58 protein-coding genes and 1 other annotated feature (2 of these 59 cut by a window edge) are annotated in these 56,632 nt (G+C 46.8%); of the genes, 24 read left to right on the top strand and 34 right to left on the bottom strand.

Annotated elements, in window-relative coordinates; genetic code table 11:
* Positions 1–340: the 3' portion of an alpha/beta hydrolase gene (locus tag ITJ88_RS13780; protein WP_195866015.1), read on the top strand. 356 nt of this gene lie to the left of the window's left edge; 340 of the gene's 696 nt are visible here — the last part of the coding sequence; its start codon lies beyond the left edge, outside the window; it ends in the stop codon at positions 338–340.
* Between the two features lie 112 nt (positions 341–452).
* Here the strand turns inward: ITJ88_RS13780 and ITJ88_RS13775 are convergent, their stop codons facing one another.
* The 5 genes from ITJ88_RS13775 to ITJ88_RS13755 all read right to left on the bottom strand — a co-directional run bounded on the left by ITJ88_RS13775 (position 453) and on the right by ITJ88_RS13755 (position 6,484).
* Positions 453–1,388 (bottom strand): carbohydrate kinase family protein, encoded by a 936-nt coding sequence (locus tag ITJ88_RS13775; protein WP_195866014.1) that lies wholly within the window; start codon positions 1,386–1,388, stop codon positions 453–455.
* The gene (locus ITJ88_RS13770; protein ID WP_262415837.1) at positions 1,375–2,217 is read right to left on the bottom strand and encodes a PRD domain-containing protein; all 843 of its coding nucleotides are present in this window, start codon (positions 2,215–2,217) and stop codon (positions 1,375–1,377) included. The genes ITJ88_RS13775 and ITJ88_RS13770 overlap by 14 nt, the downstream gene beginning before the upstream one ends.
* A 127-nt stretch (positions 2,218–2,344) precedes the next feature.
* Positions 2,345–3,757: a sucrose-specific PTS transporter subunit IIBC gene (locus tag ITJ88_RS13765; RefSeq protein WP_023469730.1), complete on the bottom strand. Its 1,413-nt coding sequence runs from the start codon at positions 3,755–3,757 to the stop codon at positions 2,345–2,347.
* Positions 3,758–3,926: 169 nt separating this feature from the next.
* The gene (locus ITJ88_RS13760; protein WP_035395584.1) at positions 3,927–4,730 is read right to left on the bottom strand and encodes an endonuclease/exonuclease/phosphatase family protein; all 804 of its coding nucleotides are present in this window, start codon (positions 4,728–4,730) and stop codon (positions 3,927–3,929) included.
* 86 nt (positions 4,731–4,816) lie between these two features.
* Positions 4,817–6,484 carry a PTS transporter subunit IIBC gene (locus ITJ88_RS13755; protein ID WP_174514745.1) on the bottom strand — a complete coding sequence of 556 codons (1,668 nt, stop codon included), beginning with the start codon at positions 6,482–6,484 and terminating at the stop codon, positions 4,817–4,819.
* Between the two features lie 257 nt (positions 6,485–6,741).
* Here ITJ88_RS13755 and ITJ88_RS13750 point away from each other — a divergent pair, with 257 nt between their 5' ends.
* Positions 6,742–7,023, top strand: coding sequence for a helix-turn-helix domain-containing protein (locus ITJ88_RS13750; protein ID WP_195866012.1), 282 nt, complete (start codon positions 6,742–6,744; stop codon positions 7,021–7,023).
* Between the two features lie 433 nt (positions 7,024–7,456).
* On the opposite strand, the gene queF is transcribed toward ITJ88_RS13750, so the two are convergent.
* The 9 genes from queF to ITJ88_RS13705 form a co-directional block, all read right to left on the bottom strand.
* A complete protein-coding gene (gene queF / locus ITJ88_RS13745; protein WP_023469726.1) occupies positions 7,457–7,945 on the bottom strand; it encodes a preQ(1) synthase in 489 nt (162 codons plus the stop codon).
* Positions 7,946–7,958: 13 nt separating this feature from the next.
* Positions 7,959–8,675 (bottom strand): 7-carboxy-7-deazaguanine synthase QueE, encoded by a 717-nt coding sequence (queE, locus tag ITJ88_RS13740; protein WP_195866011.1) that lies wholly within the window; start codon positions 8,673–8,675, stop codon positions 7,959–7,961.
* Positions 8,672–9,127, bottom strand: a complete 456-nt coding sequence (gene queD / locus ITJ88_RS13735; protein WP_023469724.1) for a 6-carboxytetrahydropterin synthase QueD — start codon at positions 9,125–9,127, stop codon at positions 8,672–8,674. The genes queE and queD overlap by 4 nt, the downstream gene beginning before the upstream one ends.
* Positions 9,124–9,780: a 7-cyano-7-deazaguanine synthase QueC gene (gene queC, locus ITJ88_RS13730; RefSeq protein ID WP_023469723.1), complete on the bottom strand. Its 657-nt coding sequence runs from the start codon at positions 9,778–9,780 to the stop codon at positions 9,124–9,126. The genes queD and queC overlap by 4 nt, the downstream gene beginning before the upstream one ends.
* A 171-nt stretch (positions 9,781–9,951) precedes the next feature.
* The gene (gene bshB2, locus ITJ88_RS13725) at positions 9,952–10,602 is read right to left on the bottom strand and encodes a bacillithiol biosynthesis deacetylase BshB2 (RefSeq protein ID WP_023469722.1); all 651 of its coding nucleotides are present in this window, start codon (positions 10,600–10,602) and stop codon (positions 9,952–9,954) included.
* Positions 10,599–10,967, bottom strand: a complete 369-nt coding sequence (locus tag ITJ88_RS13720) for a YojF family protein (protein ID WP_029342921.1) — start codon at positions 10,965–10,967, stop codon at positions 10,599–10,601. The genes bshB2 and ITJ88_RS13720 overlap by 4 nt, the downstream gene beginning before the upstream one ends.
* A 61-nt stretch (positions 10,968–11,028) precedes the next feature.
* Positions 11,029–11,844 carry a pyridoxine/pyridoxal/pyridoxamine kinase gene (pdxK, locus tag ITJ88_RS13715; RefSeq protein ID WP_023469720.1) on the bottom strand — a complete coding sequence of 272 codons (816 nt, stop codon included), beginning with the start codon at positions 11,842–11,844 and terminating at the stop codon, positions 11,029–11,031.
* Positions 11,845–11,975: 131 nt separating this feature from the next.
* Positions 11,976–12,980 (bottom strand): inorganic phosphate transporter, encoded by a 1,005-nt coding sequence (locus ITJ88_RS13710; protein ID WP_023469719.1) that lies wholly within the window; start codon positions 12,978–12,980, stop codon positions 11,976–11,978.
* Between the two features lie 16 nt (positions 12,981–12,996).
* Entirely contained in the window at positions 12,997–13,614 is a 618-nt protein-coding gene (locus ITJ88_RS13705) for a DUF47 domain-containing protein (protein WP_195866010.1), read from the bottom strand.
* 340 nt (positions 13,615–13,954) lie between these two features.
* On the opposite strand from ITJ88_RS13705, the gene cbpA reads away from it, so the two are divergent.
* The 5 genes from cbpA (at position 13,955) to ITJ88_RS13680 (ending at position 20,298) form a co-directional block, all read left to right on the top strand.
* Complete coding sequence (gene cbpA, locus ITJ88_RS13700) at positions 13,955–14,593, top strand: cyclic di-AMP binding protein CbpA (protein ID WP_195866009.1); 639 nt, start codon at positions 13,955–13,957, stop codon at positions 14,591–14,593.
* Positions 14,594–14,652: 59 nt separating this feature from the next.
* Positions 14,653–15,423, top strand: coding sequence for a pyrroline-5-carboxylate reductase family protein (locus ITJ88_RS13695; protein ID WP_195866008.1), 771 nt, complete (start codon positions 14,653–14,655; stop codon positions 15,421–15,423).
* 213 nt (positions 15,424–15,636) lie between these two features.
* Positions 15,637–16,194: a TetR/AcrR family transcriptional regulator gene (locus ITJ88_RS13690; protein ID WP_087681646.1), complete on the top strand. Its 558-nt coding sequence runs from the start codon at positions 15,637–15,639 to the stop codon at positions 16,192–16,194.
* Positions 16,195–16,208: 14 nt separating this feature from the next.
* Positions 16,209–19,424, top strand: a complete 3,216-nt coding sequence (locus ITJ88_RS13685; protein WP_195866007.1) for an efflux RND transporter permease subunit — start codon at positions 16,209–16,211, stop codon at positions 19,422–19,424.
* 220 nt (positions 19,425–19,644) lie between these two features.
* The gene (locus ITJ88_RS13680; RefSeq protein ID WP_050678422.1) at positions 19,645–20,298 is read left to right on the top strand and encodes a C40 family peptidase; all 654 of its coding nucleotides are present in this window, start codon (positions 19,645–19,647) and stop codon (positions 20,296–20,298) included.
* A 54-nt stretch (positions 20,299–20,352) separates the two neighbouring features.
* Here the strand turns inward: ITJ88_RS13680 and ITJ88_RS13675 are convergent, their stop codons facing one another.
* Together ITJ88_RS13675 and ITJ88_RS13670 are read right to left on the bottom strand one after the other, a co-directional pair.
* Positions 20,353–21,306, bottom strand: coding sequence for a LacI family DNA-binding transcriptional regulator (locus ITJ88_RS13675; protein WP_064300693.1), 954 nt, complete (start codon positions 21,304–21,306; stop codon positions 20,353–20,355).
* A gap of 17 nt (positions 21,307–21,323) precedes the next feature.
* Positions 21,324–21,584: a hypothetical protein gene (locus tag ITJ88_RS13670; protein ID WP_195866006.1), complete on the bottom strand. Its 261-nt coding sequence runs from the start codon at positions 21,582–21,584 to the stop codon at positions 21,324–21,326.
* Positions 21,585–21,755: 171 nt separating this feature from the next.
* Here ITJ88_RS13670 and ITJ88_RS13665 point away from each other — a divergent pair, with 171 nt between their 5' ends.
* A complete protein-coding gene (locus ITJ88_RS13665) occupies positions 21,756–22,214 on the top strand; it encodes a MarR family winged helix-turn-helix transcriptional regulator (RefSeq protein WP_029342913.1) in 459 nt (152 codons plus the stop codon).
* A 146-nt stretch (positions 22,215–22,360) separates the two neighbouring features.
* On the top strand, positions 22,361–22,993 hold the full coding sequence (locus ITJ88_RS13660) for an NAD(P)H-dependent oxidoreductase (RefSeq protein WP_023469709.1): 633 nt from the start codon (positions 22,361–22,363) through the stop codon (positions 22,991–22,993).
* A gap of 52 nt (positions 22,994–23,045) precedes the next feature.
* Here the strand turns inward: ITJ88_RS13660 and ITJ88_RS13655 are convergent, their stop codons facing one another.
* Entirely contained in the window at positions 23,046–23,771 is a 726-nt protein-coding gene (locus ITJ88_RS13655) for a WecB/TagA/CpsF family glycosyltransferase (protein ID WP_195866005.1), read from the bottom strand.
* An 80-nt stretch (positions 23,772–23,851) separates the two neighbouring features.
* On the opposite strand from ITJ88_RS13655, the gene ITJ88_RS13650 reads away from it, so the two are divergent.
* Entirely contained in the window at positions 23,852–24,511 is a 660-nt protein-coding gene (locus ITJ88_RS13650) for a uracil-DNA glycosylase (RefSeq protein WP_195866004.1), read from the top strand.
* Between the two features lie 273 nt (positions 24,512–24,784).
* Here the strand turns inward: ITJ88_RS13650 and ITJ88_RS13645 are convergent, their stop codons facing one another.
* The gene (locus tag ITJ88_RS13645) at positions 24,785–25,615 is read right to left on the bottom strand and encodes a Cof-type HAD-IIB family hydrolase (protein WP_195866003.1); all 831 of its coding nucleotides are present in this window, start codon (positions 25,613–25,615) and stop codon (positions 24,785–24,787) included.
* A gap of 139 nt (positions 25,616–25,754) precedes the next feature.
* Here ITJ88_RS13645 and ITJ88_RS13640 point away from each other — a divergent pair, with 139 nt between their 5' ends.
* The 6 genes from ITJ88_RS13640 to ITJ88_RS13615 all read left to right on the top strand — a co-directional run bounded on the left by ITJ88_RS13640 (position 25,755) and on the right by ITJ88_RS13615 (position 31,526).
* Positions 25,755–26,999, top strand: a complete 1,245-nt coding sequence (locus ITJ88_RS13640; RefSeq protein WP_230088868.1) for a hypothetical protein — start codon at positions 25,755–25,757, stop codon at positions 26,997–26,999.
* 20 nt (positions 27,000–27,019) lie between these two features.
* Positions 27,020–27,712: a response regulator transcription factor gene (locus ITJ88_RS13635; RefSeq protein ID WP_023469704.1), complete on the top strand. Its 693-nt coding sequence runs from the start codon at positions 27,020–27,022 to the stop codon at positions 27,710–27,712.
* A 23-nt stretch (positions 27,713–27,735) separates the two neighbouring features.
* Positions 27,736–29,094 (top strand): sensor histidine kinase, encoded by a 1,359-nt coding sequence (locus tag ITJ88_RS13630; protein WP_230088867.1) that lies wholly within the window; start codon positions 27,736–27,738, stop codon positions 29,092–29,094.
* Positions 29,095–29,187: 93 nt separating this feature from the next.
* Positions 29,188–29,565 carry a DUF1499 domain-containing protein gene (locus ITJ88_RS13625; RefSeq protein WP_195866000.1) on the top strand — a complete coding sequence of 126 codons (378 nt, stop codon included), beginning with the start codon at positions 29,188–29,190 and terminating at the stop codon, positions 29,563–29,565.
* Entirely contained in the window at positions 29,562–30,989 is a 1,428-nt protein-coding gene (locus ITJ88_RS13620) for a dihydrolipoyl dehydrogenase family protein (protein WP_195865999.1), read from the top strand. Before ITJ88_RS13625 ends, ITJ88_RS13620 begins: the two co-directional genes overlap by 4 nt.
* A 3-nt stretch (positions 30,990–30,992) precedes the next feature.
* Positions 30,993–31,526, top strand: coding sequence for a DUF420 domain-containing protein (locus ITJ88_RS13615; protein ID WP_023469700.1), 534 nt, complete (start codon positions 30,993–30,995; stop codon positions 31,524–31,526).
* A 42-nt stretch (positions 31,527–31,568) separates the two neighbouring features.
* Here the strand turns inward: ITJ88_RS13615 and ITJ88_RS13610 are convergent, their stop codons facing one another.
* The 3 genes from ITJ88_RS13610 to ITJ88_RS13600 all read right to left on the bottom strand — a co-directional run bounded on the left by ITJ88_RS13610 (position 31,569) and on the right by ITJ88_RS13600 (position 33,434).
* Positions 31,569–32,336 carry a flagellar motor protein MotB gene (locus ITJ88_RS13610; RefSeq protein ID WP_195865998.1) on the bottom strand — a complete coding sequence of 256 codons (768 nt, stop codon included), beginning with the start codon at positions 32,334–32,336 and terminating at the stop codon, positions 31,569–31,571.
* The gene (gene motA / locus ITJ88_RS13605; RefSeq protein ID WP_029342903.1) at positions 32,311–33,096 is read right to left on the bottom strand and encodes a flagellar motor stator protein MotA; all 786 of its coding nucleotides are present in this window, start codon (positions 33,094–33,096) and stop codon (positions 32,311–32,313) included. Before motA ends, ITJ88_RS13610 begins: the two co-directional genes overlap by 26 nt.
* Before the next feature lie 98 nt (positions 33,097–33,194).
* Positions 33,195–33,434: a hypothetical protein gene (locus tag ITJ88_RS13600; RefSeq protein WP_023469697.1), complete on the bottom strand. Its 240-nt coding sequence runs from the start codon at positions 33,432–33,434 to the stop codon at positions 33,195–33,197.
* 160 nt (positions 33,435–33,594) lie between these two features.
* Between ITJ88_RS13600 and ITJ88_RS13595 the strand changes: the two genes are divergently transcribed.
* The gene (locus ITJ88_RS13595) at positions 33,595–34,986 is read left to right on the top strand and encodes a TrkH family potassium uptake protein (RefSeq protein WP_064300686.1); all 1,392 of its coding nucleotides are present in this window, start codon (positions 33,595–33,597) and stop codon (positions 34,984–34,986) included.
* A gap of 51 nt (positions 34,987–35,037) precedes the next feature.
* Here ITJ88_RS13595 and ITJ88_RS13590 read toward each other — a convergent pair whose 3' ends face one another.
* Together ITJ88_RS13590 and ITJ88_RS13585 are read right to left on the bottom strand one after the other, a co-directional pair.
* Entirely contained in the window at positions 35,038–36,102 is a 1,065-nt protein-coding gene (locus ITJ88_RS13590) for an SDR family oxidoreductase (RefSeq protein ID WP_230088866.1), read from the bottom strand.
* Complete coding sequence (locus tag ITJ88_RS13585) at positions 36,102–38,237, bottom strand: ATP-binding protein (protein WP_195865996.1); 2,136 nt, start codon at positions 38,235–38,237, stop codon at positions 36,102–36,104. Before ITJ88_RS13585 ends, ITJ88_RS13590 begins: the two co-directional genes overlap by 1 nt.
* 303 nt (positions 38,238–38,540) lie before the next feature.
* On the opposite strand from ITJ88_RS13585, the gene ITJ88_RS13580 reads away from it, so the two are divergent.
* Positions 38,541–38,927, top strand: coding sequence for a restriction endonuclease (locus ITJ88_RS13580; RefSeq protein ID WP_230088865.1), 387 nt, complete (start codon positions 38,541–38,543; stop codon positions 38,925–38,927).
* A 171-nt stretch (positions 38,928–39,098) separates the two neighbouring features.
* Positions 39,099–39,575, top strand: a complete 477-nt coding sequence (locus ITJ88_RS13575) for an LURP-one-related family protein (protein WP_023469691.1) — start codon at positions 39,099–39,101, stop codon at positions 39,573–39,575.
* Positions 39,576–39,620: 45 nt separating this feature from the next.
* Here the strand turns inward: ITJ88_RS13575 and ITJ88_RS13570 are convergent, their stop codons facing one another.
* Positions 39,621–40,244, bottom strand: a complete 624-nt coding sequence (locus tag ITJ88_RS13570; protein ID WP_023469690.1) for a DUF1836 domain-containing protein — start codon at positions 40,242–40,244, stop codon at positions 39,621–39,623.
* Positions 40,245–40,359: 115 nt separating this feature from the next.
* On the opposite strand from ITJ88_RS13570, the gene ITJ88_RS13565 reads away from it, so the two are divergent.
* On the top strand, positions 40,360–41,007 hold the full coding sequence (locus tag ITJ88_RS13565; RefSeq protein WP_087681632.1) for a diacylglycerol/polyprenol kinase family protein: 648 nt from the start codon (positions 40,360–40,362) through the stop codon (positions 41,005–41,007).
* Positions 41,008–41,010: 3 nt separating this feature from the next.
* On the opposite strand, the gene ITJ88_RS13560 is transcribed toward ITJ88_RS13565, so the two are convergent.
* The 3 genes from ITJ88_RS13560 to ITJ88_RS13550 all read right to left on the bottom strand — a co-directional run bounded on the left by ITJ88_RS13560 (position 41,011) and on the right by ITJ88_RS13550 (position 44,476).
* Positions 41,011–41,871: a tetratricopeptide repeat protein gene (locus tag ITJ88_RS13560; protein WP_195865995.1), complete on the bottom strand. Its 861-nt coding sequence runs from the start codon at positions 41,869–41,871 to the stop codon at positions 41,011–41,013.
* Positions 41,872–42,012: 141 nt separating this feature from the next.
* A complete protein-coding gene (gene ald, locus ITJ88_RS13555; protein WP_029342897.1) occupies positions 42,013–43,137 on the bottom strand; it encodes an alanine dehydrogenase in 1,125 nt (374 codons plus the stop codon).
* A gap of 121 nt (positions 43,138–43,258) precedes the next feature.
* Positions 43,259–44,476 (bottom strand): PucR family transcriptional regulator, encoded by a 1,218-nt coding sequence (locus ITJ88_RS13550; protein ID WP_195865994.1) that lies wholly within the window; start codon positions 44,474–44,476, stop codon positions 43,259–43,261.
* 144 nt (positions 44,477–44,620) lie between these two features.
* Between ITJ88_RS13550 and ITJ88_RS13545 the strand changes: the two genes are divergently transcribed.
* On the top strand, positions 44,621–45,997 hold the full coding sequence (locus ITJ88_RS13545; RefSeq protein WP_195865993.1) for an alanine/glycine:cation symporter family protein: 1,377 nt from the start codon (positions 44,621–44,623) through the stop codon (positions 45,995–45,997).
* A 266-nt stretch (positions 45,998–46,263) separates the two neighbouring features.
* Here ITJ88_RS13545 and ITJ88_RS13540 read toward each other — a convergent pair whose 3' ends face one another.
* The 4 genes from ITJ88_RS13540 to ITJ88_RS13525 form a co-directional block, all read right to left on the bottom strand.
* Complete coding sequence (locus ITJ88_RS13540) at positions 46,264–47,121, bottom strand: sulfite exporter TauE/SafE family protein (protein ID WP_195865992.1); 858 nt, start codon at positions 47,119–47,121, stop codon at positions 46,264–46,266.
* Between the two features lie 114 nt (positions 47,122–47,235).
* Entirely contained in the window at positions 47,236–48,792 is a 1,557-nt protein-coding gene (locus ITJ88_RS13535; RefSeq protein WP_064300677.1) for a solute symporter family protein, read from the bottom strand.
* Positions 48,789–49,115 carry a DUF485 domain-containing protein gene (locus tag ITJ88_RS13530; RefSeq protein WP_023469682.1) on the bottom strand — a complete coding sequence of 109 codons (327 nt, stop codon included), beginning with the start codon at positions 49,113–49,115 and terminating at the stop codon, positions 48,789–48,791. The genes ITJ88_RS13535 and ITJ88_RS13530 overlap by 4 nt, the downstream gene beginning before the upstream one ends.
* 263 nt (positions 49,116–49,378) lie before the next feature.
* Positions 49,379–50,026 carry a TVP38/TMEM64 family protein gene (locus ITJ88_RS13525; protein WP_023469681.1) on the bottom strand — a complete coding sequence of 216 codons (648 nt, stop codon included), beginning with the start codon at positions 50,024–50,026 and terminating at the stop codon, positions 49,379–49,381.
* A gap of 238 nt (positions 50,027–50,264) precedes the next feature.
* Between ITJ88_RS13525 and trhO the strand changes: the two genes are divergently transcribed.
* Complete coding sequence (gene trhO, locus ITJ88_RS13520) at positions 50,265–51,179, top strand: oxygen-dependent tRNA uridine(34) hydroxylase TrhO (RefSeq protein ID WP_082663183.1); 915 nt, start codon at positions 50,265–50,267, stop codon at positions 51,177–51,179.
* 58 nt (positions 51,180–51,237) lie between these two features.
* Here the strand turns inward: trhO and ITJ88_RS13515 are convergent, their stop codons facing one another.
* Complete coding sequence (locus ITJ88_RS13515) at positions 51,238–52,020, bottom strand: alpha/beta hydrolase (RefSeq protein ID WP_195865991.1); 783 nt, start codon at positions 52,018–52,020, stop codon at positions 51,238–51,240.
* Positions 52,021–52,035: 15 nt separating this feature from the next.
* Positions 52,036–53,712, bottom strand: coding sequence for a GGDEF domain-containing protein (locus tag ITJ88_RS13510; protein ID WP_195865990.1), 1,677 nt, complete (start codon positions 53,710–53,712; stop codon positions 52,036–52,038).
* A 129-nt stretch (positions 53,713–53,841) separates the two neighbouring features.
* Positions 53,842–54,060, top strand: a binding site (T-box leader).
* Positions 54,061–54,120: 60 nt separating this feature from the next.
* Between ITJ88_RS13510 and argS the strand changes: the two genes are divergently transcribed.
* Positions 54,121–55,803, top strand: coding sequence for an arginine--tRNA ligase (gene argS, locus ITJ88_RS13505; protein WP_195865989.1), 1,683 nt, complete (start codon positions 54,121–54,123; stop codon positions 55,801–55,803).
* Positions 55,804–55,833: 30 nt separating this feature from the next.
* Positions 55,834–56,439, top strand: coding sequence for a hypothetical protein (locus ITJ88_RS13500; protein WP_195865988.1), 606 nt, complete (start codon positions 55,834–55,836; stop codon positions 56,437–56,439).
* Between the two features lie 62 nt (positions 56,440–56,501).
* Here the strand turns inward: ITJ88_RS13500 and ITJ88_RS13495 are convergent, their stop codons facing one another.
* Positions 56,502–56,632: the 3' portion of a metallophosphoesterase family protein gene (locus tag ITJ88_RS13495; RefSeq protein WP_195865987.1), read on the bottom strand. 463 nt of this gene lie beyond the right edge of the window; 131 of the gene's 594 nt are visible here — the last part of the coding sequence; the start codon falls outside the window, past its right edge; it ends in the stop codon at positions 56,502–56,504.

Below are 56,632 nucleotides of genomic sequence, written 5' to 3'. Positions count from 1 at the left end.
GATCGGGCATTCGCTCGGTGGAAGCGCAGCTTCGACGATCGTTGAACAACATCCAAAAATTAAGGGGATCGTTTTCCTCGCGTCCTATCCGATCGATTCGATTGATGTGCCCTCGTTGACGATTTATGGTGGACGAGATGGTGTTTTACCAGTCGCTGATATCGAAAAAAGTAAACAGGACGTTCGAAAAGATGCGGTATTCCATGAAATCAAGCAAGGAAACCACGCGAACTTTGGGATGTACGGTCGACAAAAAGGGGACAATAGCAGCCCATTAACGCCAAAAGAACAACAGGATGAGTCATTAGATGAAATCAAACGATTTATCGATACACCTTAATCGATTCGCTTAGTGAATAAACGAAACGATTCATTAATCAAACGAAAAGGATGGAGAGATTTCGGCACTGGGTCCGGAATCTCTCCATCCTTATTTTTACTGAGTCATCGACTCAATTCAAGCGATGAGCGACTTCGTCAAGCGTTGGCAGAGCAGCCATCGCTCCTTTGACGGAAGCGGCAAGTCCACCTGAAATCGCAGCGAATCGACCAATGTCGCGAAGTTCATCTTCAGACCAATCAAACGAAAAATCGCGTAACGCACACTGGTAGAGTAAACCGGACATGAAGGCATCTCCAGCTCCTGTCGTATCGATGGCGTCGACCGTAATCGCATCAATGACAGCCATCGCACGATCCGTATAGAGAATCGATCCTTCACTTCCTCGCGTGATGGCAAGAAGACGAATCGGATATTCAGCTAACAATTCAGCAGCCCCGTCATCAAGATTCGTTTGTCCAGTTAGAAACGTCAATTCTTCCTCAGCAAGTTTGACGATTTGTGCATCCGGTAGAACGGATCGAATCGTCGTCCGCGCTTCGTCAAGACTCGGCCATAACGACTCTCGTAAGTTCGGATCATATGAGACTGGTACTTGGTGTGCTTTTGCACGTGCGATGGCTTTTCGTGTCGCGTTGACGGATTCTCCAGTGATTAAAGAGATCGAACCGATGTGTAATAAATCGACGGACGTGAAATCCTCCGGGACATGGGTTTCGTGGAATTGCATATCAGCACGCTCCGTGTTGATGAACTCAAACGACCGCTCTCCACCCTGACCGTTCGTAACGAGCACAAGTCCTGTTTTTTGCGTCGAATCGTGGACGAGATGGTCGGTACGAACACCATAATGATGTAACGTATCTTTCAAGAAGTGCCCCATCGAATCATCACCGACAGCTCCAAGAAAATAACTATCAGCGCCTAATCGAGCGAGTCCGACAGAGACATTGGCAGGAGCACCCCCAGGATTTTTTTGAAACGTCATGTTTTCAGCATCAAGAGGAATCAAATCAATCAATGCTTCCCCTAAACTAAAGATTTTCATACGTAGAACTCCTTTCAAGATCCGGACGAATCCGTTCGATGTGTAAAGCCATATAGCCGATTTCTGATTCAGGTACACGTGTATCGAGTTCGACAGTCAACCAATTGCTCATTTGACTCGCACAGGCATAAGCCTCGGCATAACGTGTTTTGACGGCAGATAAAATCACATCATCCATGTCGTGTAAGGTTTCTCCTTGTTCAATCCGGGCGAGGACCAATTTCATGTGCGTAAAGAAACGATAATACGTCATCGATGAGGTCTCGATCGTTTGTCCAAAAAAGACTTCGATCTGTTCGCGTAGTTCATTGAGTAACGTCACCGTCTGCAACGCAGTCGCCATATTCGGATGCGTTTGGCGTGCATTGTATAAGTGAAGCGCGATGTTCGCAGCTTCTTCTTTCGGTAGCGTGACCTGTAAGGCTCGCTCGATCTCAAGAACTGCCCATTCTCCGATCGCATACTCCGGTCCATACAAAAGGCGAATCTCTTCTGCCAATCGATTATGCACGACGAGTTGTTCACGTGCTAATCGTACGGCATGAGCAAGGTGGTCCGTCAGACTGACGTGAATATAGTCATGAAACGGCGTTTGAAGCTCACCTTCTGCATGTGAGATGATGCGTTCCGATAAATCAATGATCTCAAGTGGTGTCGTTGTCAGAATCTCTTTGAACTGTTCTGCATTTTCAAATGAAGGGATGAACATTTTTTCGATCTTCGTCGCTTGAATCGGATCTTTTTTCTTTTTTCCAAAAGCAATGCCTGGTCCCATGACGATGCGTTCCTGTCCATTTTCTTTGACGACAACAGCGTTGTTATTGAGGATCTTATGAATAATCAGCCTGACGTCCTCCTTTCTGGTCTTTTCTTTTATTATAAAGCGAACTTCAGTGCTTTGCGAACCGACAAATGCGACCACCGAGCCCGAGGACTCGGTTTGGTCGCATGAAGGATTAAGCAGCAACGTCCGTTTCTTTTTGTTTCCGTGCATCGAGACGCATCAAGACGACAGTCGAGATGAAAGCAGTGACGACTGCAATGGCGAATCCGACGAGATAGTTGATCAAGTTTGACGCACCGAGTGGCGCGACGATCGCAATCATCGGAATTCCAGTTAATCCATAAGCGTTCGCAGCGACTTGTGTCAAGACGACATAACCGCCACCGATCGCACCACCAATGGCACCACCGATGAATGGTTTTCCAAGGCGTAAGTTGACGCCGTAGATGACAGGTTCCGTGATTCCGAGAAATGCTGAGAACGCAGACGGTAGGGCGAGTGCTTTGAGTTTAACGTTCTTCGTCAAGAAGTAAACGGCAAGTCCGGCACCACCTTGAGCGACATTCGCCATCGACCAAATCGGTAAGAGGAAGTTCTTTCCGATACTCTTATCTGCAAGTAGTCCTGCCTCAATCGCATGGAAACTATGGTGCATCCCTGTGATGACGATTGTCGAATACAGTCCACCGAAGAGAAGACCGGCGACGACTGAGAACTGTTCATAGAAGAAGACGAGTACGAATGAAATGCCTTTTCCGAGTAACGTTCCGATCGGACCAATGACGATCAATGCCAAGAATCCAGTGACGAGAACCGTAACGAACGGTGTGACAAGTAAGTCAAGCGTTTCGGGTGTCCGTTTCCGGACCTGTTGTTCAATCTTTGCCATGACCCAAACGGTTAAGAGAACCGGGAAGACCGTTCCTTGATAACCAATCAACTCGATGTTCATTCCAAGGAACTTCATGACTTCCGGATCACTATTACCGAGCGTCCAAGGATTTAAGAGGGACGGGTGTGTCATGATTCCCCCGATGACGGCACCGAGGTACGGATTCGCACCGAATTCACGGGCTGCCGAGAAACCGATCAGAATCGGTAGGATGATGAAGGCAGAAGACGAGAACATATCTAGTAATTGGACGATCGGTGAATCACCGTCAACCCAACCAAAGGCTTTGATCATACCGAGTAATCCCATCAAGAGACCGGCTGCGACGATTGCCGGAATAAGTGGAACGAAGACGTTCGAGAGCGAGCGGGCGAGTCGGGCGAACGGATTTAATTTTTGCGATGCAGCCTTTTTAACGTCGAGTGGTTCCTCGCCATCGACTTTTACACCGGCAAGTGGTGCAAACGCAGCAAATACTTTATTGACGGTACCTGTACCAAAGATGATCTGGTATTGACCAGAACTTGAGAAGGCGCCGCTGACACCATCTAAGTCTTCAAGTGCTGCTTGATCAACCTTTGATTCATCATGCAAGACAAGGCGTAAACGCGTCGCGCAATGAGCAGCAGTGATGATGTTCTCGCGTCCACCGACGAGTTCGAGCACACGTTTAGCAGTTTGTTGATAATCCATCGGAAAAGTCCTCCTTTTTCATGAAACGTGCTGAATGAGACAAAAAAAGGCAAGACCGAACAACACCTCTCCTAACGAGGTGTCATTTCGGTCTTGCCAGCCGTACTGTCACAATCCGCACTATTGATTTGATTACATCTTAAAGGAGAAAAGAAAGCGTTGTCAATACTTAATGTTCATTTTTTTGAATCTGAATATCGACCTCCACACCGTAGTGATCGGAAACGACGGGACCGTGAATCCCATCAAACACGACACCGACGCGTTCAACGTCAATTTTCCGATTCGATAAGACGAGATCAATCCGCAATCCTTGTTGATTGTCTTCCCATCCGTCGATGTTGCCATTGATCGTCTCAATTCCGACCGTTTCCTTAGCTAGCAGGAAGACGTCGTGTAATCCCCGTTGCATCATATAGTCATAACCTGTATTTCGTTCTAAGGCATCGTTGTTGAAATCACCGAGGAAGAATGTCCATTCGAGTGGATCCATCCGAGCCATCAAATGATTGAATTGTTCCTGGAACGGTTCGACTTCATCTGCCCACCAGCCAAGATGACATGTATTGAACGTAATCGGTGTACCGTCGACTTGGATCGTCGCACGGACGATTTTTCGTGATTTCCAATCGAATGTATCTTGACTGCGACTAACATAATAACTGTCCGATTTTAAGATTGGATGTTTCGTCAAAAGAGCGAGTCCTTCTTCATACTTATCATAGCCGATATGAGCAAAATCCCAGACGAGGGAGTAGGTTTGACCTTGTTCTTTTAACGCTTGCTGGATCAAATAGGCAAAATTATCGTTGCGCACATCGTCATAGACGATGGGTGTATCCATCAATTGACTCACTTCTTGCAGTGCGATGACATCATAATCTTGAGCGAGAATTTGTTGAACGATCTGGTTTAATTTTTCGAGTGGCTGTTCTTCCTGCCACGAATGACAATTTAGTGTGAGTAGACGCATGAGTGGTCCTCCTGATTTTTCAAATAAGAAAGGTGAAACTCTTATAAAAGAGCTTCACCTTTAGGTAGTTCCCTAATCTCGCAGGTTTATGCGCCGATCCGGTCTTGGATATCTGATTTTAAGATATCGGCTTTTGGACCGTAGATGGCTTGCACGCCATTGTTCTTAAGGATCAGACCAAGTGCACCGTTTGCTTTCCAGTCTGCTTCTTTTGCAACAAGCGCTGGATCTTTGACAGTGACACGAAGACGCGTCATGCAGGCATCGACGTCCTCGATGTTTTGCTGTCCACCAAGCAAATCGATGATTTGTGAAGCTTGCGAACCGTCGGCAGGAGCTGATGTCGCAGCAGCCTCACCTGAAGCTTCAGTTGTAGATACGTTGATATCGTCCAGATAGTTCCCGTTACGGCCTGGTGTCGCATAGTTGAACTTCTTGATGACGAAACGGAACGTGAAGAAGTTCAAGAAGAAGAAGAACACACAGACACCGATGAAACGAATTAAATCACCAATTAATCCAGCTTTTGCAATCAATGGAATCCGCGTCAAGAGTTCGATCGCACCGAATGCGTGAATCCGAAGATGCATGACATCTGCTAGTGCGAAAGCAACACCTGTTAGTACAGCATAGATGACGTAAAGAACAGGAGCGATGAACATGAACATGAATTCGATTGGCTCCGTGACACCTGTCAAGAAGACCGCAAGTCCAGCAGATAAGAAGACAGGTTTGTATGCTTTCTTCTTATCTTCATCAACTGACATGTACATTGCGACAGCAATACCGATCAATGAAGCAAGTGATGTGACAACTTGCCCTTCTTTAAAACGAGCAGGAACGACACTGTTGATCAAATCATTGTATCCTTGTGTGTTGCCGGCTTGTTTCAAGTTGACAAGGTCAGTGATCCAAGCTAACCAAAGCGGGTCTTGACCAGCAACCGTCGATCCTTGAGCAGCACCTGTCAGGATTTTGTACGTTCCACCGAGTTCCGTGTAGTTCATCGGGACAGTCAACATGTGATGGAGACCGAACGGAAGTAACAGACGCTCGAGTGTACCGTATACGAACGGTGCAATGATCGGTGCAGAATCACGTGAAGAGGCAATCCAGCGACCGAAGTCATTCAATAAGCCTTGAACGAACGGCCAAACAAGTGATAAGGCGAATGCTGCAACAACTGATCCACCGATGACGACGAATGGTACAAAACGTTTTCCGTTAAAGAATGCAAGTGCATCTGGCAATTTACTGAAGTTATAAAATTTATTAAAGAGAACGGCACCAAGGAAACCAGAGATGATTCCGACGAATACGCCCATGTTGAGAGCCGGTGCACCTAAAACTGAAGTGAAATAATCTTTTACGATGAGCTCAGAACCAAGCAATGAATCGACCGTTGCTTTTGGGTCCGCGATCATGTCAGTGTTGACGCCGAAGATAGCTCCTGTGACGCGGTTGATCAGAATAAAGGCGAGTAACGCTGCGAACGCACCACCAGCACGTTCTTTTGCCCATGATCCACCAATCGCGACGGCGAATAAGACATGAAGGTTTGTAATGATGGCCCAACCTAAATCTTCAACGATTCGAGCAATCGTTTGCATTAACGCGATATCGCCTCCATACATGCCGATCAGTTTCCCGACCGAGATCATGATTCCTGCAGCAGGCATAACCGCGATGACGACCATCAAGGCTTTACCGAGTTTTTGCCAAAAATCGAACGAAATAGCATTTTTCAAGATCATTCACTCCTTTTGTATCTCTTTTTCTCTAATATGTGTGTAAGAACAGTGCAATAATGTAAGCGATTAATGCAACCGTTTGCATATAGAATTGTAAGCGATAACTTTTTAAAAAGCTAGTGTTTTACAAGAAAAATATTTGAAATTTTATTTTGATTAGAAATTGATTGTTCGGATTGGTATTTAGATTAAAAAAAAGTGGGAATAAGACTACAGTGAACGTTGTCTGGTTTTAAAAGAAGAAAGGATGTTTGAAGCGGATGAAAGAAGGGGTTCAACCGATCGAACAGTACGGACAGCGGATTCGTACATTACGAGAACGTCATCAGTTAGATCAAAATACATTAGCAGCGTTAACTGAGACGACACCTGAGATGATCCAGCGTATTGAAAGTAGCATTGCCCATCCCTCATTTTCAATGATTGAGCGACTGGCCCGTGTCTTACATGTCCCTTCGGATCACTTAATTCGGCATATCTGGCCACCTGCGGTCATCCGTCAGCAGGATAGCACGTCCTTGATTGACCTTCCATCTAGTTGATGGGCATCAAAAAAGAGGAAGAAAGGGATTTCTTCTTGTAGATTGTAGACAAATAGGCTGACTCAAAAAATGACGCGTCTTTTCACGCCCTTTCCTCAGGCGAGACACAAGCCAGTTTTCCCACTCTATTCGAGCAGAAAAACGGGTCTTGTTTGTCTCTGACAGCGCAAAATCGCGCTTTTCCTGTAGGAGTGGCGTGTAACGCGTCATTTTTTATATCAAACGAACGATCAGAGAAGCGCTTTGTTCACTCGGCATCGATTCCTTGGGAAAAACAAGCTAGAGCGACCCTGTAGCGAAGTGAAGCGGCGCGATGCTTGTCCCAGGAAAACGATGCGAGACGAACAAAAAAGCGCAATCCTTCTCGTTAGAGAAAAATTGCACTTTGTCTTCAGTCTCAAAGGGATTTCCCCTTGTTCCTCTTTTAGTCGTCTTAACGATTATCGATCGTTTCAGGATAGAGATCGTGATTGAATAAACGGTGCTCTGCCATTTGTTCGTATTTTGTACCAGGCTTGCCGTAATTGTAGTACGGATCAATTGAGATTCCACCGCGTGGCGTGAATTTGCCCCATACTTCAAGGTAGCGAGGTTCCATCAATTTCACGAGATCTTTTCCGATGACGTTGATGCAGTTCTCATGAAAATCACCATGGTTACGGAAGCTGAATAAGTACAACTTCAGTGATTTTGATTCGACGAGTTTTTCGTCCGGGATGTACGAGATGTAGATTGTCGCGAAGTCCGGTTGATTCGTGATCGGGCAAAGACTCGTAAACTCTGGTGCATTGAATTTCACGAAGTAATCATTTTCAGGATGACGGTTCGGGAATGCTTCGAGAACTTCAGGTTGGTATTCAAAAATATATGGTACGGCTTTTTGGCCGAGTAACGATAAGTCGTTTAAGTCTTCAGGTCGCATGAATCATTTCTCCTTAGACGCCACGATCGTTCGCGAAAACGAGGGCATGTAGTTGTGGTAGGACGCGCGCATGATTAAAGCGTTCATCACGGGCGACACGTTCCCAAAGTATTTTTAAATCGTGTAGCATGCGTGGAGCGATCGTTCCTTCTTCGTGCGGATCGGGATTTCCAAGTGAGAGATAGAGCGTTTTTAAAGCATAGCGCTCAGAAATCATCGCCGCGAAGTCGAGGTCTTCCTCATTAAAGATGACGATTTTGACAGCGCGTTGTTGTTCCGGTAAACGTTTAAAAAAGACATCCAAGCGATCGAAATCAATCTTCATCCCACTTGAAGGTGGTTTAGGGCTGAGTGTGACGTCATCGATATCAAGCAACCAATTTTGCCAGTAGGAGCCTTGGGTTTCGACAGACATCGTGATATTTCGTTCTTTTAATGCCGCAACCAATGTGCCGATTGATGCATGAAGTAACGGGTTCCCACCAGAAATCGTGACATGTCCGTAAGAGCCGAGTGCATCAAGGCGTTCTATGATCGTCTCTGCCGTCAAGAGTTCGGGTTTTTCAGAACCATCCCACGTGAAGGCGGAATCACACCACGAACAAGAGTAGTCGCAACCGCCGGTCCGGACGAACATCGTCTTTTGACCAATCGATCGTCCTTCTCCTTGAAATGTTGGTCCGAAAATCTCGAGAACCGGAATTTTTGGTGTTTTTGTTAAGGCACTCATGCTTCGTTCATCCACTCACGACGGACTTCAGCAAAAGCAGTCGGTGTCTCATAGAGCTTGACGAATTCGACACGAAGTCCACGCTCATCCGGAAGATGTTGTCCGAGTGTCTCGAAAATCCAGGCTGCCATGTTTTCAGCTGTCGTATTCATGTATGGTAACGATTCATTCAGGTAGCGGTGATCCAACAGTGGTTCGAGATGTGTTTTGAAGATTTTTTTGAGGTCACCAAAATCGAGGGTCATACCGCGGTGATCCAGAAAACCGCTGATCCCCATATCGACATGATACGTGTGACCATGAAGGGCACGGCATTTTCCATCATAATCATATAGGTGGTGCGCTGCGTCGAACGTCAGTTTTTTTACGATCATGACGCGGGATTTCGTATAGATAAGCGAGTCGCCAGTCGGGCGCTCGACCGTTTCAGGTGCTTCGTAATTGAATGTCATGTGTGTTGAACCTCCTTGATGTATGCATCTAATCCATTTTTCCGTAATTCACAGGCTGGGCATTCACCGCAACCATCTCCAATGACGCCGTTGTAACACGTCAACGTGCGATTTCGAACGAAATCAAACGCACCGAGCGAATCGGCAAGCGCCCACGTCTCTTTTTTGTCGAGCCACATGAGTGGCGTGTGAAGTACGAATGGATAGTCCATCGCAAGGTTCAATGTCACGTTGAGTGACTTGATGAAGGCATCACGGCAGTCCGGATAACCGGAAAAGTCCGTTTCACATACGCCAGTGACGATATGACGGATTCCGCGTCCTTTCGCAAGGACGGCTGCGAACGAAAGAAACAGATGATTTCGTCCATCTACAAAAGTAGAAGGAAGACCATCTTCGTTCGTCGTGATGGTTTGGCTGTGGTCAGTCAAGGCGTTACTCGTCAGTTGACTGAGAAGAGAGAGATCAAGCTCATGGTGTTTGACACCGAGCTCAGAGGCGATGTCGCGTGCGACTTCGAGTTCTTGTGCATGACGTTGTCCGTAATTAAACGTCACGACTTCGACTTCTTCGTATTGTTTCAGTGCTTGAAACAAACAAGTCGTTGAGTCTTGGCCGCCACTAAAGACGACAAGAGCACGTTCGTTTTTCATAATGTACACTTCCATTCCTAGTTTTTGTAACGGAGGAGGTTACGAACTCCGGAGACATAGTCTCAACTATTCACACTAGCAGAAGCCATTGAAAAAGTCGACGTTTTCTGATGAAGACAAAAAAAGAGATGCGTATCGTCGATCGGACGGTACGCATCTCTTGCAAGAAGATTAAAGTGGATAGTGATAGTAGCGTTCTTTGACGAGTAGATCTCGAATGTTCGAATCTTCCGAGATGACTTTCATCAGACCACCTGTTTGTGAAGCATGCGCTTCGAGAGCTTTGATCTTTTGATCCGTATAGGCACTGACATCATGAATGAATGTTCCTTCCCCGAGCTCTTCTTTCGTATTGTTCGCGAAAGCGACCGCAAGGAACTCTGGGCGATCAGCAGGATCCATCATCCGAAGAGCACGAACAACGGCGCGAGCTGTCGCTTCATGATCGGGATGGACCGCGTAACCTGGATAGAACGAAATCAAACGTGTTGGTCGTGTCTGTTGAATCAAGGCAAGAATACGGTCAGCAAGTGCTGCCTCATCTTCGAATTCAACGGTCTTATCACGAAGTCCCCACATTTGGAGATCCGAAATCTTCATTTTTGCAGCAGCATCAATCAACTCGCGTTTACGAATCGTTGCGAGCTGTTCGCGGTTCGTAAAGACAGGACGTCCCATGTTACGTCCCATCTCACCAAGTGTCAGACAAGCGTACGTGACAGGACCACGGTTTTCAGCGTGTTCGATGATCGTACCGGCAGAACTGAAAGCTTCGTCATCCGGGTGAGGGAAGACGACGAGTAAATGATCTTCGTGTGTCATGCGTCTACCTCCTCTGCACCTTGAGCGAATGGTGTCGGGCTAAGTTCAAAAGCAATCGCAAGACGTCCTTCGATATCGTGACCGGCAATCAACAATTGATCCCCAGCGAATTCGAAGTCAGTCAATCCTTCACCGTATAACCAGCCGTGGGCAAGTTTCAAACCAATCCGGTAAGGTCCGTTTCCTGTGATCAGACCACGTTCATAAGTGATTTCCGCATTACGGAAAAACATCCCTGCGCTATGGAAAGTTGGATCTTGGTGCGTCGCGTAGGCACCGTTCGTCGTCTCGACGTGTACATATAACGGTGTATTCGCATGTTCGTCGATATAACGCTGTATTTCTTGTAAATCAATGGCTTGCATAAACTTTTCTCCTCTCCTATACAGAAAGAAGTCCGCGGATATCGCGGACTTCTTAAGCGGATCAAGACTGGACTGTACGATGTGCAGCGTGATCAGTTGGTCCGACGTATTCATTCAAACGGAATGAATGACGAATCGCGGAAGTGATGAAAGATTTTGCTGTACGGACAGCAGCTTCTACCGATGCACCTTTTGCGAGTTCGGCCGTGATTGCTGCAGAGTACGTGCAGCCGGCACCGTGCGTGTACGGTGTCTCGATTCGTTCGTCCTCAATCAGGATAAACTCTTTTCCGTCATAAAGCACGTCAACTGCTTGTGGATGGTCGATTTTACTGCCACCTTTGACAAGAACGTATTGCGCACCTTTTTCGTGAATCCGTGCTGCTGCGAGTTTCATCTCGTCGATCGTTGCTGGTGTCTTACCAAGACCCGACAGTTGTCCGGCTTCAAAGACGTTCGGTGTGACGACCGTCGCAAGTGGTGTCAAGACATCACGGAGTGCGTTCGCTGTATCAGGGTTCAGCACCTCGTCCTCGCCTTTACAGACCATGACAGGATCGATGACGACGTTTTGGACGCCGGATGATTTGATTTTTTCGGCAACGGCTTCAATGATTTCGACAGTCGGGAGCATACCCGTCTTCATCGCATCAACACCAATACCTCCAAGGACCGTGTGGATTTGTGTCCGGACGAGTTCTGTGTCGATTGGGTAAACCGCATGGTGCCAAGAATGATCAGGGTCTTGTGCGACGATGACCGTCAAGGCATTCATTCCATAGACGCCAAGTTCTTGGAACGTCTTTAAATCAGCTTGAATGCCAGCTCCACCGCTCGTGTCGGAACCAGCAATCGTTAAGGCTTTACGTTTTGTCATGGGGCATTCCTCCTAAAGAAATAGACAATCCTTCTTGTTCTTCATCATAGCGAATTATGGGAAAAACAACAACTATCGACGCTTCTGATGTACACAAAACCCCACCTCTTTTGAGTAGGCGGGGCACGTACTTATTTAATGAATAAGAAGTCGAGAATATAGTAGATCAAGGCAGCGAAAGCCATCGAAATCGGCAATGTGATGACCCATGTAATGAGCATGCGCTGTGCTGTTCCCCACTTTACACCTTTCTTACGGTGTGATGTACCTACACCCAAGATGGCAGAAGAGATGACGTGTGTCGTCGAAACCGGAAGATGAATCGCTGTCGCTCCAAAGATGATCGCTGCTGATGTTAAGTCAGCTGCAACCCCATTGACCGGACGAATTTTCATGATTTGACCACCAACGGTCTTGATGATCCGCCATCCACCGACAGATGTTCCGAGACCCATTGCGATCGCACATGAGAGTTTAACCCAAGTCGCAACTTCGTGATCCGTTTGATAACCAGATGAGATCAAAGCAAGCGTGATGATCCCCATCGCTTTTTGTGCGTCGTTCGTACCGTGTGTATACGACTGCAAAGCAGCGGTTGCAATTTGAACATGACGGAAGCGACGATTCGTCTTCGCCAAGTTTCCTTTTTTGAAGATGACTTTAAAGATTGCATAAACGATGAAACCAAGTGTGAATGCGAGTACTGGTGAAATGAGCAAGGCTTGAACGATTTTCAAGAACCCTTTTGCTTCGATTCCTCCGAATCCAACAGAGGCAACAGCAGCACCAGCAATCGAACCGATCAGTGTATGCGAAGAACTTGACGGAATACCGAAGTACCAAGTCAAAAGGTTCCAGGCAATGGCTGAAATCAAGGCAGCGATGACGACGTAGCTACCATGTTCAAGTGTTGACGGGTCAACGATGTCACCAGAGATCGTTTTTGCGACTCCAGTGAACGTGATTGCACCTAGGAAGTTCATCGATGCAGCCAAAATGATGGCATGACGTGGTTTCAACGCACGAGTCGACACCGAAGTCGCGATCGAGTTCGCTGTATCGTGGAAACCGTTGATGAAGTCGAAGCTAAGTGCGAGAATCACGATTATGGCGGTGATGATAAACAGGCTATCCATCTCGTTAGCTCCTCACTTAAGCGTTTTTCATGATGATCGTTTCAATGACGTTAGCTGCGTCTTGGCAGTAGTCCGCGATTGATTCGAGCGATTCATAGATTTCTTTATATTGGATGATTTTAATTGGATCTGTTTCTGTTGCGAACAATGCTTTGATTGATTTACGGCGTAGGTTGTCACAAATCGTCTCTTGTTCTTTGATTTTGATGACGTGCTCACGCATCGGTTGTAATTTACGTGCAACAAGAAGATCCATTGCCGTCGCGAGTTCTGAGACAGCGATATTGATTTCATCAACGAACTTGATCATGTGCTCGTCTGCTTGAACGATGTTGTAGATTTCGAAAATAGCGGAGCATTCTTCGAAGCCGTCTAAGACGTCATCGAGTGCGTTAGCGAGCGCGAGTAAATCTTCACGGTCGATTGGTGTGATGAACGCGTTGTTCAAGTCGATGATCAACTGGTGCATCAAATCGTCCCCAGCTGTTTCGAAGTCTTTTACTTTATGTGCAAATTCTTTTACATCCGCGATGCCGTTGATTTTAAAGTCAACGAAGAATTGCGAAGTCGTTTTTAAGTGTCCTGCGATTTCGGATAATTTCACTGCGAATGGATCTTGTTTTTTACTAAACATTTCTTCTGCCTCCATATTAAGAACAAGAATAGAATAGTGAAGTAACTTCACGAGTTCGATTGTAGCAGACGGTATTGTAAAAGAATACATTTATGAAGCGTCTTTACGAAATCTTAATAAATCTTAATATGAAGGTGATTGTAGATTTAATAAATTGTCTGACAATGTAAAAATGAAGTGTACTTGATTGAAATAAGTTGGATTACGTTGTAATTGCAAGAGATTGTCTTGTGATTGTAAGAATAAAAGCGCATCAGAAGTGGGAAAAGAGGATATGGCGCATGAAAATCGAATGATATGATTAAGTCTGCGTAATCAGGTAAAAGAGGAGGATTTTATTATGCTCGTACAAAGTTTATGTATTCCGAAGCATCAATGTGTCACGATTTCCGAGACAGCGACGATTCGTGAAGCACTCGACACACTTGAAAAAACCGGATATCGCTGTGTCCCGGTCCTTGACCAATCAGGGCAGGACTTCAAGGGCAACATCTATAAGATGCACATCTATCGACATGGGATGAATGGTGGCAGCTTAGACGACAACGTCATGTTGCTGATTAAGAATACATCCAAATACATCTATACAGGAAGTAATTTCTTTGAAGTCTTCTTCTCAATCAAGGAATTGCCGTATATCGCGGTCTTAAATGACGACGGTCATTTCTTCGGCATCCTGCCACACGGAAAAATGCTTGGAATGCTTGAAGAAGCGTGGAACCGTGATTCGGGGAGTTACGTCCTGACAGTAGCCTTAAGTGAACAAAAAGGGGCACTTGAGAAGATCTCGAAGATCGTCAACAAATATTCAACGGTCGCGAGTCTGATGACACTCGATGCGAAGAGTAGCGTCATGCGTCGTGTATTGATTACATTACCGACGGATTGTGACGAGAAGACAAAGAAAAAAATCGTCAAGAAACTTGACGATAAGGGACTTCGAGTCGTTGCTGTCGAAGATTTAGCCGTTCGTGTATAATGGACCCGCACAAGACCAGTTCATGACTGGTCTTTTTTGAGGGAAAGGAAGGATAGATGATGAAACTATTAATAGTAGGAGCCGGTGCGATGAGTGAGGCACTCGTTCAAGGATGGGTCGCTTCTGGATTGGCACGAGAAGATATCACGATGACAAATCGGAGTGGCGGGGCACGCCTGACGGAAGTCGCAGCGCGACACGGCGTTCAGACGGTCGAACAAGAAGATGTCTCCTTATATGATGTTGTCATGCTGGGCATGCAACCCGATGGTGTACTCGACTATGTAGCGAATCAACAATGGACGAATCAGACAATCGTTTCGATTGCTGCACATATTACACCATATGAAATCGAACAGTTGGCAAAACGACCGACAGTCGCCGTCATGCCGAATACCCCAGTCGCACACCGTTTAGGAATGATTGGACTATGGTTCGGCTCACGCGTGAATGAAGAGATCCGAAGTGTAGTCGAGGCATTATTTGGACGTGTCGGAGAAATTGCAGAAGCAAATGAATCGACAATGCCTGCATTCATGGCGGCAGCTGGATGTAGTCCTGCTTTTTTCTATGAAATCGTAGCTGGCATGGTACCGGTTTTGACGGATGCTGGTTTTAAAGAAGAAAATGCACGTCGAATCGTTGCTCAAGCGATGAAAGGTTCAGCTGAAATTCTCATGCGCTCTGACGCAAGTACGGATCGTCTCATTGCCGATGTTGCGGCACCTGGTGGACCAACGGATCGTGGCGTCCAAGTACTACGGGAGCATCACTTATTCGACACGATGCAAGCGGCACTACGAGAGAGTGCACGCGAAACAGACGAATAATGGATTTAAAAAAGGCTGCTGAATCCAAAAGAATGATGCGTCCTTTCGCGCCCTTATCTGTGTAGAGACTGACATTTGAGTCAGTCTTTTTTCGTTCACGAAAGTTTCACGTGAAACATAAGCAAAGCGATTGCATCTTGAAATAAGAATTCGTACACTGTAAAAAGAAACCGTCCAGACGGTACAGTAAAATATGAGGGAAGGGGGAGACTATTGGCCAGTGCAAAAGCGCAAGAGACACGGCGTCGGATTCTTGAAGCAACGACGACGATCATTTTGCAACAAGGATTCACTCAATTGACGCTTGAAGAAGTAGCGAAACAAGCGAATGTCTCAAAAGGTGGACTGTTGTATCATTTCGCTTCGAAGGAAGCTTTATTAATGGGGGTCATCGAGGCGCAAGAAGCACGTCAATTCGAACTATATGAACAGCATCAGTTGACGATGGGACCGATGGAAGCGTTCGTGACGTTGCAAATCCAGCAGCAAGAGGAGTTCCATCTCGACATGGATGCGCTTCTTTACTTGTTGTCCTTATTAAAGGATCACGCGACGTTCGTCGAAGAACGAAAGCGACAAGCGGAGCAGTTCTTCCGCCAACTGACAGAACAGATGGATCCGGTTGAAGTATTGTCGATTCGTTTTACATTAGACGGCTTGAAATTGTCGGAGCATTTTCAGTTCGGTGCACCGTCTCCAGATGTGCGACAACGGTTAATTCAGCAATTAATAGAACGTGCACGACGACTAGATAAACAAATTGAAGAGTGAGGGAGAACCATACGATGAAAAAGATCATCCAGTTTTCGGTGAACAATAAGTTTGCCCTCTGGCTTATGACGATCATCATCGCGGTTGCCGGTATTTATGCGGGAACATCGATGAAGCTCGAGACGTTGCCAGATATCACGACACCGACCGTGTCGGTGACGACAATTTATCCAGGTGCTACACCAGAACAGGTTCTAGATGAAGTCAGTCGAGAACTCGAAAGTAAGGTCGAAAATTTATCAGGAGTCGATACAGTACGCTCGACGTCCTTCCAAAATGCATCGAACCTACAAATCGACTATAACTTCAGTACGGATATGGAAGAAGCCGAGCAAAAAGTAAAAGAAGCCCTTTCAAACGTCGAATTACCGGAAGGTGTTCAGGAACCACAAGTATCACGGATTTCCTTTGATGCATTCCCAGTCATCGGTTTTGCCGTTTCGGATAAGGAACGATCTCTATCTGAATTGACGAAACTCGTTGAAAACGAACTTCAACCAAAGCTCGAAGGAATCGAAGGGGCGCAGACGGTTCAAGTCGCGGGTCAAGAGATTCGCCGGATCGAAATTCGCTTCGATGAGAAAAAACTCGAACGTTACGGTCTAACCGAAGAGAATGCGAAACAATTGATTCAAGCTAATGATTCCCGTTTAGCGCTTGGCTTGTACGAGTTGGGGGATAAGGAACAAGCAGTCGTATTAGATGGAAAAGCAACGACAGTCAAGGAATTAAAAGATCTTCGTCTTCCCTATGCACCGCCAGCATCGAATACTCCTGAAGCAGGACAAGCAGGACAAGCAGGACAAGCAGGACAAGCAGGACAAGCAGGACAAGCAGGACAAGCAGGACAAGCTTCATCGTCAGCTCCTGGAGCATCCCAACCGACACCAGCGTCAGGTGCAACGTCGGGTCAGGCAACACAGACGGCGCCAACACAAGTGCCAACTGTCACGTTGTCGCAAGTCGCGACGATCGAGGATAAAGGGATCGAGGAATCGATCTCGCGTTCGAATGGTGAACGATCGATTGGTGTTCAAGTAACAAAGTCGCAAGATGCGAACACGGTCGATGTCGTCAATGCAGTCAAGCAGACGATCAAAGACTTTGAAAAAGAAAACGGTTCGGTCAATGCATCTGTGACACTGGATCAAGGAAAGCCAATTGAGGAATCTGTTTCGACGATGATCAGTAAAGCATTGATTGGTGCGTTATTTGCGATCGTCATCATCTTGCTGTTCCTACGAAACATTAAATCAACGATCATCGCTGTTATTTCGATTCCGTTATCCCTTCTGATGGCAATTCTTGTCTTGAAGCAGATGGATATTTCCTTGAACATCATGACACTCGGAGCGATGACGGTCGCGATTGGTCGAGTCGTTGATGATTCCATCGTCGTCATCGAAAATATTTATCGCCGTTTGACGGATCCGACGGAAAAGTTAAAAGGAAAAGAATTGATCATCAGTGCAACACGAGAAGTATTCATTCCAATCGCTTCGTCGACAGTCGTTACGATCGCGGTCTTCTTACCACTCGGATTCGTTACGGGATTCGTTGGTGAGCTCTTCTTACCATTCGCTTTGACAGTCGTCTTTGCGCTGTTCGCGTCCTTGATCGTTGCAGTTACGGTCGTACCGATGTTCGCTGATTCGCTCTTTAAGCGTGGTAAAGCACCAAAACCGGAAAAAGAAGAAGGCGGAAAGTTGGCGAATGGATATCGCCGTATGCTGAATTGGTCTCTCAACCATAAACTCATCGTCTTTGGTCTTTCAGTCTTGCTGTTGATCGGTAGTTTTGCTCTCGTACCAACGATTGGTGTCAACTTCTTGAATCAAGAAGGAGAAAAGACACTCTACGTCACGTACAATCCAAAACCAGGTCAAACGTTGGATGATTCGTTAAAAGCAGCTGATCAAGCAGAAGATTATTTCAACAAACAAAAAAATATCGATAATCTTCAGTTTACCGTCGGTGGAGAAAATCCATTGAATCCAGGGAATACGAAACAAGGGGTCTTCATCGTCCAATACGATCCAGACACGGAAAATTTCGCAGATGTTAAACAGACAGCCATCAAACAGCTGAATGCTGACATTCCGACAGGAGAATGGAAAGAGCAAGACTTTAGTGGTGGCGCAGCTTCGTCAGGCGTCTCGTATTCAATCTTTGCGAATAATATTGAAGATTTAGAAGCAGTAACACCGAAATTCGTTGATGCGATCGAAGGTGAATCGAAGTATGTTCGAAAAGTAACGACAGATTTAAAAGAAGCGTATACGCAATATACGTTCGAAGTCGATCAGCAAAAAGCGGCTGAATTCGGCGTTTCAACAGCACAACTTGCGCAGGGCATTGCCAATGTCCAAGGAGAAGAAAAACCACTTTCTACTATTAAGGTAGATGGGAAGGAACTCGATGTCATCGTTCCAAACGAACAAACGACATACGATTCCGTTCAAGATTTGGAAGAGACGGATGTCGTGACACCGCTTGGCGTTCGCAAATTGTCCGATTTCGTTGAAGTGAAGAAAGGAACGACTCCTGATTCGCTCAACGAACGTGATGGAAAACTCGTCGCTACCGTTACAGCAGAACTAAAAACGGATAAAGCAACGGAGGCTTCTCAAGCGATTGAAAAGTCCGTTAAAAACATTGATCGTCCGACAGGGGTCTCGTATGAGCAAGGCGGAGTCACAGAGCAGATTCAAGAGTCGTTCACACAACTTGGTCTAGCAATGGCAGCAGCTGTAGCGATCGTCTATCTTGTCCTCGTCATTACGTTTGGAGGAGCATTGACACCACTCGTCATCTTGTTCTCACTTCCATTCGCCATCATCGGTGGACTGGTTGCCCTGTTAATTACAGGAGAGACGATTTCTGTGTCATCCTTGATTGGTGCTTTGATGTTGATCGGAATCGTCGTGACGAATGCGATCGTCTTAATCGACCGTGTCATTCATAAAGAAGCGGAAGGTTTATCGACGCGTGAAGCACTACTCGATGCAGCAGGTACACGTTTACGTCCAATCTTGATGACAGCACTTGCGACGATTGGTGCACTTGCACCACTTGCGCTTGGGCTCGAAGGTGGCGCATTGATTTCAAAAGGGTTAGGTGTGACGGTCATCGGTGGACTGACAAGTTCGACGTTGTTGACCCTCCTTATCGTGCCGATCGTTTATGAATTCTTAGCACGTTTCCGTAAAAAGAAGTCAATTGATTCTTGAAAAAACGATTAAATGACTCAAACTGACAGGTATGTAGAAATGGCTATCCTAAGCCGTTCTACAACCTGTTTTTTTTATTTTGTTACAAAAGTATTACGAAAAAGAATACGCGTTAAAGAACTGTAACATGATGAAAATCTGGAACATGATAGGATAAATACAGAAATTATCTGACAATTCAGACGTACAATACATTCATACATAAGAGGAGAATGAATCGATGAAAGCTGTCACTCGTGTTTTGTTAACCTTAACGTTACTCATCAGTAGTTGGACACTCGTCCCAGCATCAACGCAAGCTGCAACAAGTAAAAAAGTAGTGGTGTCAGTGGATGTGCTGAATATTCGTGCAAAAGCTGCTGTATCGAGTAAACGAGTCGGGCAATTGAAACTTGGACAAGCTGTAACCGTCGTAGGTCAGGTCAAAGAATGGTATCAAATCCGTCATCAAGGGAAATCAGCATACATCGCCTCTACATACACGAAAGCATATAACGCTAAAGCGACGAAAGGTCTTAGTAAAACAGGATCAACGATCGTTTCGGTAGCAGAAGGTCTCAAAGGACGTCCTTATGTTTTTGGTGCGACAGGTCCTGTTAGCTTTGATTGCTCTGGATTTACACGTTACGTTTATCAAGCACTAGGAAAATCACTCCCACGTACGGCAGCGGCTCAATACTCAGCAACAAAACGTACGGCACCAGGCGCTGGTGATCTCGTCTTCTTTACACATGGAAGTGGGATTCAACACGTTGGAATCGCTGTCGATGGTGGTACGATGATCAATGCGAACTCGTATTATGGAAGAGTCGTTAAAGAATCGTTCCGTGGCGGCTACTGGGGATCACGGTATGTAGCGGCAGGAACTCTGTAAACGAAATGAAGCGACGAATTCAAATCGATGAACTCGTCGCTTTTTTATATGGATTCAGGTATGAGGAAGAACGGTCGTTCCAGCAATGAACGCCGAAGGTACTTCGATTTGTGGACGAGCAACGAGATCTTCGCGGACGGTTAATTGAAACGCATGTCGCCCGATCGTGGCATAAGGGATCGCGATCGTCGTCATCGCTAAGACTTCAGCGAGTTCACTTCCATCAAAACCAATGACAGACAGGTCTCCAGGAACCTGATAACCTTGTTTTCGGAGTTCCAAGATCAGACCTGCTGCCACGTGATCACTTGCGGTCAAAATAGCGGTCGGTCGTTGTTTTTGTTGCATCCAGCGTCTTGCGACGGTCGCACCGTCTTCAATCGTCAAGGTCTGTTCATAGACAAATTCGTCACGTACGACCTCTTGATACGCATGTTTACGCGCCAAGCTATTCGTACTATCTGGTCGCCCAAGACAGATGCCGATGCTCGTATGTCCTTGTTGTCGTAGATGTGCAAGTCCTTGTTGAAAGGCCGTATAGTGATCGATATAGACGGCAGCGACATCTTCATGATGTTCACAAAAGACGATCGGTCCATAACGTTCATACGATAAAATCGCTGATAAGGGAAGACTGTGCGACACGACGATGAGGGCGTCGATTTCCTGTTGCGCCAGCGCATCCAGTGCCAGTTGCTCATGCGTTTCCACATAATTCGTTTGCCACGTCAAGAACCGATAGCTCGCGTCAAAGGCAGCTTGCGCAATGCCCTGAAGAATGGCAGCGTGATACGGATGATCAACGAACGGGAGCATGACTCCGACCGTTTTTGTCATACCCGTCGATAGATGAACGGCAGTCTGATTACGGATATATCCGAGTTTTTCGATAGCTTCTCGAACAGCTTGTCGCTTCTCGTTCGCAACGTACGGATGATCATTTAGTACACGTGAGACTGTTGTAACGGACACGTTGGCTTCACGTGCCAAGTCTCGGATGTTCGTCATCGCGCATCCCTCCTGGATTACATCTTACGAGATAATCGTCGTTCAAGTCGGCGCCAATCCTGTCGGGAGACGGGAGCCGAGAATGGAGCTGTCTGCTCAGCCAGTTGATTGATCTTTGAGAGCAGTCGCGTTTTTTCTTGAGGAGACAAATCAGGGTATTGATCGACCAACGTGTGCTGACACAAATAATAACCTGCTGGCGTATGCAATTGTTCGATGGCCCACTCAAAAGCAACATTTCGTTTAAACAGCCGGGTTAATCGTGTATGAATCGACATGATGATTACCTCCTTTTTAGTGTATATCAAGACGATAGGCTATGAAACGCGTTTCACGGCAAGAACTATTTTTACGCAGTGGATCGATTGGAAAAATTCAGCAAGAATTGACCAGTTAGACAAAGAAGTCTATGATTGTGACGATACAACACAAAGAGGGGCGAACGTAAAATGGAATCGACAGACTCGAAGCTGGCATTAAAAATGCTCGTTGTTCTATCTCGGACGATGCATGCGGTGACGGAGCAAGTGAAGGCAGACATCAAAACACATCAGTTGAATTTATCGGAATTCGGAGTTCTTGAATTGCTGTACCACAAAGGGGACACGCCTCTACAACAAATTGGCGATAAGATTCTATTAACGAGTGGAAGTGTGACGTATGTCGTGGATAAACTTGAAAAGCGTGGGTTGATTGCGCGAAAATCATGTGCGACGGATCGTCGTGTCACGTTTGGGACATTAACGGAAGCTGGACGCGAACTAATGGAAGAGACATTCCCGAAACATGAAGCCTTTTTAGCAGACTTGTTTAAGGATTTGTCGGTTTCTGAAAAGGAACAGTTGATTGATCAGTTAAAACGAATCGGTTTACGAGCCGAACATTATACGCCACTCGAAAATGTGTAAGAATTAGCACTCATAAGATCAAGAAAGCTCAGGTCACGGACTTGAGCTTTTTTTTATTCGTTTAGAAGTCAAACTGATTGACAAACGAAAAGGTGGTTGGTATGTTTAGTTACAGAATTTACTTTAAATAAAAGGGAGAAATAATAATGACTAAATTACTTTATGTAACTGTTAACCCGAAAGCTACAGAACACTCTTTCAGCCTTCAAGTCGGTGAAGCATTCCTCGAAAGCTACAAAGCAGCGAATCCTTCAGCTGAAGTAGAAGTTCTCGATCTATATAACGAAACAGTCCAAGAAATCGATACAGATGTTCTTAGCGCATGGGGCAAATTCGCAACAGGCGAAGAGTTAACAGAAGTGGAGATCGCAAAAGTCGGTACGATGACAAAACATCTCGAGCAATACATGGAAGCAGATGAGTATGTCTTCGTCACACCAATGTGGAACTTCTCTTTCCCAGCACGTCTCAAAATGTACATCGACAGCGTTCTTCTTGCAGGTAAAACATTCGCTTATACTGCAGAAGGTCCAAAAGGCTTGATGGAAGGCAAAAAAGCACTCCACATCCAAGCAACAGGTGGCGTCTACACAGGATCTGGTCTCAACTTCGGTGATGACTACCTCCGTCAAGCACTTGCTTTCACTGGTGTAACAGATTACGATGCACTCTTCATCGAAGGTATGGCAATGAACCCAGAAAAAGCAGAAGAGATCAAAGAAGCAGCAATCGCTAAAGCAAAAGAACTCGGTCGTTCATTCTCGACTGTCAACGCATAAGATAAGCGTCAAAAAGGCTCCCGCCGTGTCGGGAGCCTTTTTTTGTGTGCTGTTAAGAGAGTGTTGATTTTTTACGAAGTACGAGCGTCAAGAAGAGCAACAAGTCCTTGAGTTTCTCAAAGCCGCGAGGATGCGTTGAGATACGATAGAGCCACTCTAGCTTGAAGCGACGGAATAATTTAGGTGCGCGTTTACTGTGTCCGGACCAGACGTCGAACGCACCACCGACACCGATGAAGATGCCGTGATCGACTTGATCATAGATGGAAGCGATCCATTCTTCCTGTTTTGGCGCACCGAGTGCGACGAGAACAAGATCAGCGTCTGCTTCTGCGATCGCTCGCGTAGCTTCTTCTGTCTTTCCAAAACCATGAAACGTTCCAACGAAGTGGATGTTCGGAAAACGAATCGATAACTGACGGATCAACGATTTCATAACTTCCGGACGTCCACCGAGTAAAAAGACACGCTTCTCGAGTGCGTCTGCTGTCCGCAATAATTCACGAGCCGTCTCGATTCCCGGCAATGTCGCAGTGAGCGGTGCTCCCATCCGTTTACTGGCAGCCGTCACACCGATTCCGTCTGGTGTGATGAACGTTGCCCGTCGTAAGATGGCATCGTAAGAAGGTTCGCGCAATGCACGCAACACGAGCTCTGGGTTCGCCGTGACAAGAAAGGCTTTTCCGCGGTCGTGTAAGATTGTTTTAATATGGGTATACCATTGCGAAGGTGTCGCATCGACGAATGGTAGTCCGAATAATTGTTTTGTCTGAATCATAGTTTTCCACCTCATCATCCATCATAGCAGAATCAAGACGGACGAACAGCGACTTGAGACTGAAAAAGGAGCGGATTCACGTGCATCCATCTTGGCAAACGGTGTTAAAAGAAGAAAAGGAAAAACCTTATTTTCAGGAACTGTGGGCTTTTTTGAAGGAAGCCTATCAAACGACGACCGTCTATCCTCCAAAAGAGCGGATCTTTCATGCGTTCGATGCAGTCGCGCCAGAAGATGTCCGGTGCGTCATCTTAGGGCAAGATCCCTACCATGGTCCACGTCAGGCGAATGGACTCAGCTTTTCCGTGCATGACGGAGTACCGATCCCTCCATCCCTTCGAAACATGTATAAGGAACTCGTCTCGGATATCGGTTGTCCGGCTCCGACCTCCGGAAATCTCGAAGCATGGTCACGACAAGGAGTATTCTTACTCAATACGTCGCTTACGGTTGAGGAGGGGAAAGCGGGATCCCATGCTAAAAAAGGCTGGGCATCGTTCACGGATCGGGTCATCGAAGTACTAGGAACACAGACGCAACCGATCGTGTTCATTCTCTGGGGGAATCACGCGAAGAGTAAGAAGGCGCTGATTGACACGAATCGTCATCTTGTTCTGGAAGCTGTCCATCCGAGTCCTCTATCAGCGAGCCGGGGATTTTTCGGTAGCAAACCATACTCGCAAACGAATGCATGGTTGAAAGAGCAGGGAAGAGAGCCGATCGACTGGTGTTTGTCGTAAATCAAAAAAGGCTGACTCAAAAGTCAGTCTGAGACTAAAGACAAAGCGCAGTTTTTCTCTTAACGAGAAGGATTGCGCTTTTTGTTCGTCTCGAATCCTTCTTCCAGGTATAAAAAAAGACGCGTCACACGCAACTCCTACAGGAAAAAGCGCAATTTTGCGCTGTCAGAGACAAACAAGACCCGTTTTCCTGCTTGAATGAAGCAGGAAAATTGGCTTGTGTCTCGCCTGAGGAAAGGGCATGAAAAGACGCGTCATTCTTTTTTGAGTTACTTAGCGGCTTGAGAGAGCCGGCTCCTCATCCATCATGAACTTTTCGACAACGAGAGCAACACCATCTTCATCGTTCGAAGCGGTCATATACTGTGCTTTTTCTTTGACGGTATCGGCTGCATTCGCCATCGCGACACCAAGACCTGCCCATTCGATCATCGATAGATCGTTGTTGCCATCTCCACAAGCGATGACTTCTTCTTGAGCGATTCCCAGTTTTTCAGACAGTAAGGCAAGGCTTGTGCCTTTTGTGACACCATCTTCTGTGAATTCAAGGAAAAATGGCTTCGAGCGAGCCACCGCGAGTTCACCCGCAAGTTCCTGTTGAAGCGTCTGTTCGACGCGCGCGAGGTGCGTCTCTTCTGCCATCATTAAACACTTGACGACAGGTGTTTGGATCGCGGATTTAAAATCAGCGACAGGGATGACCTCCATGCCTGTCAGTTGTCCTTCGAGCGTCGTATATTCATTCGGTTCCTCTGTCAGAATTTCATGTCCGACATACGTGTGGATGTAGACACCCTCCCGTTTACTCAAATCGTCGAGGCGATGGACCGTCTCCGGGGAAAGTGTGCTGAGGAAGAGCGACTCGTTCGTTTTACAATCAATGATTGAAGCGCCATTGAAGCTTAGAATGTAACTGCCGTAGCGGGCGAGTTCCAGTTCTTTTGCGAGGTCGAGCATGGCAAAAGTCGGACGACCGCTAGCGAGCACGACCTTCTTCCCGCGTCGCTGCGCAGCGAGTAAAGCTTCTTTCGTACGTGGTGAAATCGTATGGTCACTTGTCAACAAGGTATCATCTAAATCGAGAACAATCATTTTATACGTCATACATTCAAACCCCTTTCAATTATCTGTATATCGTAACAACTTGTCCCCCGTTCGACAATATACTCTCCTCGAAGAGAGTATGATAAAGTGGAAACAGAGCCCGTACGGAAAGGATTCCAACTTTATGAAATATCTCTTCATGATCATATCAAGTCTATTATTAGCAGGATGCAGTACGATGTTTCCGCATCCCGCTTCTTTACTCGAACATCCGTCCCTTCCGGCATGGGAGCAGTCGTTGAAAGAACGGATTGACCGCGATTTGCCGAAAGAGGCAGAGATCGTGGCACCACGAAATCAAGCGGTATCACGTCTATACGAACTCGTCGATTTAGATCGAAATGGTAAAGATGAAGCGATCACCTTCTACCGTAGCGAGCAGGACGGGCGCTTCACGATTCATCTTCTCGTCCATGAACGACAAGGCGAAAAATGGCGACTCGTGGCGCGACAGACGGTAGCTGACGGTCGAGCCATCGACCGACTCGAAGTCATAACTGACGCACGACATAAACAAAACCACCTCGTCATCGGTATTACCAGTTATGGCGAAAATACGTTATACATCATTGAGCAGTTACTATCGAAGCAACGAGACGTCACGACAGTCGATCGGTATGATCGTCTGTCGGTAGCTGATTTGAATCAAGATCGAGAGCGGGATATGGTGCTTCTGCAAAAGGGAAGTCCGTCTCGTTTGATCTATTATAAAGACATCTTGTCGAAAGAGCACCAAGAGACGACACTTTCAACGCAGGATGGCGATTTATTCGCAGAACATGATTTATTTGAAGTCGATACGATCAATGCCGCTCGAAATAAAGGCTTGATCGTCTCATATACACGAGATGCGAAAATGCACATCGCATTATTCCGTTTAGCGAACGATACGTTGGAACAGGTTCGTTTCGGTCAGATCGATGAGATCGTCGAACCGATGTATACCTTCCCGAAAGATGTCGATCAAGACGGAATCGTCGAGTTTGGTCATCAATATACGCCAGAAGGCAGTAAAGGGCGTGAGGGTGAACCGAAACCACGCATCACGGCATACTACACATGGAATGGATCAGATAATCCGCCATTTTTCGAGAGTGGATTTGAATTGCGAGAAGAGCAGTACATCGATCAAGAATACAATTTCGTCATGCGCTTCCCTGCCAACTGGGCGACGCGTGAAACGATCGAGAAACGCGAAAATCGTGTTCGGTTCATCAATCGAGAAACGAAGCAGATTGATTTCGAATTAGAGGTCATTCCGAAGAATCAATACATTGCTAGTGATCAAAAACGAAAAATCAAAGAAGGTATCGATTATGTCTATGTGATTGATGCGACGAAGGATTATGAAGTGTTCGTCAATCGTGTCACACTCGTGGAATAAAGAATCAGGGGGAGAAAAGAATGACCAAAATACTAGTAGCCGAAGATGAACATGCGATTCGCAGTTTCATCGTCATTAATTTGAAACGGGCAGGCTATGATGTCATCGAGGCGGAAAATGGGAAAGAAGCGCTTGCGCAGTTTGATCAACAAACCTTCGATATTCTGTTACTCGATATCATGATGCCGGAAGTCGACGGTTTTGCCGTCTGTGAACAGGCGCGGGCAAAGGATGAGGTCGTCGGGATCATCATGCTGACGGCACGGACACGAGAAGAGGATAAAGTCATGGGACTGAGCGTAGGAGCGGACGATTACATCGCGAAGCCATTCAGTCCAGCAGAGCTACTCGCGCGCATCCAGTCGCTCCTGCGACGGGTAGAGACGTTACGTCGCAGAAAACAGCCGCGTGAACTCGTCTCTGGACCGTTTCGGATTGATTTAGGCGCGAAGCGCGTCCAAAAAGAAGGTGTCGACGTCGAAGTGACACCGACTGAATACGATTTACTTTGCCACTTCATCAAAAACGAAGATCAAGTCATGTCGCGAGATGAATTACTCGATGCGGTATGGGGTGAGAATTACTTTGGTGATCGGAAGACGGTCGATGTCAACATTCGCCGTCTTCGTCAAAAAATCGAAGAAAATCCAGCGGAACCGAAGTTCATCGAGACATTGTGGGGACATGGATACAAGTGGCGTAACGAAGAATGAAGCGCCAGATATTAATGCGGTTCATGACGATTATTACGGTGACAGTCTTACTCGTCATCGGGATCCTCTCGTTCGTGACTTATAACTATTACTACGTGACGGCGACGGATGTCTTGAAACGTCATGCGAATGCGAGTGCTGTCTTATTTGCGAATAGTGGTCTTGCTTACGATTACGCCGACTCAGAAACGACGATCCATGATGTACTTGATTCTTACGCTTATCCAGACGCTGAGATTGAAGTGTTGGATGCGACAGGGATTCCGCGTTACTCTTCGACCGGATTCATCTCGGAACGTAAGTTGACGCGAGAGGCGATCAATCAAGTAAGAGCGGGACAGACCGTCACGAAACGATATGACGATGAGGCGACGGGAGAACATTTACTGGAAGTAACAGAACCTGTTGTGTCATTTGGTCAGACGACGGGAGCGCTTCGTTATACGACGTCGCTTGAGCGAATCGATCGACGTGTGATCGAAATTTGTTTAGCGATCGTTCTCCTGGGTACAGTAATTTGGGGACTTGCCTTCATTTATTCCTCACGTCTCGTCTCGTCGATCGTCCGACCGATTCAAGAAGTCATCGGTGCATCGGATCAAATCGCGAAACAGCATTACGACGTCAAGGTGAACGAGGAATACTCGTTCGAGCTTGGAGAACTAGCGCGGACGATCAATTATATGGGGCAACAGATTAAACAGCAGGAAACATTGAAAGATGAGTTCATTTCTGGTATTTCCCATGAATTACGGACACCACTGACATCGATCAAAGGCTGGAGTGAAACGTTACTCGTCGAACAGGATCAGTTGCCGGAAGAGGCGTCGCTTGGGATGGGCATCATTCATTCGGAGACGGAGCGTTTGATTTCGCTCGTTGAGCAATTACTCGATTTCTCGAAACTCGAGACGAGTCGCCTCGTCTTATACCGTCAGGAAGTCAACTTGACGGAAATCATCGAGACCGTGACGGCGCAACTACGTCAAAAGCTGGAAGAAAAAAATGTCCAGATCGTACAGAAGTTACCGGCGCAAGTCGTCGGTCTGTACGACGAAAACCGATTGAAACAAGTCTTCTTGAACCTGCTTGATAATGCGATCCGCTTTTCTCCAGTCGGTGGTACGATCACCATTCGACTCGTTCGTTCAGAGCGTGTGTTGTTCCTCTCCTTCAGTGATGAAGGTCCCGGGATTCCAAAAGAGCACTTACGTCACGTCACAGAAAAGTTCTATCAAGTGCAAAAAGGAAAGGGTGGAACAGGACTCGGACTATCGATTTGTCGAGAACTCGTTGAAGCACATGAAGGCAAGCTATTCATCGATAATCAGCCGGAAGGCGGCGTCATCGCGACGATTCTGCTACCTGTCACGAAAGCGTAAACACTGAGACGGGCAGAGTGAAACAGAAACTGGTAAAGTTAAATGGATTATAGTACGAAATGGATCAGATGATAGGAAACGGAGGAATCAGTCATGGCACTTGGTGTTTCAAATGGTACGCTTCAACCGCTCTCCGGAAAACCGAACGCGGTATCTACTCAAACCGATCTACAGGATATGAAAATGCGTCCGCTCCCGTTCAAAGGAACGCTTGCAGATTCGAAGTTCCAACTCTTACGTATTCTACAAAGCCTCGACCGCGTCAAAGTCGTCAAGGAGGAAGGTGCATACATCCATGCCATCTTCACGAGTAAAGTCTTTCGCTTCAAGGATGACGTCGAATTTTACTTCGATGAAGCCGCACAAGTGATCCATTTCCGTTCGGCATCGCGTGTCGGATACTCCGACTGGGGCGTCAACCGTAAACGGATGGAAGACATCACACGTCGTTACGAGGAGGGATCACGATGAAGACCTATCAATTAGTTGTCATTGGTGGTGGGGCAGCCGGAATGACGATTGCTGCTGGTGCAGCAAGTCTCGGCGCGCACGTCGCCCTGATCGAACGGCATACGCACCTAGGCGGAGATTGTCTCCACTACGGTTGCGTTCCTTCAAAGGCGTTGATCGAAGCAGCGCACGATGTTCATGTCATGAAGCGAACGGCTGAAAAATACAACGTGACACTGAACGGGGACGCGGTCTATTCCAAAACGAAAGCAAGCGTCGATCGGGCACGTAACATCATTCAATCACACGATGGAACGAAACGGTTCGAAGACCTTGGTGTCGATGTCTATATCGGAGAAGCGACATTCCTCAGTGCCCATGAAGTGGAAGTGGCGGGACAGCTTGTCGTAGGTGAGAAGTTTGCGATCTCAACGGGATCTCAACCCATCATTCCACCGATTGATGGACTCGATACGATTGATTATTTAACGAACGAGACGATCTTCGAATTGACGGAGCGTCCCGAGCGTCTGCTCGTCATCGGTGGTGGGGCGATCGGTCTTGAGTTGTCGCAAGCGTATGCGCACCTCGGAACGGAAGTTACTATCATCGAGGGGATGAAGACATTACTCGGAAAAGAAGATCGCGACATGGTCGAAGTCATTCAACGTCAGCTTGAGCAAGAATTGACGTTGCATCTCGATACGAAGGTCACACATGTCCGTAAATCAGCAGGAGGCATCGAAGTGACGGTCGAAGCAAATGGGGAATCACGCGTCATTGAAACGGATGCTGTTCTGGTCGCAGTCGGTCGTAAGCCACGTATCGAAGCACTACGTCTCGATCGAGCCGGTGTACACGTCGAGAAAGGATTCGTCCAAGTCGATGGTTCACTTCGGACAAGTCAGCGACACATCTTTGCTGTTGGAGATACGATCAACTCGCTCCCATTTACGCATGTCGCAGGACTGGAAGGAAAAACGGTCGTCACGAATGCTTTATTCGGTCTACGGACGAAACCGGATTATCGCGCGGTTCCGTGGGTCACATTCACGACGCCTGAATTATTCCATCTCGGATTGACGGAAGACGAGGCACGCAAGAAACATGGGGAGATCAAGGTCTATCAGACCGGTCTCGATGAAGTCGATCGTTTCGTCATCAATGGTCAGACGGAAGGGCGCGTCAAGCTCATCGCCGATAAGCGTGGAAAACTGATTGGAGCACATGCAATCGGAGAACAAGCCGGTGAGTGGATGCAAGAAGTCGTCTATGCGATGGCACGTAAAGATAAGGTCGGTCAATTGTCGCGTGTCGTCCATCCATATCCGATCCGTGGTGCTGCGGTTCAGCGTGCTGCTGATGTCTACTGGCGTGAACGTCTATTCGCTGGTCCGATCCCAAAATGGTTGAAACGTTATTTCGACTGGAAACAAGGAGAATGATTCATGCAACAACCTGCTACTAAACGGAATTTCGTTCCGCTCGTCATCCTGTTGACGCTTGTCATCAACTTGCTCGTGGCGCTCTTATTCTTTGCACCACCTGTACAAGTCGATTCAGGATTCGATTGGACGTTGCTTCCTTTTTTGAATGCCATCTTCAATAGTTTTACCTTCATGCTGTTGCTCGGCGCTTGGATTTCCATTCGTCGTGGCAACCGGGTGAACCATCGTCGCTTCATTGGTGGTGCGATGACGACAACGACACTGTTCTTGATTTCGTACGTCACGTATCATGCCGTCAGTGAATCGACGAAATTCGGAGGCGAAGGTTTCGTTCGCCCTGTCTATTTCTTCATCCTGATTACGCACATCATTCTAGCTGCAGTCATCGTCCCACTCGTCTTGATGTCACTCGCGCACGCTGTGAATCAAAACTTCGAGAAGCATAAAAAGTGGACACGCTTTACGATGCCGCTTTGGTTATACGTCAGTTTGACCGGTGTCATCGTCTATATCATGATTCGTCCGTATTATTAAAAAAATCCTTCGTGGCGAACTGCCACGAAGGATTTTTTATCGTTAGGACTTAACTTTTGTTTCGTCGAGTACATTCGCCTTCAGATCGATCAATGGTCGAATTAACACTTCGACGCGTCGATTCTGACTGCGACCTGCTTCTGTTTGATTGGACGCGATTGGTTGGAATTCACCGTAACCGCTGACGGTGAAGCGTTTTGGTTCGAGTTTCGGATTGCGTTGCAAAGCACGCATGAAACTGATCGCCCGGTCCGCACTCAGTTCCCAGTTTGACGGATACTGTGCTGTGTTGATTGGAATATTATCTGTATGTCCAGACACTTGAATCTGACGTTGCCCTGCTTTGACGAGTAGTGCACTCATCCCTTCTGCAATTTGAAGTGAGCGTCCTCTTACTTCTGCTTGAGCTGGTGAGAACAACGCGCGGTCGCGAATCGTAAAGACAAGTCCTTCATTCGTGATTTCGACCTTGATGTCTTTTTCAAGTTTTTCATTCTTAATGTATTGATTGGCTTCTTCTTTGATTTTTTCGAGTTCTGCGATCTCATAGCTTTGTGCCTTCGTCCGCGCATCGAGTTTTTTCGAATCCTCTTCTTCTTGAGTAGAAAGTGAACTGTTCGTGATCATCCCTGATCCACCGTTGAAGACAGAACTAAATGTCTGTGACATCGCTTTTAGTTTCACGACATCGACACTACTCGAAGCAAAAAGTACGATGAAGAGTGCCAGAAGTAAGGTCAATAAGTCGGCGTACGGAATTAACCAGCCTTCGGAGATATGTTCGTCATGCGGCTTCTTTTTCCGCTTCATAATTTGCACGCTCCTTCGGTGTCAAGTACACAAGTAGCTTATCCTCTAAGTTTTTCGGTGATTCACCGTTTTGAATCGAGAGAATTCCTTCAATCATCATCTCGTATAATTGAATCTCGTTCGCTGATTTTTGCTTCAGCTTCGTTGCGAACGGGAACCATAGGACGTATCCGGTGAAAATCCCGAATAGTGTTGCGATGAAGGCACCTGAAATGGCGTGACCTAATTTTTCGATGTCTGATAAATCGGATAAGGCGGCAACGAGACCGACAACGGCACCGAGAACCCCGAGCGTTGGTGCGTAAGTACCGGCTTGCGTAAAAATGTTCGCATTCGCATGATGGCGTTCCGTCATGTTTTCGAGGTCACGTGTCATGACGTCCTCGACGTATTCGGATGGTTGTCCATCGATGACCATCATGACGCCGCGCTTCATGAAGGCATTATCGACTTCTTCAAGTGCTGATTCGAGAGATAACAGACCTTCTTTACGTGCTTGCGTCGAGAGTGTCAGAAATTGTCCGAGCAACACTTGTTTCGTCATCAGCTTTTGTTCGAATAAGATGACTTTAAATAAGGCAGGTAAGACTTTCAATCGTTCCTTCGGGAAGGAAATCATGATGGCAGCTGCTGTCCCGACAAAGATGATGACGAGTGCTGCTGGGTTAAGCAAAGCAACGGGAGGCGCACCTTTTAAGATCATACCTCCGACTAGTGTGATGAGACCAAGAATGATCCCGATGATCGACACGATATCCATGATTGATGTGTGCCACCTTTCTGTATGTAATCCGTATAGGAACGAAAAATAAAAGAGCAGAAGACACTTCTTCTGCTCGGAAATCCAAAAACCGAGAATCAAGCGCCGTTTTCGTCGATTAGCATTTGAATGCTTTCGTTTCGTTCGTCACGCTCTATATCGGTCAGTACGTCGTATTTTTTTAACACTTGATACAATTCATTTAGAATCGGTTGCTCCAAATGTAATGATAAGAGTTCCTCGAATTGATAATACAATTGCGCAGGCATCCATTGTGATTGTCGTTCCAGCCTTCGCCAGACATCCTCAATCGAATGATCAGCCGTCTTAGGGTCCACTGTTTCCCTCAACCTCCTTTAATGATTACACGTCCACTTTTATCTAGTTTACCAAAAAAATACGAAAACGTTTAGTCGATTGCATATTTCGATAGAACTTCTTAATTCGAGGGAGTATGATAAAGACAATTCTGTCTGAAAACAATCTAGGGGGAGTAAGATGTTCTCGCATAAAAGACGTTCACGACTCGCACGCTTCGGGCGTTTCGGTGAATTGATGTATCATCAGCTGTTTGATAAACCGGCACGCTTCATTGCGACAGGTTTTACATTGACGATTTTGCTCGGTGGTTTTTTATTATGGTTACCGATTTCTCAGAACGAGGGGCAAGCGGTCTCTTTCATCGATAGTTTATTCGTTGCCACCTCTGCGGCGACAGTGACCGGGTTATCGACGATCAACATCGCAGAATCCTACGATCTGCTCGGGCAGATCATTCTCATGCTGCTCATCCAAATCGGGGGTCTTGGATTCATGACGATTGCACTCGTCTTACTCAGCGTCACGGGCCGAAAGATTGGGATTCGTCAGCGGATCATCATCCAAGAAATGTTCAACCTCGATAGTCCGGGCGGTACGATTCGTCTCGTCCGTAACATTATCTTAACGACGGTCGTCGTTGAGATGATTGGTATGCTCTTGATTGCATTAGACTTGTTCATTCAATACAAATATACCTTTGGGAGAGCATTGTATTATGGCTTGTTCCATGCAGTTTCTGCTTTCAACAACGCAGGGTTTGCTTTATGGGGGGATAGTCTAATTGGCTTCCAACAAGATACGACATTCATTCTGACGATTGCAGCGCTCTTGATGATCGGTGGTCTTGGTTTTACGGTCATCGCGGATATCGCTGGAAAACGAAACTTCAAGAAAATTTCGCTCCATTCTAAATTGATGGTGCTATCACTACTCGTCATCAATGGACTAGGTGTTTTAGCAATGATGCTCTACGAATGGGTTTCGAACTTGGGGTCGTTAAAAGATGAATCGTTCTTCAGTGCGCTCCATATCGTATTTTTCCAAGTCGTCACGACACGAACGGCTGGTTTCCAGACAATCGATTTAACGACGATGGTGCCGCTCTCGATCGGTTTGATGATGGTTTTGATGTACATTGGGGCAGGTTCCGCATCAACAGGTTCCGGGATCAAGGTCACGACGGCAGCGGTCATCTTAAAAAATGTCTGGACGTATCTCCGCGGACAGCGTGAAACGGTTCTGATGCGACGGACTGTTCAGACGCAAGCGATTCAAAAGGCATACGCGATTGCTGTCTTCAGTTTATTGTTCATCGCTTTAATTACGACGTTCCTGGCGTTGACCCAGCCGAATATTTCCTTTATTGGTCTATTCTTTGAGACCGTTTCGGCATTTGGAACAGTTGGTCTTTCTTTGAACGTAACAGCTGAGCTCAATAGCTTTGGTAAGTTTTTGATCATGTTTATGATGCTACTTGGACGTGTCGGCTCCTTGACGATTCTGTTCACGTTCGCGACGCAACGAGACCGGACGATTCGTTATCCAAAAGAAAATATGTTGATCGGGTAACCCATAAAAAAGTCCAATCGACTTCCGTGGCGGAAGAACGATTGGACTTTTTTAGTGTGTTGCGTGTTTTTGATAATACTGGACGAGTCGAGGCATCGTTTCTGCAAGATCTGGACAAATAATACCAGTGTTCCGTAAGTCACGTAAGGCATGTGTCGTATCGTATTGAACGGGATGAATGAAGTAGTCAAGTGTCTGCCGTTGCATCTGAAGTCGTTTCGCGACAGCTGGAGTCAATGCCGTGCTGACGAGTCGAAACGGAACGATTCCGCGCGGATAACGTCCATAATAGGCGACGTGTAACATCTCAAAAATCGCATGTGCGCCATGTGGGAATGGATCTGTCAGATGATAGGTCTTATTTCTTCCGACCGGTGCATGACTGAGATAAGCGGTCGCTTCAATGACGTAATCATAGGGCACGAGATTGACGAGTGCGTTTGCTCGACCTGGGTACGGAAGAGGAGCAAAAGATTGCAGGAGACGCATCGCGTTCAAAACGAAATACACGCCATCCCACTTCGATGTTTCGCCCGTTTCGGAATGTCCGACGACGATCCCAGGACGGATGATCGTATAGGGGATCGTTCCGATTTCTTTACGGAAACGCACTTCTGCTAAATATTTCGTTTCTTCATAAGCATTTTTGAAGGCACTTGCTTGTAACTCATCTTCTAGAACCATTCCGGAACGAAGACCCGAGATATACGCTGTACTGAAGTAAATGTAGCGCTCTAAGGTCCGACACGTATGAGCAAACTGTGTCACGTTCGCGGTACCGATCACATTGATTCGAAAGGCAGGTTCATATGCTGTTGCTAAATCATATAGCGCCGCGAGATGAAAGATGTGTGTGACGTCTTGTTGCAACATCATCCGCGTCTCTGATGATAAAGCAAGCTGTTCGACCGTGATATCGCCTTCGTGCAATAAAAGTTGCTCCGATCGTAAGGATGTACGTTCTAGAAGATCCTGGCGTCGCTTAACAGCTGCGTTTCGCTCTGACGGTAAATGAAGCAAATGAAAACAAGCGATTTGATCCGGTACACGTGCCAGTTGTTCGATCAGTTTGGTTGCTAAAAAACCAGGGAAACCCGTCATGAAGTAGGTCCGCATCAATTCCATTCCTTTCTTGGATCACGTTCGAGTACGACGGTGAACGTCGAACCATCATTGATTTCTGATTCAACGGAAATCGCACCTCCGTGTGATTCGATGATTTCCTTACAGATGGCAAGTCCGAGTCCGGTTCCGCCGATTTTCCGGATGTCTGAGTTATCGACCCGGTAAAATTTCGTAAAGAGTTTGTCGAAAGCATTTTGTGGGATACCGAGTCCGTAATCGGTCACAGAGAACGTTGTTTGTTCCGGATTGGCTGAAAGAAGAACTCGAATATGATCCGCTTGTGGAGAATACTTAATGGCGTTCGAAAGCAAGTTCAAGATCACCTGCTTGATTTTGTGCTCGTCCGCAAAAATCAGAACAGGATCCTCTGGCAGTTCTAGATCAATCCGATGCGTCTCGACGGTTTCGCCATAGGCATCGACGGTCGATGCGAGAAGATCGCGTAACGAGAACGACGTGAAGGTGTACTCCTGTTTTCCACCTTCTAGACGCTGAATGTCTAAAAACTCATTTAATAGCGTCGTCAATCGTTTCGTCTCTTCGTGAACGATCTCAACATACCGTTCGATTCGATCAGCCGATTGTTTTTTATATCGCAGTAATTCCATATAGCCAAGAATGGAGGACAGCGGCGTGCGCAACTCATGCGATACTGTACTGACGAGTTCGTCTTTTACTTGATCCATCTTCGCTTCCTCTGTCCGATCACGGAAAACAAATAGGAAGCCATGACGAGAAATGCGACTCTTCTCCTTTTTGATCGCAGTCGCATAAAATTCGAAATAAAGTGGACTGGACTCATTTGGTCGCTGTAACGTGAAACGAAACGATAGTTCAGAATGTTTTCCGGCGAGTAATTCTTCTACTTGTCGGAGCATCTCGAATCGAGTGTTCAAATCGAGATTCGGAATCAGACTGATTCGTTCTTGAATCTTACTTGGTGCAATGCCTGGGACATCGAGTAATTTGCGTGCTTTGACGTTCATGAAGATGAAACTCCCATCCTCTTCTGTCAGTAGGAACCCTTCATTGGATGCCTGAAGAATCGATTGTGTGATATCACGCTGACGCATGATGGCATTTTTTTCACGTTCAAGCATTTTCTCAATCTTTTTTCGTTCTGTAATATCACGAACGACGGCGACACGCATCCGGATGTTGTTGTAGATGATTTCACGCGGGAAGACTTCGATTTCGACAGAGGTTCCGTCGGCACGTTGACCGAGGACTTCGTATGGTTCTTCTCGATGCTCCTCGATGCGTTGCAAGACACGCGCGTGATGATCCGGATGAATCAATTCAAGCGTCATCTTGCCTTTCATTTTCTCAAGTTTCGTCCGGAAAATGACTTCTGCTGCGCGATTGGCATCGATGATGATGCCATGGTCATGAAAGATGACGGCTTCAACGACGGATTCCGAGAAGAGTCGGAAGCGGCGTTCGCTTTTCGTCAGATGCCATTCGATTTGTTTTTGCGGTGTGATGTCCTGAATGAGCAGGAAGTACGTATCGTTTGGCAATCGTGTCATATAAAGGCGTCCGTGGAACGTTGAGCCATCCAAACGATGATAGGTCCATTCATTTTCAGCTTCCCGTCCATGCAGTAAAAAAAGTTGCGCGTCCGATAAGTCCTTTAAGTTCAATTGTTCGAGATGTTGACGGCGGGTAGCGATTTCCTTCGCATCATGTAGAATCGTCGCTTGGAGACCAATGATGTCTTCGGCATGCTCGAAACGGAATAAGGTGCTTGCCACCTCGTTACAAGTTTGAATCCGAAACTCCGAGTCGGTGATGAATAGAGCAGTATCTAGTGTTGAATTGAATAAGTCCTCGATTTTCAGGGGGGCGACATGGACAAGAAAATAGTCCGTCGCTTCAATCGCTGTGACTGTTAATTGATGTGTCGTTGAAATGACGGCTTCCTTCTGTAATGGAAAGAAATCATCCGTGATGGGAAACAGCTCCTGAACGGTTTCGATATTCGGAGTGTTCATGAACTGGTGTTGAAACGCGTCATTATGAAATTGAATCCTTCCATTTGCATCGACAAGAAGAACAGGGTCTTTCATAGCACGTAACGTTGCGTGAATGATTCGTAGCGATGAAGGAGATGAATGTTCTGCCATGAGCTACCTCCTGACTGGTCTTCGACCATGGATTTTAAAACAGTCTTTCCTCGTTAGTTTACTTCTGCAAGACGAGTCGTGTTTCCTGTTGAAGGAAGCAACCAACGAAGAATTTTAGTATAGTGAAAAAAAGGTCACGACGAAGTAGAGGGGAAAAGCACGATGAAACGATTAAAACGAAAACGATTGTTACTAGCAGCTTTGTTTGCAATGATAGGAATTTTCGGAACTTATTTTTTTTCGAGTTCTTGGGAACCTTTAATCTTAATTATCAGTATAGTAGGGTGTATCCTTTTTCTTCTTTTGTCCATTTTAACGCCGTCGCTTGAAAAACGACTTGATCGAATGGAAGGACGAGAATTTGAAGAATGGCTTGCCGATTTATTTGAAACAGCAGGATATCGAGTCGAGTTGACACCTGCTTCACGCGACTTCGGAGCAGATTTGTTGATAGAGGATGAACGAGGGTATAAGATTGCCATCCAGGCAAAGCGATATAGTGCGGCTGTAGGGCTCGAAGCGGTTCAACAGGTCGCTGCCTCGGTTCCATTCTACGGGATGGACGAGGGGTGGGTCGTTACGAATTCGACCTTTACGGAAGCTGCGTATCAGCTAGCGGAACCAAATCAGGTTCGCCTCATTGATCGGGAAGAATTGCTCGCATTTGCAAAGGAGATGAACCTGCATTGAACATGTCGAATGATTGTCGACAAAAGGGGGTTGTCAATTTGGAGAAACGGTGCAATAATCATTTTCGTTAACGAAATATCATACAGATAAAGAAAGTTAAACTATACAGGATGTCTAAATAAACTGGGGACGAAAAACCAGCACGTTTTAGCAGTGAGAGGAGAATTTCTGTTGCGCAAAGTTGTCTATGTGCAGGGTTGCGTTTTTTCGCAAGGTCATGCCGCGATTTATGATGAAGCGCACCAAATGATTGGTGCGGTTCAACACGACGAGAATGGTCGTGTTCAAGTAATGAATGGTGAAGGTAGAGGAGTAGCGTTTGGTAAGTTCATTCCGACATGTAAGAAGTGGGTCGTGATGAACCATGATGGACAAGAGGTAGGTCAAATGCGTGAGAAGTTTTCGCTCTTCTCGAAGAAATGTGAGTACAACGTGTATGAGCGTGGTACGTTCACGATTTCCTTCGACCTGACAAAAGGAAAATTCTCCGTACGGAGTGCCGCTGGAGAAGTCGTTGCGGAATTGTTGCAAGACGGTGATGAGTACCGTCTCGTCAAGGATGCGGACAAACTCTCGATGTACGAACTACTCTCTGTCTTGAAAAGTCTGACGAACAACGTCCACTATAAATCACTGACAGCCGTCTAAATAAAAAAAGATGCCTTCCATGACATGGATGGCATCTTTTTTTCATCATGTCGTTTGCAGAACATGATGGAGGCGTTGTTTCGCTTCGTGTGTTAAATGCGATACACGACGGGCATAGAGACACAGTTGGAGAACGTGAACAGTTTCAGGGCGGTAAGCGTTAATGCGCTCGAGTGAGCGTCTGAGACGCTTCTCCGTCAATTCGATCGGACCACTTGTTTCTGCGTGTTGCGTGTAGACGAGATAAAAATTAAGCGGACTGATTAAATCATCCTCATCAATATTCGGATTCTTGAAGACGATCGTCAGCAGTTCTCGTGTTTCTTCTAACGAGAAGAGGTGTTTCAAATCATCCAGTAGATAGATGATCGAAGCTTGATTGATCGAGTACTTCTTTCCGCGATGCGGTACGCCGATGATGTCCCGGACTTCACGTTTCGTCCAGTTCTGGATCGTCGTCGCTGACATATGTTCGCCGATCAGGGCATTTGCCAAATGAACGATTTCATTGATGGATAGACCATTTTTTAATGGATCGAATTGCTTCAAGCGATTGATGACCTTCGGCAATTCTGTGCCTTCCGTTGCGACGAGGGGTTCGATTCCTTTTCCTTCGTTCAAGCGTTGCAGACAACTTGATAATGTTTGGACTGCTTGAGCATCATACATTTCCAAAACTTCCTCTCTAGGACGTCATTTGACCTTATGTTATCAAATGAAGGTTCAATAGGGCAAATGGCAACTGAAACAACGTACAATAATAGGAAAGAAAGGGGGAATGACGATGGAATGGATAGCTGCTCTTGGCACGATTGGAATCGTCGGGCTAGTTCTCGTCATCCTGGAAGTCATTGGACGCCGTTTCGGTTTTTCTCCCGAGACGGTTCGGAAATGGATTCATATTGCTGTCGGTCACTGGGTATTTCTTGCGCTGCTCTGGCTGGATCACTGGTACGTTGCGATCGTACCGTTGTTATTCTTTGCTGTCGTGAATCTAGTGACACTACGAAAAGGAATCGGTCAGATGCACGACGTCGATCGTCCTTCTTACGGAACGGTCTATTATCCACTCGCTCTAGCGGGACTCGTCCTGTTCTTCTTCGAACGACAACCGATGGCGCTTGTTGCGGGAAGCATGGTGCTTGCTTGGGGCGACGGTCTCGCGGCTCTCGTCGGAAAACGCTACGGAAAGACGTTTTACGTCCGTGGTGAGACGAAACGGTCCTTTGAAGGAAGTATCGCCCTGTTTTTGGCATCATTCCTCGTATTAACTGTGACGTTCTTGTTTTATGGACAACCGGTTTGGCTCGCTGTCAGTTATGGCTTTTTGCTTGCGAACATCGCAGCCTTGATCGAAGCCATCTCATATCGCGATCTCGACAACTTGATCTTGCCATGGACGATCGCGGCACTCGTTGCGTTTGCTTTTTAACGTTCAGTCGCGTAACAACAATTGTTTGAAATAGAGAAAGCGTAATCGAATATAGTCCGGGTACGCACGCCAACCTGCATGACGGATGGTCATATCCCGACACATATCCTGAAAGACATGGCGATAGATCTTTTCTTCGGAATCGTCATAAACAGCTGCGAACAAGCCATGTTCGAGCATGTTGGAAAGGCATTCATCGAGCTTAGCGTAGAGGGTCTCGTCGCTGTCTTCGCGCAATGTAGCATGCAGCTTCTCATATTGAATGCTTTGATTGACAGAAGCTGTCGCATGAAAGACGGTGGTTTTGTCGAGATGAGATACGCCAAGGATTAATGCATAGAGTGCTTCCAACGTGTCGTTCGAATGACCGTCCAGTTGTTGGATGGAATCAATGGCCATCAGCGTATCGATTCCAGATGCGCCAACCTTCTTTAAATATGTAAACGCATGAACAGCTGACTCCCCATAAAATTGACGATGATTGTAATGGACGGCAAGGAAACGATGTCCTGCTGGCTCTTCAGGGAACCGTGTGATGGCTGAAAGGAAAAACTGTTCTGCTTCGTGCATATATCCTTCATCTTCACTGATGATACCGAGGAGTATGTATCCGTGCACATGCTCACCGAGTTGCTGATGTGTCTCCTCGATCAGCCGGCGCGCTTGAGTGTGTTCGTTCTTGAAGTAAAGGGAATGAGCTGTAGCAATGTTGAGCAATGGATGAGATGGGACAAGAACACGTAAGCGCTCAGTTGCGGCAATACGTACGCTCTCTTCTGTATCGGATGTCAGTGCTTCGAGTAACGCGACTTCAGCGACGTGGCTCTGAAGTTCATGAGAATGGGCGGTTATGGTTTGTGTCATGTAATGAGATCCCCTCTACTAGTTCAAAATCATAAGTCTTCGTTTCTCATCATATGACAAGCCGAGTGTTGCCTCAAGAAGCAATAAAAAATAGTCGATGGTTCCTCAAAAAGGAATCATCGACTATTTCTACTTTCAAGATTATGCGTGTAGGTGAAGCACATCTTCAACGGATTTGTACGTGTATCCGAGATCGCGTGCGACCGCTTCGTACGTGACGAATCCTTGCGCGACATTCAATCCTTTTTCAAGAGCATCGTTTTCAGCAAGCGCACGGTGTGTGCCTTTGTTCGCGAGCTCAAGGACATACGGAAGCGTTGCGTTCGTCAATGCTAGTGTAGACGTACGTGGAACAGCACCTGGCATGTTCGCGACTGCGTAATGAACGACACCGAATTTTTCATATGTTGGGTCATCATGCGTCGAGATACGGTCGACCGTCTCGAAGATACCACCTTGGTCGATGGCAACGTCAACGATGACAGCGCCCGGCTTCATGCGTTTGACCATATCGGCAGTGACGAGTTTCGGTGCTTTTGCACCTGGAATCAAGACGGCACCGATGACGAGATCACTCTCAGCGACCGCTTCAGCAATCGTGTACGGGTTGGAGATCAATGTGTTGATCGAGTTACCGAAGATATCATCGAGCTGACGAAGGCGTTCTGGGCTGACATCGATGATTGTGACATCCGCACCGAGACCAACCGCGAGTTTCGCAGCATTCGTTCCGACGACACCGCCGCCGATGACTGTGACTTTTCCACGACGAACCCCAGGAACACCTGCAAGCAGGATGCCCATACCACCGTGTGGTTTTTCCAAGAACTGTGCACCGATTTGTGATGCCATACGTCCTGCGACTTCACTCATTGGTGTTAACAATGGAAGTGTGCGGTTCTTTTCAACCGTCTCATAAGCAATTGCTGTGATGTTCGAATCAACGAGTGCACGTGTCAGTTCTGGCTCAGCCGCTAGGTGAAGATACGTGAACAATGTCAGATCCGGACGGAAGTATTGGTACTCTGAAGCGATCGGTTCTTTAACTTTTAAAGCAAGTTCGGCTGTTGCCCAGACTTCAGCAGCAGTCGCGATGATTTCAGCACCTGCTTTGACGTACTCTTCGTTCGTGAAGCCACTCCCCATACCTGCCATTGATTCAATGATGACACGATGTCCTTGTGCATGTAACGCTGCTACCCCGGCAGGTGTTAATGCAACACGGTTTTCGTTGTTTTTGATTTCCTTTAATACTCCAATGATCATGTGAACGCGATCCCCTTTCGCAAATAAACAAATCAATTTCTCTTCATCTTCAGTATACGAGAAATGAAAGCGTTCTACTTTATCGGTGTTTTCAAAAATAACCGATATCCTTTGTGAAAAATCACAAAGGATATCGGTCTGCTTTTAGGTACAAATAAAGTAAGGAGCGTTCAGGTAAAGATTCCATTCGAATGCCCGCTTCCTCCTCGATCCGTCGCATCCGATAGAGGATCGTGTTCGGATGGACATGGAGATGGGAGGCGACTTGTTTGACGTTCCCATCATAATGAAGAAACCATTCTAGCGTCTCACATAAGGAGGAAGCATGTTTCACATCGTAAGCACGCAGACGTTCGATTTCTTCCAAGCGAACCGTCCGCCGTCGCAGACGCTCCGAGAAAATCGGTAAGAGTTGGAATAGGCCGAGACGTTCGTAACGGGTCACGTTCTTCAACTCAAATGGAAAGGCATCTTTCAAACGCAAGACGATGCCCGCTTCTTCATAGCGCTCGGGAATCGTTTGGACCCCGGTGAAGACTTCACTACTTGCTGCGACGAAGTCCGTATAATCAAATCGCTCTGCGAGTAGTTGTCGGAACGACTGGATGAAGGCATCGAACTGCAGACGCTCTTGTTCTGCGTCGCGGTCGTTTGTGCTGATCCACAAGATAAAATCCGTCTCATCATACGCATAAAGTAACGGACGAACCGTCTGCTGGATCGTCAATAAATAGCGCAGACGATCGGCGAGACGTGGTGTGATCGCCTCCGAAAAACGGATGACCGTCAAACGACTGATGCCGGGTGGTGCGACATGGAGTTTAGAGAACATCTTCAGAATCTCTGACTCGGATAGTTCTTCATGTAATAACTCGAAGAAAAACTGTTCCGTCTGCTCTTCCTTCCGTTTTTTCTGCATGTCGATCGCCAGTAACTGACGTTGAGCAAGTAGAGCTCCTTTCTTTAAGTCTGCTAGTTCCGACGGAGTAAAAGGAGTGCTTCGCGCAATCGACCAGATATAGCCGAGAATTTCTGAATCTTGCTTGATCGCAATAGCGACACGGTCATTCAGTCCGACACCGGTACGTGCAGAAATAATGAGTGGATCATCTTGTGTAGCAAGGCTCTGGATGACTTCATCTTTCCAGAGTTGGTCGATGACTGATTCCGGTACCCGGCGACCAATGATCGTTGCGACACGGGCAGGGTCGGTATCAGCTGTATGCGTACTATACGCAAGAAGGCGGTGATTGCGATCTTCAATCGTAATCGGGGCATTCAAGGCAATACCGATCGCTTCCGCTAAGTCGTCTAAGGAATGATATGAAGCTTCTAACATGGGATTTCCCTTCTTTCTCTTTCACTCGATAGTTTTAGTATATCTTCTATTGTGTAAAATCACAAAAAGTATTCTTTTGTATTGTAAGAAAACACAACTGCATGCTACGGTAAGCCTCGGAAAAGAGAGAGAGGATGAAATGGCATGGAAGTGTTACGTCTGATATCGGCTTGGGTCTGGGGGATTCCGAGTATGATGTTGTTGGTAGGAACAGGAGTGTACTTTACGATCCGTTTACGTGGTCTTCAGTTTCGGCGTTTAAAACAAGCGTTTCAATTATCTGTTCAAAAATCAGGGCAAGGTGAAGGTGAAATCAGTAGCTTTCAGATGTTGATGACGTCCCTCGCGGCGACGATCGGAAATGGCAACATCGCAGGGATTGCTGTCGCCTTGACGATGGGCGGACCGGGCGCAGTCTTTTGGATGTGGGTCATCGGTTTAATTGGAATGGCGACGAAATATGCAGAGAGCCTCCTTGCCATTCTCTTTAGAAGTCGAAACGAACGCGGAGAGGCCGTCAGTGGACCGATGTATTATATCGAAAAGGGACTAGGACCTAAATTTAAATTCCTCGCCATCCTGTTTGCGGTATTTGGTTTGATCGCATCATTTGGTGTTGGGAATACGGTGCAAGCGAATGCGATGGCAACGGTGCTTGAGCAATCGTTCCGTGTGCCGCTGCTAGTATTCGGCATTCTGCTCGCAATTGCGGTCTATGTATCGATTCGTGGTGGGCTCGAACGCGTCAGTGCGATCTCGACGATCTTCGTTCCGATCATGAGCTTACTCTATATCGGTGCCGCTTGTGTCCTTTTAGTATTGAAGGCAGATCAGATTCTACCAGCCTTTGGTTTAATCTTTGAGTACGCCTTCCAGCCGCTTGCGCCGGCGGGAGCCTTCACCGGTGTATCAATCATGATGGCGATGCAAGTCGGTGTAGCACGGGGGATTTTCACGAACGAAGCAGGACTTGGGACGGCAGCCTTGATTGCTGGATCTGCAAAAAGTGAGCGTCCGGTCGAACAAGGATTGATTTCGATGACGAGTACCTTCATCGTAACCTTGATCGTCTGTACGATGACGGCACTCGTCCTTCTGACGACAGGTTTTTGGGATCCATCAGGTGGACTACATTCAGGTATGATGCATGATGCGAATCTTTCCGGGGCAGCACTGACAGCAACCGCATTTGCGAGTGTTCTTGGATCATTTGGAGAATGGACGGTCGCTTTCTCCGTCTTCTTCTTCGGTTATTCAACAATCATCGGTTGGTATGTCTATGGAGAGAAGTGCTTGGAGTACTTGAGCGGTACGACACGCTTCAACGAAGGATACCGCGTGTTCTTTGCGCTCGCAGCCTGTTATGGTGCGGTCGCGCAATTAGAACCGTTGTGGCTGGTCGCGGATATTGCAAATGGATTAATGATGATTCCGAACTTGATTGGAATGTTGTTCTTGTCGCACTTAGTCATTGAACAAACGAGAGATTATGAACGAGCCGGTCACAAACGAGTGGCTTAACGGGAAAAAGCGGCTGACTCAAAAAAAGAATGACGCGTCTTTTCACGCCCTTTCCTCAGGTGAGACACAAGTCGGTTTTCCTGCTTCATTAAGCAGGAAAGCGGGTCTTGATTGTCTCTGACAGCGCAAATGCGCTTTTTCCTGTAGGAGTGGCGCGAAACGCGTCATTCTTTTTGTTACAAGATAAGGGTGGCAGATCATCATTCTGCCACCCTTATTTTTGTAGAGACTGACTTTTGAGTCAGCCCCTTTTCTGATGAGACGATTCATCCATTCGTTCGACGACGGCTGTAGATGAGGAGCGTCAGTAAGAAAATCAAACTAAGCGCAACGAGGACAGAGAGTGAAGCGACGTTCCAGCCGATGACTTCGAGTAGGACACTGACCGCAACTGTCAAATAGAAGATACCGAGGTACTTTTTGACGAACGGACTTTCGAAATGCGTCAACTGTTTCGCGCCAATCGGTGCTCCGAGCAAGGCGCCGACGATCAGCATGATCCCGACGAGGATATCGATATTCGTGCTCGCGACCGTATAGTTGACGAGTCCCGATAAGACGATCAGTAACGCGGAGGCAATACTCGTTCCAACCGCACGTTTCAACTCATAGCCAACAATCCCGACGAGTAACGGTGTGATGATGAATCCACCGCTGACACCGAGAAGCGAAGAGATGAATCCAGCGAACAGACCAGTAAAGGCAAGGGCAAGATATCGATTTTTCCAACCCGTCTGTTCACCGGTCGTTGCTTTCGGACGTAAGAACTTATTTGCGAAGTAGAGTAAGAGTCCGATATAAACGATCGAGATGACGAGATGAGCACCGTTGACTTCCTCTAAACGAAGGACAAGTGGTGTCGCGATCGTCGAACCGATGATTCCGACACCCCCGACGACAAGGCTATCGCGCCAGATGACATTTTTAAGACGTAAGTGAGAGATCGTACCTGAAACCGTTGATCCGAGAGTCAACATGAGACTGGTCGCGATCGCAACACTTGGAGCATATCCTAAAATGAGTAGTAGGGGTGTCAAGATGATACCGCCACCGATTCCGAAAAAGCCGGAGATGATTCCAATGAAAAATCCGAGGATTAAGAAATAATAAAAAGCGAGATCCATGTACAGTCTTCCTTTCTTTTTCTTCTCTATTCTTCACTTAGTATGGCAATGAATGAGAAGAATGTAAAAGGGGACGGCTCCTTCAAGGGGGTTGAAGGAGCCGTTAAGGGGAACTTATTCTTTTGACGCGGCGACTTCTGCAGCTGCATCGATACCGGTATTGGCCTTGACTACGATACGTTCGAAGTTACCGGCAACTTCGTTCGATTTCGTCAACAATGTCCCGACGATGGCTCCGAGGAAGCCAAGCGGGATGGAGACGATTCCTGGATTCGTCAGCGGGAAGAGGGCTTCCCCGACGAACAAGGCTGAACCGTCGACTGCCCAAAGGTTTGGACTGAGTGCGACGAGAATCAGTGAAGAGAATAACCCGACGACCATACCTGTGACAGCTCCGCCAGTATTGAAACGGCGCCAGAAGATCGTCAAGAGAATGACTGGCAAGTTGGCACTTGCCGCGACAGCAAAGGCAAGCGAAACGAGGAATGCGACGTTCATCGTTTGTGCGAACAATGCCAGTACCATCGAAATCAAGGCGACGGCGATGGAAGCGAGTCGTGCTGCCGTCATCTGTTCTTTTTCCGTTGCTTGTCCTTTGCGTAAAATATGACTATAGAAGTCATGGGCAAAGGCGGATGCTGCGGATAAGACGAGTCCCGCAACAACGGCGAGGATCGTCGCAAAGGCGACCGCGGCAACGAACGCGAAGAGTAAATCACCACCGAGTGCTTGGGCGAGAAGTGGTGCCGCCATGTTACCAGCAGCATTGGCAGCAATGATATCTTCAGAACCGACGAAAGCAGCGGCACCAAAGCCGAGGAAGATCGTCAAGATATAAAAGGCACCGATGATCCACGTCGCATATACGACAGATTTACGAGCAGTCGGAGCATCCTTAACAGTAAAGAAACGAATCAAGATATGTGGTAATCCAGCCGTTCCGAGAACGAGCGCGAGATTCAATGAAATCGTATCAAGCGGTAATTTGAACTTGTTTCCGGGATTCAAGAATGAATCACCGAGCGGTGTCGCTTGTTTGACTTCTGCAAACATCTTGAAGATCGAAAAATCGAACTTGGCGAATACCATGAACGAAATGACAGCTGTTCCTGCCATCAAGAGAATCGCTTTGATGATTTGAACCCATGAGGTCGCTGTCATACCACCGAAGACAACGTAGACTGTCATCAAGATACCAACGATGATGACACTCGTCGTGTAAGGAATTCCTAATAACAGTTCAATCAAGGCACCCGCACCAACGAGTTGCGCAATCATATAGAAAATCGAGATCGCGATGGAGTTCATGGCAGCGACACCGCGAACTTTTGAAGCATTGAAACGAGCGGCAATCATATCCGCCATCGTGTATTTCCCAAGGTTCCGAAGTGGTTCGGCAACGAGGTATAAGACGACGAGATAAGCAACGAGAAAACCGATCGAGTAGAAAAAACCATCGAATCCAGCTAAAGCGATCATCCCAGCAATTCCGAGGAACGAGGCAGCGGACATATAGTCGCCGGCAATCGCCATCCCGTTTTGTGCACCAGTGAGTCCACCATCCGCTGTATAAAAGTCGTTAGCAGTTTTGGTTTTACGAGCAGCAAAGTATGTAATGACGAGCGTCAAACCGACGATCGCTGCAAATAAAGCAACGGCAGTATAATTCATTTCGACTCCTCCTTGATCTGTTCGACGAGTCGATCAAAGGCACGTGCTTTTTTGCTATACATCATGCAGAACGTCCACGTCATGATGAACTGAGCAAACGCGAAGATCCAAGCACCCGTAATATCACCGAATACCGGCTGATTTAAAATCGTAAAGTAGCTTGTCAAAATCGGAAGCGTAAAATAAAAAATAAGACAGAAACTGATGGCTGGAAGAATGAAGCCATTCTTTTGACGCATCAATTGTTGAAAGGTAGCGCTCTCGACGATTGCTGGAGCAGATTGAGTCGCTTCATTTTTCTGGACTTCGGATACTTGATGCATGAGGACGCCTCCTTCAAGGAATGAATGTAAATTCATTATAAGGATGTCGTTTCTGGAAAAGCTATCCTAATTTTTAAGAAGAAAAGCTCATTATTATACTAATATTGGTCATACCAATTTAATGTAAGCGTTTGCAATATTGAACATTGTTTGAACGTTATTTTTGTATATTAATTACATTTCAAAATGATTCAAAAGACCTAGTCCTTGGAAAATGAGAACAGCTTAAAAAGCCTGCCTATGGAATCATAGACAGGCTTGAGTCATTTTTCAGATGGACGTTCGATCTTATCTTCGATTTCCCGTAAATGATCCGCACGTTTTGAGAGCGCACGACGCTTCAGCCATTCTTCCGTCCCGCGACTGACTCCCCAGATAGCGAGTAAAATCAAAAATAGAAGGACAAGACGCATCGGACGTTCAAGGAACGTGGACCATTCCTTTCCGATTAGCGAGAAGATGATGACGACGATCAGACGACCCGCACCAGCAGCGATCAAATACGTCCGCAACGATAGTTGAATCATGGCGGAAATGGACGTGATGATGAACGCAGGCATGAACGGAAGCGAGAAAAAGAATCCGAGTGAGATGGGACTCATGTGACGAACACGTTCGATCCACTGTTGCGCGGCATGGTGTTTTTCAAGCCAACGCGTGACCGGACGACGAAATAGATATCGAATACAAGCGAAGACAACGAGTGATCCAAGCATGCTCCCGACCCATGATACGAGAACACCCATACCAAAACCATAGGTTGCCGCATTCGCGGAAATGATCAGGACGAGTGGCAGGAAAGGAAATAGAGACTCAAGAAACGGGGCAATCAAACCGGTGGCAGCTCCTCCAGGTAAGTCTTGGAGAAAGAAAATCATCTGCTCGATCCAGTCACGAAGTGTATGGAGCATTCGGAATCCTCCTTGCGAGATGTACTACTGTGTTTTATTTTACCTCTTTCTGATTCAGAAAGGGAATGAAATTCCTTGAAAGGGATTCAGGAATTGTAGATTGTACATTCGAAAGGGAGTTGGTATTATACTTAAATGGGTGCGTTTTGCAGGCGTTCCCAGCTAGTCAATAGCTAGACGCTTCGTTTGCCAACGTTCGTTTTACTGCAAAAAACTGACATGGGGGCTAATGAGGAATATGAAACCTTATCGCGTACTATTATTTTATAAGTATGTTCCGATTGAAAATGCGGAACAGCTAACGAAAGAGCATCTTGCTTACTGTAAAGAGCTCGGTATTAAAGGTCGGATTTTGATCGCACCAGAAGGAATCAACGGCACACTCTCTGGAACGGTCGAACAAACGGAACAATACATGAAGGACTTGACGGCGGATCCACGATTTGCTGACATCGAATTCAAAATCGATGAAGTCGAAGAGCACGCCTTCAAAAAGACGTTCGTCCGTTACAAAAAAGAACTCGTCACATGGCGTTTTGAGGATGAATTCAACGTACCAGAAGAACACGCTGCGTATCTTGAACCAGCAGAGTGGAAAGAAATGATGAAACAAGATGATGTCGTCATTCTCGATGTACGCAACAACTATGAATACGACCTCGGACACTTCAAGAATGCTGTAAAAGTCGATGTCGAGGCTTCACGGGAATTCCCGGAGTGGCTTGACGAGAACGAGCATTTGTTTGAAGGAAAAAAGGTTCTCACATACTGTACGGGTGGTGTTCGTTGTGAAAAATTCACGGCGTACTTCCGTAAACGGCAACAGAGTGATGATATCTTCCACCTAAAAGGCGGAGTCGTCATGTACGGAAAAGATGAACAGACGCAAGGAGAAGACTGGGAGGGCGAACTATACGTCTTTGATGAGCGTGTACAAGTTCCTGTCAATGCCGTCAATCCTTCTGTCGTCTCAGAATGTTACTACTGTGGAAAACCGGAGACGCGCTACGTTAATTGTGCGAACCCGGAATGTAATCGACAGCACTTCTGCTGCGAAGAATGCGAACCAAAAGTTATGCGTTCGTGTTCCGATGAATGCCGGGAGCATCCGCGCAACCGTTATGAAAAAGAGCAACAAGAAGAATTAGTATAAGGCACGCGTAAAAAGCCGGAGGATTTCTTTAGTAGAAATCGCCCGGCTTTTTGTGTATTCACGAGGAAGGAAACAAGTAACGCAAAACATCCGGTAAACGTTTCGCCCATGCGGTTTCATGATGAATCGCTTCCGGGATGATCGTATAGCGACTTTGAGTGAGTTTCTGTTCGACCGCTCGCGCTAAGACATCATTTGTGTGTAAATAATCCGTTTCCGTCATCGGACCACTCATTTCTTTTGTCCCAACATCCATATAACAGCGATGGGTAGCAGACAGCGACGGACTGCGCTCGATGAATTCAAGGAGTGAGGAGAAGTTTGCCCATCCGGCAGTCGACAGGGCAGCGACACGCGTGATGACTTCCGGATACGCGAACAATCCATAGAGCGAGATGACGCCACCCATCGAGCTGCCAATCATCGTCGTATCGTCAGGGCGTGTCGCGTAGTTGGCATCAATGTATGGTTTTAGCTCGCGAATGATCCAGTCCATGTAGACCTTACCGTTTCCCCCGATCGACTTCCGGTGCGAAGGATAAGCGGTTCGCATCAATAAAGCTTCATCACTCCAAGGAGCGTAGTCGTCGTAACGGTCCATGCCGTCTTCTGGACTATCAATCGCAACGACCATTGCCGGAATCTGTGTCTGTTGTAGCGCAAGATGAATCTCCCAGCCTTTTCCGAACGAGGCGGTTTCTCCACTGAAGACGTTTTGTCCATCGTGCATATAAATCACTGGTAACGCTTCAGAAGGATCTAGATGGGGCGGCCGATGAATCCGAATCGTCCGGTGAGCTTGTGATGTCGGTAGCGTCATTTCAATTTCCGTAATCGACAATAGAGTCACGACCTTTCAAAGATTTGCGTAATGCGCGGTACAATTGCGTCCGTTGTGTTTTCCGCCGACATAGAGTGCATGGTCGGCTTGACGTAACGACTCTTCGAACGTCCGTTGATATCTTTCCTCCACTGTATCAATTCCGAGGCTGACCGTTAAGGACAGTCGGTGACCATCGACGAGGAAGGGACGATCCATGACCGCATGGCGGACCGTCTCGGCAATCTGGATAGCAGCCTCTTGACTACCATTTCGCAACAGAAGCACGAATTCCTCCCCGCCATAACGAGCAGCAAAGACATCATCATATTGCAATTGGATCGCCTGGATACGTCGACCGAGTTCACGAAGGACGAGATCGCCCACTTTATGACCGTACGTATCATTGACACGTTTGAAATGATCGATATCGAACAGGATCACGGAGAGCGGATAGCAGTCAGCGGAAAATTCCTGCCGACCGTGTTCGTAAAAAGCACGACTATTCGGTAACTCGGTCAAGGCATCGGTCCGACTTTCCGTATAGAGTTGGACCGTTTCACGTGAGCGTTCTAAGACGCGACAAAAGATGCGGAGCAAACGAGACAATTCGTCGGCATTCGTCACATCATAGGCGTCTGCGACTTGATGGAACAGGATGATTGAAACATCAACCTCACCGCTTGTAATCGAAGGAATCGCTAACATCGAGTGACGATCGACAGGCAATCCGATTTGAATATCGTTTCCCCAGTCGCAACGCAGACCATAGATGATCGGGGTATGCAAATCGTCGGCTGACAAGGAATGAAACAGTGGTAACACGTCGATCGGTTGTTTCGTCCGAATGTTATAGATGACTTGTTTCCGCTGTTGTTGAATTGAGATCCAACCTTCAGAAAACGGCAACAGATGTGGTAAATCGAGGAGCAGTGAATCGATCGTCTCGCGTTCGAAGCGGGAAATCAACAAGTGTTCCTTCGCATCATCGAATCGCTTGGCATTATCGTTTGCTTCAAGGGAGTCACCACGTTCTTGCAACAGACGTTTGAACAAGAAGAGAATCAAGGCGGATACTGTAGCCGCGACGAGCGGACTTTCATCGTAGAACCAGATTCCGAGTAGAGCACTTAACATGCTAATCCCGTAGACGAGGGACTGCAACTTTACGAGACGTTGCCAATCGTATTTCAAGTAGAGGAAGCGATTGACGAACAGACATTGGAAGTAAGAGACAAGAAAGACGGTGATTAAAAAGCCGGTGAAGGGAATCAAAGCTTTCATATACGTAAAGCTGGAACCGATTGGTCCGCCGAGCGCATAATACGCAAAGGCCGGAAGCGAGATGTAGACTAAATCGAACAAGGCATTGATCGGGTAGAGATAAACGAAACGTTTCCAACGAATCGCTTTTCGATGAGACATGAATTGAAAGACGAGAATCCCGACTTGGCTTAAAATCAAGGCGTACGTTAAACCGTAATTGAGGAATAAAAATAAGATGATGCCTTCTTGAAATGTATAGTAAATGCCACCACGACGAACATTATCGAACTGAAACAGGAGAACGAGTCCGAATAAATAAAGGGTGTTGATGATGGAGACAGAAGGATGGAAGGTTGGTGGATGAACGATGCCGATCACTAATAATGTCAAGGCGACGAGACCGAAGACGATCCAGCTCGTCCGGGCTACATGTTGGTAGTAGCGCATGAAACATCCCTCCCCCTGAGAAGTATCTTTTATTCCTATACCCGAATTGTGGAAATTTTGATAAGCCATTTACCAAAAAAATAAGGTTGAGAGAAAAGAAAGAATTGCGTATAATGTGAAAGATATCGAATACAGTCAATGATGAAGAGAGTAACGGTTGATATTCGTCAACTAGCGAATCAGGGAATGGTGGAAGCCTGAGGACGAACCGGTCGTGAAACGCACTTCTGAGACGCTGCCCGATTCCTGATGGAAAAGGCGTAGCCGGGGGAACCCCGTTATCCCCGAACAAGGTGGGTGTCGAAATGACACCAAGAAGAGTGGTACCGCGGTCATTCCGTCTCTTTGCGCGTGGCGCAAGGGGCGTTTTTTATTGCCAAAAAATCAGTGAAGCAGGAGGAAATAAAGATGAGTTATAAAGCGCAGTATGCAGAAGTATTACATCACGTCATGGAAGGTGCCTTATCGGTTGAACAAATCGAACAACTGATCGAGCAACCGAAACATGAAGATCATGGAGATCTGGCATTCCCATGTTTCATGCTCGCGAAAGCATTCCGTAAAGCACCGAACATGATTGCTTCGGAGCTCGCAGAAAAAATTGACGCGCCGTTGTTCTCGAACGTTCAAGCTGTTGGTCCTTACATCAACGTCTTCTTGAACCGGGAAGTCGTCTCGCAAGAAATCGTTAACCAAGTCCTGACGGAGAAAGAGGCATTCGGATCAAGTGAAGCGAATGGAAAAACGATCGTCACGGACTTCTCAGCGCCAAACATCGCGAAACCTTTCTCGATGGGTCACTTGCGTTCGACGGTCATCGGGAACGCGCTCAACCAAATCTCACGTAAAAAAGGGTACGACGTCGTCGGGATCAACCATCTAGGGGACTGGGGAACACAGTTCGGGAAATTGATGGTGGCTTACACGATGTGGGGTGAGGAAGAGGCAGTTCGTGCAGAACCAATCAAGGAATTGTTGAAATTATACGTCCGGTTCCACGAAGAAGCGGAAACGAACCCAGCTCTTGAAGATGAAGGACGTCTCTGGTTCAAAAAACTCGAGCAAGGTGATGAGCAGGCGACGACGCTTTGGACGTGGTTCCGTGAAGTTTCACTCGTCGAGTTCAACCGTGTCTATGAGATTCTCGGTGTTAAATTCGATAGCTTGAACGGAGAAGCCTTCTATAACGATAAGATGCAACACGTCATCGATTTGCTCGAAGAAAAAGATCTCCTCGTCGAATCAGAAGGGGCAATGGTCGTCGACCTCGAAGCAGAAGGTATGCCACCTGCCTTGATTAAAAAGAAAGATGGCGCAACGCTTTATGCGACACGTGACTTAGCAGCTGCCGTCTATCGTCTCGAAACGTACCGCTTTGAGCAGGCGTTCTACGTCGTCGGTGGGGAACAAGCGCTTCACTTCAAGCAATTGTTCGCAGTCTTGAAGAAACTTGGATTTGAGAACGTCGACGGAATGCACCATGTGCCGTTCGGTCTGATCATGAAGGACGGAAAGAAAATGTCGACGCGTAAAGGTCGGATCGTATTGCTTGAAGAAGTACTACAAGAAGCGATCGACGTCGCGAAGCAAAACATCGCGGAAAAAAATCCGAACTTAGCGAATGCCGAAGCAACGGCTCGTCAAGTAGGTGTCGGCGCCGTCATCTTCCACGACTTGAAGAACGAACGGATGAACAACATCGAGTTCGATCTTGAGCAGATGTTGAAATTCGAAGGCGAAACAGGACCGTATGTCCAGTACACGAATGCCCGTGCGCACTCGTTGCTCCGTAAAGGTGGCTATGATGGCACACCATTCGCTGGTAGTGCCGATGATCATGCATGGGGTGTCGTCTCGATGCTAAACCAATTCTCGACGGTCATCGATCGCGCGTTCACACGTCGCGAGCCGTCAATCATCAGCCGCTACGTCTTAGATCTTGCACAAAGCTTCAATAAATACTACGGACACGTCCGTGTTCTCGAAGATGACGCAGCAAAACAATCGCGTCTTGCACTCGTCAAGTCGGTTACGATCGTCTTGACAGAGGGTCTTCGTTTACTCGGTGTCGGCGCTCCAGAAGAAATGTAAGACCAATCCACGAATAAGAAGAGGTAGATTATGAAGACTGAGACGAAAGAACGATTACAGCAAGCTGCTTCACAAATGAAGCAGGAGCCTTTGGCAGAAACGGTCGCCTTCATGGCTGATTTTCACGGGAAAGTCGCTGCTTGGTTACCGGGAGAGTCTGTCGATTTCGTTCACGATTTCGTGACGGCGCCGGAAGCCGATTTGATTGCTCCGATCGAAGGAGACGCATTACGGACGAAAGATAATTTTGAATTCTTCATGCGTAAGAAACAGACACGAAAAAAACTTGGGGAATTGTTGACGCTTTGGAAGTCGGCACGCACGACAGAGACGTTGAGTCAAATCGATGTGATCGGATTGAAAAAGTGGCTCGCCCGAAATGAATTCCGTTCGGAAGACAAGCCGTGGGATTATTTGAACCGTCTGCATGTTCTCTTGTTCCTTGATTTGATGACGACGATCATCGATGATCATCGATTGACGAGTCTGCATGAGCAACTTGTCGGTACGACACCAGTTCCGACGAGCTTCGTACGTCGTCAAGGGGATGTCCGTCAAGTCATCGAAACATTCGCGGAAGAGACGAACTTCACACAAGTGGATGTCGTCAAGGCATCGCTTGTCCGTTATCTCTGATCAATAAGATGCATGAACAAAAGCCGTCGAGCCCTGTGCCCGACGGCTTTTGTCGTATCTTCTTAGTTCGCCTGATAGAACACAATCGTTTGTTGCTCTGAATCGTAAAGACACCATTCTCGTTCGAATACGACGGGACCTAGATTGACGGCATACCGTTTGCCTTTGATGGATAAAGTTTGACCTAGTGGGC

This window comes from Exiguobacterium abrahamii (assembly GCF_015645365.1).
Taxonomy (GTDB): domain Bacteria; phylum Bacillota; class Bacilli; order Exiguobacteriales; family Exiguobacteriaceae; genus Exiguobacterium_A; species Exiguobacterium_A abrahamii.
This window is presented reverse-complemented; position numbering and strand designations above follow the sequence as displayed.

What these genes read in the sequence shown, in the direction of transcription:
- ITJ88_RS13685 (WP_195866007.1), top strand. Translation starts at nt 16,209, where the DNA reads ATGAAAAAGATCATCCAGTTTTCGGTGAACAATAAGTTTGCCCTCTGG.
- ITJ88_RS13540 (WP_195865992.1), bottom strand. Translation starts at nt 47,121, where the DNA reads ATGGATCTCGCTTTTTATTATTTCTTAATCCTCGGATTTTTCATTGGA.
- pdxK (WP_023469720.1), bottom strand. Translation starts at nt 11,844, where the DNA reads ATGACAAAACGTAAAGCCTTAACGATTGCTGGTTCCGACACGAGCGGT.
- queC (WP_023469723.1), bottom strand. Translation starts at nt 9,780, where the DNA reads ATGAAAAACGAACGTGCTCTTGTCGTCTTTAGTGGCGGCCAAGACTCA.
- ITJ88_RS13570 (WP_023469690.1), bottom strand. Translation starts at nt 40,244, where the DNA reads ATGTATGATGCTCAAGCAGTCCAAACATTATCAAGTTGTCTGCAACGC.
- ITJ88_RS13680 (WP_050678422.1), top strand. Translation starts at nt 19,645, where the DNA reads ATGAAAGCTGTCACTCGTGTTTTGTTAACCTTAACGTTACTCATCAGT.
- bshB2 (WP_023469722.1), bottom strand. Translation starts at nt 10,602, where the DNA reads ATGACACACGAAGATCATTTACTCGTCGTCTTCCCTCACCCGGATGAC.
- ITJ88_RS13635 (WP_023469704.1), top strand. Translation starts at nt 27,020, where the DNA reads ATGACCAAAATACTAGTAGCCGAAGATGAACATGCGATTCGCAGTTTC.
- motA (WP_029342903.1), bottom strand. Translation starts at nt 33,096, where the DNA reads ATGGATATCGTGTCGATCATCGGGATCATTCTTGGTCTCATCACACTA.
- argS (WP_195865989.1), top strand. Translation starts at nt 54,121, where the DNA reads ATGAGTTATAAAGCGCAGTATGCAGAAGTATTACATCACGTCATGGAA.
- ITJ88_RS13500 (WP_195865988.1), top strand. Translation starts at nt 55,834, where the DNA reads ATGAAGACTGAGACGAAAGAACGATTACAGCAAGCTGCTTCACAAATG.
- ITJ88_RS13640 (WP_230088868.1), top strand. Translation starts at nt 25,755, where the DNA reads ATGATCATATCAAGTCTATTATTAGCAGGATGCAGTACGATGTTTCCG.
- ITJ88_RS13510 (WP_195865990.1), bottom strand. Translation starts at nt 53,712, where the DNA reads ATGCGCTACTACCAACATGTAGCCCGGACGAGCTGGATCGTCTTCGGT.
- ITJ88_RS13760 (WP_035395584.1), bottom strand. Translation starts at nt 4,730, where the DNA reads ATGCGTCTACTCACACTAAATTGTCATTCGTGGCAGGAAGAACAGCCA.
- ITJ88_RS13645 (WP_195866003.1), bottom strand. Translation starts at nt 25,615, where the DNA reads ATGACGTATAAAATGATTGTTCTCGATTTAGATGATACCTTGTTGACA.
- ITJ88_RS13615 (WP_023469700.1), top strand. Translation starts at nt 30,993, where the DNA reads ATGCAACAACCTGCTACTAAACGGAATTTCGTTCCGCTCGTCATCCTG.
- ITJ88_RS13775 (WP_195866014.1), bottom strand. Translation starts at nt 1,388, where the DNA reads ATGAAAATCTTTAGTTTAGGGGAAGCATTGATTGATTTGATTCCTCTT.
- ITJ88_RS13670 (WP_195866006.1), bottom strand. Translation starts at nt 21,584, where the DNA reads ATGTCGATTCATACACGATTAACCCGGCTGTTTAAACGAAATGTTGCT.
- ITJ88_RS13755 (WP_174514745.1), bottom strand. Translation starts at nt 6,484, where the DNA reads ATGATCTTGAAAAATGCTATTTCGTTCGATTTTTGGCAAAAACTCGGT.
- ITJ88_RS13550 (WP_195865994.1), bottom strand. Translation starts at nt 44,476, where the DNA reads ATGTTAGAAGCTTCATATCATTCCTTAGACGACTTAGCGGAAGCGATC.
- ITJ88_RS13595 (WP_064300686.1), top strand. Translation starts at nt 33,595, where the DNA reads ATGTTCTCGCATAAAAGACGTTCACGACTCGCACGCTTCGGGCGTTTC.
- ITJ88_RS13560 (WP_195865995.1), bottom strand. Translation starts at nt 41,871, where the DNA reads ATGACACAAACCATAACCGCCCATTCTCATGAACTTCAGAGCCACGTC.
- ITJ88_RS13535 (WP_064300677.1), bottom strand. Translation starts at nt 48,792, where the DNA reads ATGAATTATACTGCCGTTGCTTTATTTGCAGCGATCGTCGGTTTGACG.
- ITJ88_RS13655 (WP_195866005.1), bottom strand. Translation starts at nt 23,771, where the DNA reads ATGATTCAGACAAAACAATTATTCGGACTACCATTCGTCGATGCGACA.
- ITJ88_RS13675 (WP_064300693.1), bottom strand. Translation starts at nt 21,306, where the DNA reads ATGACGAACATCCGAGACTTGGCACGTGAAGCCAACGTGTCCGTTACA.
- trhO (WP_082663183.1), top strand. Translation starts at nt 50,265, where the DNA reads ATGAAACCTTATCGCGTACTATTATTTTATAAGTATGTTCCGATTGAA.
- ITJ88_RS13660 (WP_023469709.1), top strand. Translation starts at nt 22,361, where the DNA reads ATGACTAAATTACTTTATGTAACTGTTAACCCGAAAGCTACAGAACAC.
- queE (WP_195866011.1), bottom strand. Translation starts at nt 8,675, where the DNA reads ATGAGTGCCTTAACAAAAACACCAAAAATTCCGGTTCTCGAGATTTTC.
- ITJ88_RS13530 (WP_023469682.1), bottom strand. Translation starts at nt 49,115, where the DNA reads ATGCATCAAGTATCCGAAGTCCAGAAAAATGAAGCGACTCAATCTGCT.
- ITJ88_RS13765 (WP_023469730.1), bottom strand. Translation starts at nt 3,757, where the DNA reads ATGGATTATCAACAAACTGCTAAACGTGTGCTCGAACTCGTCGGTGGA.
- ITJ88_RS13565 (WP_087681632.1), top strand. Translation starts at nt 40,360, where the DNA reads ATGGAATGGATAGCTGCTCTTGGCACGATTGGAATCGTCGGGCTAGTT.
- ITJ88_RS13620 (WP_195865999.1), top strand. Translation starts at nt 29,562, where the DNA reads ATGAAGACCTATCAATTAGTTGTCATTGGTGGTGGGGCAGCCGGAATG.
- ITJ88_RS13630 (WP_230088867.1), top strand. Translation starts at nt 27,736, where the DNA reads ATGACGATTATTACGGTGACAGTCTTACTCGTCATCGGGATCCTCTCG.
- ITJ88_RS13710 (WP_023469719.1), bottom strand. Translation starts at nt 12,980, where the DNA reads ATGGATAGCCTGTTTATCATCACCGCCATAATCGTGATTCTCGCACTT.
- ITJ88_RS13695 (WP_195866008.1), top strand. Translation starts at nt 14,653, where the DNA reads ATGAAACTATTAATAGTAGGAGCCGGTGCGATGAGTGAGGCACTCGTT.
- queD (WP_023469724.1), bottom strand. Translation starts at nt 9,127, where the DNA reads ATGACATTCAATTACGAAGCACCTGAAACGGTCGAGCGCCCGACTGGC.
- ITJ88_RS13585 (WP_195865996.1), bottom strand. Translation starts at nt 38,237, where the DNA reads ATGGCAGAACATTCATCTCCTTCATCGCTACGAATCATTCACGCAACG.
- queF (WP_023469726.1), bottom strand. Translation starts at nt 7,945, where the DNA reads ATGCGACCTGAAGACTTAAACGACTTATCGTTACTCGGCCAAAAAGCC.
- ITJ88_RS13525 (WP_023469681.1), bottom strand. Translation starts at nt 50,026, where the DNA reads ATGCTCCATACACTTCGTGACTGGATCGAGCAGATGATTTTCTTTCTC.
- ITJ88_RS13545 (WP_195865993.1), top strand. Translation starts at nt 44,621, where the DNA reads ATGGAAGTGTTACGTCTGATATCGGCTTGGGTCTGGGGGATTCCGAGT.
- ITJ88_RS13720 (WP_029342921.1), bottom strand. Translation starts at nt 10,967, where the DNA reads ATGCAAGCCATTGATTTACAAGAAATACAGCGTTATATCGACGAACAT.
- ald (WP_029342897.1), bottom strand. Translation starts at nt 43,137, where the DNA reads ATGATCATTGGAGTATTAAAGGAAATCAAAAACAACGAAAACCGTGTT.
- ITJ88_RS13705 (WP_195866010.1), bottom strand. Translation starts at nt 13,614, where the DNA reads ATGTTTAGTAAAAAACAAGATCCATTCGCAGTGAAATTATCCGAAATC.
- ITJ88_RS13750 (WP_195866012.1), top strand. Translation starts at nt 6,742, where the DNA reads ATGAAAGAAGGGGTTCAACCGATCGAACAGTACGGACAGCGGATTCGT.
- ITJ88_RS13625 (WP_195866000.1), top strand. Translation starts at nt 29,188, where the DNA reads ATGGCACTTGGTGTTTCAAATGGTACGCTTCAACCGCTCTCCGGAAAA.
- ITJ88_RS13610 (WP_195865998.1), bottom strand. Translation starts at nt 32,336, where the DNA reads ATGAAGCGGAAAAAGAAGCCGCATGACGAACATATCTCCGAAGGCTGG.
- ITJ88_RS13590 (WP_230088866.1), bottom strand. Translation starts at nt 36,102, where the DNA reads ATGCGGACCTACTTCATGACGGGTTTCCCTGGTTTTTTAGCAACCAAA.
- cbpA (WP_195866009.1), top strand. Translation starts at nt 13,955, where the DNA reads ATGCTCGTACAAAGTTTATGTATTCCGAAGCATCAATGTGTCACGATT.
- ITJ88_RS13665 (WP_029342913.1), top strand. Translation starts at nt 21,756, where the DNA reads ATGGAATCGACAGACTCGAAGCTGGCATTAAAAATGCTCGTTGTTCTA.